Consider the following 41,986-nt stretch of genomic DNA (forward strand, 5'->3'; position numbering starts at 1 on the left):
GGCGACCACGGCGTGTGCGCCTGCTGGGTACCGCGGTACAGGTACAGGGTGCCGTTCGGGTAGCGGACCAGCAGGTCGGCCTTTCCGTCGCCGGAGAAGTCGCCGCGCCCGAAGATCTTCATGCCCTTCCAGGACTTGCTGACGACCTTGATCTTGGCGTTGAACTGGCCGTTGCCCTTGCCCGGGTAGAGGTACACGGAGCCGTCGGAGTCCACCGCGACCAGGTCGGGGCGGCCGTCACCCGTCATGTCGCCCGGGATGGCGTACGACTTGTAGCCGCCCCACACCGTGCTGATCTGCATCCAGGTGAACTCCTGCGAGGCGTGGTCGAAGTAGCTGCGGTACAGCTTCCCGTCGCCCTTGTCGCGGATGATCAGGTCCTGGTAGTAGTCCCGGTCCAGGTCGGCCTGAAGACCCCAGCTGATGGTCTGCCAGCCCTTGCTCTGGTAGGCGGCCCGCCCCAGCGAGGTGCCCTTGCTGTCCAGCTCGAACAGACCGCCCGAAGGCGTACGGGCCAGCAGGTCGGCGCGGCCGTCGTACGACAGGTCGGCGTCGTCGATGCGCGGCTGGGCGCCCACGGTGTACGTGGAGACCTTGGTGAAGACCGGGTAGGCGCCCTGGGCCGTGCAGCCCTCGACGCCCCACGACACGATGCCGACGATCTTGCCACCGACCACCAGCGGGCCGCCGGAGTCACCGTTGCAGGTGCTCTTGGTGCCCTCGTCGGTGCCCGTGGCCGGGGTGCCGGCGCAGATCATCGAGCCCTCGCGGAAGTAGTCCGCACCGAGGACCGAATTCATGGCGGAGTTGCAGGTGGAGTCGGCGACCAGCGGCAGGGTGGCCTTGCGCAGGTTGGCGGACAGATCCGAACCGCCACCCGCGGTCAGGCCCCAGCCGTACACCGTGGCACTCGTGCCCGCGCGGTACAGCGTGCTGTCGTTCGAGGCCGCGAGCTGCAGCCAGCGCTGCTCCAGCGGGCGGTCCAGGGTGAGGACGGCGATGTCGTTCTGGACGGTGTCGGGGTTGTAGTGCTGGTGGCTCCACTGACGCATGACGCCCGCGACGGTTCCGCTTGCGTAGTCGTCGAGTGCGGTGGCACCGGCCAGCACCGTGCCGTTCTTCGCCCAGTTCAGGCCCGCGACGCAGTGTGCGGCGGTGAGGACCTTGTTCGGGGCGACCAGGGTGCCGCCGCAGAAGTAGCCCTCGTCGGTGGCGGGGTCGTAGTAGCCGAGCTGGACCATCCAGGGCGCGGAGGCGATGGTGGTCTCGGTGCCGCCGATGATGAACGGGGACACCTTGCTCGACCCGGTGGTGGCGGCAGGTGCCCCGGTGGCGGCCTGTCGCTTCTGCTGCGTGTTCTGGGCCGCCTGCTTCCTGGCGGCGTTGAGCAGTCGGTCGCGCAGTTCCTTGTCCGAGGCCTTCGGCTTCGGGGTGGTGGTCTGCTGCCGGAGTACTCCGGGCTTCGGGAGTCCGCCCGCGGCGGCGGCCGGCTGGGCCGCCAGGGCGCCGGCGCCGGCGAGGGCCAGCGCGAGGGCGGCCCCGGAGAGCGCTGTGGCGGGCTGTCTCCAGCGGCCGCGCAAGGCACGTATCACTCAGGGCTCCTGGGGTGATGTCGTAGAAACGGGCCCGAGAAGGGCAAACGACACACCGGCCCGACGCAGCGCACGCATGGCATGGCAGCGCTGTACGGTCGGGCGAAACCGCGGAGCCCCCCTCCGGCGCCATGATCGTAGGCCCCGGGAGTTCCCTCGCACACTCATCGCACAGGCGTCAGACAAATGTTCGCCCGTCGGACACCTGATGTTTCCTTGACCTTCGGTGTCGCGATTCTCTGGGCCCCTCGCACCCCGGACACCCTTCCCGGGCCCGAGCCCGTCGGAGCCGCTCTCACAGCGACCTGGAGCGACTCCGAGCCGCCTTTAAATCGGGCATACACGGTTCTGTCGGGCTTCTCAGGGACGACTCAGGTGGCTCTCATGATCCCGGGACACTCTCTATTACATGACCGAGAGCTACCGCCGCAGCGGCGAGTACCAGTACCCCGAGGGTGACGGGCACCAGTTCGCACACCCCGGGCAGCAGCGCACCTCCTCCCCCGTGAACCCCGAGTGGCCGCCCCCGCCGGCGTACCAGCCGGCGCAGCCGGTGACCGTCGAACCGGGGACCACGGTGTGGCCGGGCCGGCAGGCCGCCACGGGTCACGGCGGCGACGGCAACGGCGGTGACACGGCTCTCCCCACCGCGGTCCCCGGCGGTTCCGGGGCGCCCACGCCGAACAAGCGCGCCAAGGGCCCGCTGGCCCTCGTCGCCGCTGTGGCCATCGTCGCCGCGGCCATCGGCGGCGGCACGGCCTACGGCATCCAGGAGCTGACCGGCAAGACCACCGTCTCCTCCAGCTCCACCAGCACCACCGTGGTGCCCTCGAGCAAGAGGGGCACGGTGGCCGGAGTCGCCGCCGCGGTCAGCCCGAGCATCGTGGAGATCAGCGCCACCTCGAACGCCGGCGAGTCGACCGGCTCCGGGGTGATCATCACGGGCAACGGCGAGATCATCACCAACAACCACGTCATCTCCGGCGCCTCCTCGATCAAGGTGACGACGAGCAACGGCAAGTCGTACCCCGCCCAGCTCGTCGGCACCGACAGCAACAAGGACCTGGCGCTGATCAAGGTGCAGGGCGCCTCCGGCCTGAAGACCGCCACGCTGGGCAACTCCGACGGCATCCAGGTCGGCGACACGGTCGTTGCCATCGGCTCCCCCGAGGGCCTGACCGGCACCGTCACCAGCGGCATCGTCTCCGCCCTCGACCGCGACGTCACGGTCTCGACCGACGAGAACCAGGATCAGGGCAACGGCCGGTGGCCGTTCGAGTTCGGCGGCCGGCAGTTCAACGGCGACACAGGCTCGTCCACGACGACGTACAAGGCGATCCAGACGGACGCGTCCCTGAACCCGGGCAACTCCGGCGGCGCCCTGATCGACATGAACGGCAACATCATCGGCATCAACTCGGCGATGTACTCGGACGCTTCCGACTCGACCTCGTCGAGCGCCGGCAGCGTCGGCCTGGGCTTCGCCATCCCGATCAACACCGTCAAGTCCGACCTGGCGAAACTGCGCTCCGGCTCCCAGAGCTGAAGCGGGCGTCCCGCCGGGCGATCGGTAAGGAGTACGACATGATCAAGCAGGTTCTGCACGAGGCGACCACTCCCGTCGGCCCCGCCGGGGTCTCCCTGGCCCTCGCCGTGGCGTACGAACTCCACGCGCCCGCGGCACGGACCTCGCGGAGGATCGTGGTGAAGACGCCCGAGCCGCGGGTCCCGGAGGTCGCGGTGCCGCAGTTGATGGGCCTGCGCACCAGCGCGGCACGCGTCCACCGCCGCAAGGTGCCGCTGAACCGCCTCACCGCGGTCCTGGGCTGACCCCCCCGCCCAGGAGTCCCCGGCGAAAAGCCCGAGCCGTCCTTTCCGTCCCCCGCCGGGAAACGTGCGAGGCTGAATGTGTGCAGCCCCGTCCCACCGCATCTCGAGGAACACCACACCCATGAGCCCCGCCGAAGGCGACCGTGAACCCCAGCGCATCCTGATCGTGGACGACGAGCCGGCGGTGCGCGAAGCACTCCAGCGCAGCCTCGCCTTCGAGGGCTACGACACCGAGGTCGCCGTGGACGGCGCGGACGCGCTGCAGAGGGCGACCGCCTACCAGCCCGACCTGGTCGTCCTGGACATCCAGATGCCGCGCATGGACGGCCTCACCGCCGCGCGCAGGATGCGCGGCGCGGGCACCACCACACCCATCCTCATACTCACCGCCCGTGACACGGTCGGCGACCGCGTCACCGGCCTCGATGCCGGGGCCGACGACTACCTGGTCAAGCCGTTCGAACTGGACGAGCTGTTCGCCCGTATCCGCGCCCTGCTGCGCCGCAGCTCGTACGCCGCCGCCGCGGTCGGCGCCCCGGAGGACGAGGCACTGACCTTCGCCGACCTGCGCATGGACCTGGCCACGCGTGAGGTCACCCGCGGCGGACGGCCGGTGGAGCTGACCCGCACCGAGTTCACGCTCCTGGAGATGTTCATGGCGCATCCGCGCCAGGTGCTGACCCGTGAGCAGATCCTGAAGGCCGTATGGGGCTTCGACTTCGAGCCGTCGTCGAACTCCCTCGATGTGTACGTGATGTACCTGCGCCGCAAGACGGAGGCGGGCGGCGAGCCGCGCATCGTGCACACGGTCCGGGGTGTGGGCTACGTCCTGCGGCAGGGCGGCGCCGAGTGATCAAGCGGGTCCGTTCACTTCCACTCCGCTCACGGCTGGCCCTGCTGGTGGCCGCGGCCGTGGCGTTCGGTGTGGCGGCGGTGTCGATGAGCTGCTGGTTCATCGTGCAGGGCAAGCTGTACGCGCAGGTGGACAGCAACCTCAGGAGCAACAGCGGACCGGTCCGGGCCGGAGGCCTGGCGAGCGTCCGGGCCGAGTGCACGACCACCCCGTCCCCGCAGGACGACCGCGGCCCCGAGGTCAACATCTACTACACGCAGGTCGTCAGTGCGACCGGGCAGGTCTGCGTCTACCAGAACTCCGCCGGCCTGGTGAAAGTCACGGACAGCGACACGGAGATCGCCGCCGACCCGACCCACGGCATCCTCCACAACAGCACCGACAGCAAGGGCAACCCGGTACGGGTGCTGACGACCCCCCTGCTGAGCGACGGCCCGGCGGGCCCGCAGCTCTACCCGGGCTACGCCCTGCTCCGGGCCTACCCGCTGAAGGACACGGACAAGACGCTCAAAGACCTCGCCGTGATCCTCCTCATCGTCTCCGGCCTCGGCGTCGTGGCCGCCGGAGCCGTCGGACTGGCCGTGGCCCGTGCGGGCCTGCGCCCCGTCGACAAGCTCACCGAGGCCGTCGAGCACATCGCCCGCACCGAGGACCTGACCACGCACATCCCGGTGGACAAGGAGAGCGAGGACGAGATCGCCCGGCTGTCCCGCTCCTTCAACTCGATGACCTCGGCTCTCGCCAGCTCCCGCGAACTGCAGCAACAGCTGATCGCCGACGCGGGCCACGAACTGCGCACACCGCTGACGTCACTGCGGACGAACATCGAACTCCTCACCCGCAGCGAGGAGACCGGCCGCCCGCTCCCCGCGGAGGACCGCAAGGCGCTGCTCGCCTCGGTGAAGGCACAGATGACGGAACTGGCCTCACTCATCGGGGACCTGCAGGAACTCTCGCGTCCCGAGAAGGACCAGCACGCCGGCAAGGCGCAGGTGGTGGAGATGCAGGACATCGTGGAGTCCGCGCTGCGCCGCGCCCGGCTGCGCGGTCCGGAGCTGTCGATCACGGCGACCCTCCAGCCGTGGTACGTACAGGCCGAGCCGACCGCTCTGGAGCGGGCGGTGGTGAACATCCTCGACAACGCGGTGAAGTTCAGCCCCGAGGGCGGCACGATCGAGGTCTCCCTGCTGCGCGGCGCTCTGACGGTCCGCGACCACGGCCCGGGAATCGCGGCCGAGGAACTGCCGCATGTCTTCGACCGCTTCTGGCGCTCTCCCTCGGCCCGCGCCCTGCCGGGCTCCGGCCTCGGCCTGTCGATCGTGGCCCGCACGGTCCAGCAGGCGGGCGGCGAGGTGTCCCTGCGGCCGGCCGAGGGCGGCGGCACGGTGGCGACGGTACGGCTGCCGGGGGCGTCGATCGCACCGCCGGAGACGGCACCGGGCGAACTTCCCTGATCCGGCCGCCCCTTCACCGCCGCGCGTCGACAGGAACCCGGCGGGACTGCTGCGCGTCGTGGCCCCGGTCCCGCGAGGTCGCCTCAGCGCGGGCCCATAGTCTCGCTCGGAAGAGTGACATGTACGAGTACCAGGTTGCCGTCGGTCTGCTTGGCTCCGCCCGCCAGAAGGCCCGTCCCCGCCGGTGGCGGGAACGGGCCTTCGGTCAGGCGCGTCGATCAGTGCGCCCGGGTCACTGCACCAGGGTGATCCGGTCCGCCGCCGGCACCGGATAGGGCGCCACGGCCGACGAGTTGGCCGTCAGATAGGCCCCGAGGGCGGCCAGGTCGTCGCCACCGACCAGCACGTTCGCGCCCTTGCCGAGCTCCGCGAAGCCGTCGCCGCCGCCCGCGAGGAAGGAGTTCATGGCGACGCGGTAGGTGGCGGCCGGGTCGATCGCCGTGCCGTTCAGCTTCACCGAGTCCACGACCACACGCGCGGCGCCCGACTTCGTCAGGTCCAGCGTGTAGGTCAGGCCGCCGGACACCTGCAGGATCTTCGGCGAGGCCTCGTTCGCTCCGATGACCTGCTGCTGCAGCGCCGTGATCAGCTGGGCTCCGGTCAGGTCGACCAGGTTCACCGTGTTGGCGAACGGCTGGACCGTGTACGCCTCCCCGTACGTCACCACACCGTCTCCCTCACCACCGCTCGCCGCGTAGGTGAGCGGCCCGCGGATGCCGCCGGGGTTCATCAGCGCGACGGCGGCCTTGGGGTCGAGGGACTTGGCGTACGCGAGCTGCGCGTCCGCGATCAGGTCGCCGAGTGGGGACTCGGTGCCGCTGGTGCCGATCTCGCCCGCGATGTACCCGATGGGCCGGGAGGCGACGGGGGCCGCGAGCGTCTTCCACTTGTTGATCAGGCCCGTCAGGTCGGCCGCCTTGGCGACGTCACGAGTGACCACGTGGTTCGCCGACTTCACGGCCGTACGGGCGATGTCGCCGGTCCAGCGGTCGTACGTCAGCGTGGTGTCCGTGTACAGCCGGCCGAACGAGGACGCCGACGTCACCATGCGGGGGCGGCCCGCCGGGTCGTCGATCGTGCACACGTACGCCTGGTGGGTGTGGCCGGTGACCAGCGCGTCCACGGCCGGGGTGACATGCCGGGCGATGTCGACGATCGGACCGGAGATGCCGTCGCCCGCACCCGGGCTGTCGCAGTCGTAGTTGTACGCGCCCGACGCGGGCGCGCCGCCCTCGTGCACCAGGGCGACGATCGACTGGACGCCCTGCCGCTGGAGCACCTTGGCGTACTTGTTGATCGTCTCCACCTCGTCGCCGAACTTCAGGCCCTTGACGCCCTCCGCGGAGACGATGTCCGGGGTGCCCTCGAGCGTCACGCCGATGAAGCCGACCTTGATGCCGTGCTTCTTCCACACCCAGTAGGGCTTGAGGATCGGCTTGCCGGTCTTCTCGTCGGTGACGTTCGCGGCGAGGTAGGGGAAGTTCGCCCCCTGGAACTCCTCGCTGTCGTCGTAGCAGCCGTCCGTCGGGTGGCAGCCGCCGTTCTGCAGCCGGGCCAGTTCCCTGGCACCCTCGTCGAACTCGTGGTTGCCGACGCTGGTGACGTCCAGGTCCAGCTTGTTGAGGGCGTCGATGGTCGGCTCGTCGTGGAACAGCCCGGAGATCAGCGGCGAGGCGCCGACCATGTCACCGGCGGCCGCGGTGATGGAGTACGGGTTGTCCTTGCGGGCCTGCCGCAGATGTGTGGCGAGGTACTCGACACCACCCGCGTCGATGGTCTTGGTGGTGCCGTCCTTCTCGAGCTCGGTGACCCGTCCCGAGGAACCGGCCGGCGGCTCCAGGTTGCCGTGCAGGTCGTTGAAGGACAGCAGCTGGACGTTCTGGTAGCGGCCGGGGAACTCGTGACCGTGGCCGGGCCGACTGCTGTGGGCGTCGGCCGGCAACGCGGCCACCAGGGCTCCGACGGTGGCCAGGCCCGCGGCGGCGCCCAGCATGCGGTGAAGACGTCTGTGCCGGTAGATCGGCGGCATGTGCCCCCCTCTGTGAAGTGCGCAGGGTGCTGCCCGGCGCACGCAGCCGGGCCCCGACGCACGCGTTGTGTAAAGAGCGTGCCAAGACGGCGGTCCGCGCAGCCTAGGGTCAACGCGCGTAGCGCAACAGGGGGTTCGGGGTTACAACCAGGTTGCCTTTACCTCCCCTTTCCCCGGTCCTCCCCTTACCCTCGTACCCATGACCAGCGACGACACCGACCGCCCGGCACTGCCCCGCTCCCTCGAGACCGTCACGACGCTCTCGCCCGAACAAGCCGAGACCGTCCTCGCGCTGCTCGCCGAGGCCGCCCGGGTGGACGGCCAGCAGGCCGTGTCCGAACAGGGGCGGCTGCAGCTGCGCGGCGGTGAGCGGGAAGGCGTGTCCCATCTGCTGCTGTCGGTCGACGGCACGCTCGTCGGTTATGCGCAGCTGGAGGACACGGACCCGGTGGAGGCCCCGGCGGCCGAACTGGTCGTGCACCCCTCGTACCGCGGCCATGGGCACGGCCGGGCCTTGGGCGCCGCGCTCCTCGCAACCTCCGGCAAGCGACTGCGGGTGTGGGCGCACGGCGGTCACTCGGCCGCCCGGCACCTCGCCCAGGTTCTCGGCCTCTCCCTCTTTCGTGAACTGCGTCAGCTGCGCCGCCCGTTGACCGACCTCGACCTGCCCGAGCCGAAACTGCCCGACGGCGTGACCGTGCGCACCTTCGTGCCCGACCAGGACGACGCGGCCTGGCTCGCCGTCAATGCGGCGGCCTTCGCCCACCACCCCGAACAAGGCTCTCTCACCCAGCGCGACCTCGACGACCGCAAGGCCGAGCCGTGGTTCGACCCTCAGGGCTTCTTCCTGGCGGAACGCGAGGGCGAGCGGGGCCCCGAGCTGATCGGCTTCCACTGGACCAAGGTCCACGCGGAGGAGCAGCTCGGCGAGGTCTACGTGCTGGGCGTCCGCCCTGGCGCCCAGGGCGGCGGCCTCGGCCGGGCCCTCACCACGATCGGCCTGCGTCACCTCGCTGCCCAGGCCCTGCCGACCGCCATGCTCTATGTCGACGCGGACAACAAGGCGGCGCTCACCGTCTATGAGCGGCTCGGCTTCACGACCCACGAGACGGATCTGATGTACCGCACGGAGACGTGAGGAGCGGTCGGCCCTCAGCGGCCGCCCGGTTGTGTCAGCGGTGGGCCCGGACCAGTGGAAGGCGCCTCGCGGTCGGCTCCGGCAGAAGCGCCGCGCCCGCCGGCAGACTGAGCACCAGGAGTGCCGCCCACCGCTGATGGGCCGCCCAGCCGGGGGCGCCCACCGCGGCGAACAGCGCCCACCGCTCGGGCAGCAGCACCGCCAGTACCGTGCCCGCCAGCAGCGCCGCCGCCACGCCCGGCCCCGGCTGCGGCTCCTCGGTGAACCGCACGGCCGCCATCGCGCCGGCGAGCGCCAGGGCCGCGATCACCGCCGCCTCCAAGCTGACATCCGCGGCCGGAGGCCGTATCTTCCCGGGTACCAGGAGCAGGGCCGCCCCCCAGCCGAGGGCGGCCTGCGGTACGACCAGCGCCAGCCGCAGCCCCGTCCGCACCGTCCGCCGGACCGGCACCACCGCGGTGATCTGCCGTGCCGGGTCGTCCAGCAGGAACGCCAGCCCCAGGGCGAAGGCGACCGCGGCGGACCTGAGGAGGGCAAGGGCCAAGCCTGCGTCGGCACCGCCGGGTACCAACCGGGTGACGGCCGGGAAAGCGAGGCCCAGCCCGCCCGCGGCACCGAGCACGCGCCGGGGGAGGGAGCGCCACACCGGCGGAAGAAGGGCACGGATCTCTGCGTACCTCTGCGCTACCCCTGGCATGACTTCTCGTTCCCGGCCCCCTCGGCCCCCGGTACGCCGAGCAGCTCCGCCGCCCGCGCCTCCGTTGTCTTCGGGGAGGTCAGCTCCGTCCAGTGCGCCTTCACCCTGGCCGTGACGCTGTAGCGCGGACGCTTGAGCAGTTCGCGGACGATCCGGGTCTGTTCGGCACTCATGGCGAGCGAGTCGGTGGGCGTCAGCGCCACGGCGGCGTCCCCGAGGCCGCCGTCCACACGGACGCTGCGGAACGCCGCCATCGGATCGTCCTGCGCGGCCAGCGCCAGCCACATGACAGTCACCACACGTGCGTCGCACATTCCGGAGGCCGCCTGCTCGTCACCGGCGACGAGGACGGAGGCGACCCCGACGGCGAACTCGGGGATGCGATTGCCGCCCCAGCGTGTGCCCACCGTGACCTCGCCCGGTGTGTGCCGGGGAGCGATGGAGGAGTCGCTGTGCAGGTCGTAGACCATCGGTATCCGCTGGCGGATCGTCATCCGCGCCCCTGCGGCACCGCCGCCCGCGAGGGCCTGGACCCGGTCGGCCGCCCGCGCCCAGTCGTCCCGCCAGGCGGTCCACTCGGGGAAGGAGCAGTACGTCGATCGGCCGTACACCGCGCACGACTGGAACTTCTCCGGCGTACGGCTCATCTTTGCGCGGGCGGCGGCCAGGGCGGGCTCGTGGCTCGGTGACTGTCCCGCGATCCCCGCGCCGGTGGCGACGAGCGCGACGACCGTCAGTGCCTTCAGCATGCGCGTGCGTCCGCCGCTCAGGAGGACCGTGACGCCCAGCAGCAGTGCCGTGAGGCCCGCCAGATACAGGGCGTGCCAGGCGGCCGGGCGGCCCAGGACCTCGGAGGGGATGGGCGAGGCGCCGTGGTCGGAGACGACCGGGTCCAGCCAGGTCAGCCAGTGGGTCTCCCCTCCGGTGACGGCGGAGGCGACCAGGAGCGCGGCGAATCCCACGACCACGAACAGCGGACCGCCGGCCGTGCTGGGGTACAGCCGCGCGATGAGTACTCCGAGCACTCCGGACAGGAGCACCACAAGCGGCGCCACCACCAGTTCGGCCGGCGATCCGTGCCCGACCGCCCCGGGCCGCAGCGCCGCGGCACCGAACTCGACGGCGGCGACCACCGCGGTGACCGCCGCGAACGGCACGACGGACAGCGTGTGCGCCACCGCGCGCTGCCAGCGCTCCATCACCAGCACGTCGAAGAGCCGGTCCGTGCCATGGCGCCGGGAGCGGAGCGAAGCGACGTTCACACACATGAGGACGGCGACACCGAGGAGCATGGCGCCGGACTGGGTGGCACGGTCCGCGTCGTGGAAGACCGGGAAGTCGTCCATGCCGTCCCGGGAAAAGAGCAACTTCCAGACCGCTGAGCCGACGTACAGCGTGAAGAACACGAACACCGGGATGGTCAAGAGGAGTTCGCGCGCCTCGAGGCGGGCGAGCGCGAGAACGGCGGAGGCCGACGTGCGAGCGGCCCGCGTGGGTGCGGGGACCATCGGGGCTTCCTTGTCGAGGACCGTGCTCATACGGACGCCACCTCCGCGGGCTCCCCGTCGAGGACGAGCAAGTACCCGTCCTCCAGTGTCGGTTCGAGGAGGTCGGCGCCCTTCGGAGGGTCGCCGACGTTACGGAAGGTGCCCAGGCCCGTGCGCCAGCCGGCGCGGGCGCCCGGGTCCCGTTGCGTACTGCTCCAGACCCGGCCCGCCGCCCGAGCGGTCAGCTCGGCCGGGGTGCCCGCGAAGCGGATCCAGCCCCGGGCCATGACGATCACACGGTTGCAGAGCATGGCCACGTCCTCGGTCTGATGGGTGGACAGCAGTACCGTGCGACCCTCGCCCGCGTCCGCGATCAACTCCCGAAACCGCATGCGCTGTTCGGGGTCGAGGCCCACGGTCGGTTCATCGAGGAGCAGCAGACCCGGGTCCCCGACGAGGGCCGCGGCGAGGGCGACGCGCTGGCGCATACCGCCGGACAGCCGCTTGATGCGCTTGCCGCGCACATCGGAGAGGTCGACGGCTTCGAGCACACGCCGCACCTCGAGGTGACGGGCGGCGCGGTCGGTCAGCTCCTTGAGGATGGCCACGTAGTCGACGAACGCGAAGGCCGTGAACTCCGGGTGGAAGCCCGGGTTCTGCGGCAGATAGCCGAGCCGGCGCCGTACCTCCTGGCGTCCGGCGGCCGTGTTCGGATCGTGCCCGAGGACGGTGAAGGCGCCCCTGTCGGCGGGCACGGCGGTGGCGAGCACCCGCAGCAGGGTCGTCTTGCCCGCGCCATTGGGCCCGAGAAGCCCGGTGACCCCCTCACTCAGACGCAGAGAGACATCGTCCAGAGCGGCCGTGCCGCCGTAGCGCAGGGTCAGGCCGGAGGCCGAGACGGTGGGAACGGTGGTCATGAGGTGCTCCTGTTGACGAAGTCGGTGAACAGGGAGGGCGCCGGGGAGGCGTCGAACCTGTCGCGCAGACGGTGCAGCACGGCGGCCGCGACGACGGCGACCGCCGCCGCCACGCCCTGGCCCGCGCCGGTGAACGGGGCCGGCGTGCCGTTGGCGGTCACCTTGGCGACCACCAGCAGGGCGACCCAGCCGCCGCTGACCAGGGCGGGAGCGAGGACCGGGCCCAAGCGAGCGGTCAGCGCGAGCCCGGTGGCGGTCAGCGCCAGGGCGGGAAGCAGCCAGGCGAGGGCCCGGAGCCCGTATCCGGGGAGGGCCAGCGTCGCCAGCCCGTTCAGCGCCAGGCTCGCGACGAGCACCGCGACCGTGCGGATCATGAGCAGGCGGAAGCCGTGCAGCGGGGCGACGAGAGTGAGCTCGTACGTCCTGTCGAGGGCCGGGCCGTAGGACAGCGCGACACCCGCCAGCGGGAGCAGCGGGGCCAGTGCCAGGAAGTAGGCGGGCGAATCCGCCGCGTACACGCTGGCCACCGTCATCACCAGGACCAGCAGGACCGCCCCCAGCCAGGAGGCGCGCAGCACCGGTGTCGCGGCGAGCAGTCGCGCTGTGTGATCGGCGACCCCCGCCCTCGTGAGCAGTCCTTCGAAAAGTCCCGGCCGGGGAGCGTCGAGCTCGGCGTCCAGCCGCTCCCAGCCCCGGTCCAGGGCGAGCGGGTCGCCGACCTCGGCAAGCGCCCCGCGGCAGGACGCGCACGTGACCAGGTGTGCGTCGACCGACCACAGCCGCGGTGCCTCCAACTCGCCGCGTACATAGGCGCGAAGATCGTCGGCGTCCGCATGCCATCCGGTGGCGCCGTGCTTCTCGTCCCTCATGCCAGCTCCTCCCGCAACCGCCTGCGCGCACGCAGCGCCCTCGTCTTGACCGTGCCCGGGGGAATGCCGAGCAGGACGGCCGCCTCCCTGGTGCTGAGCCCGTCGATCACCGTCGCCTGGAGGACGGCCCTCAGCTCGGGCGAGAGCCTGGTCAGGGCACCCGCCAGGTCCCCGTGCTCCACTCCGGCCAGGACGCGCTCCTCCGCCGAGGCCTCGTGGCGGTGCCGCAGCCTGGCCAGGGTCTGGCGCAGACGGCCGCGCGCGCCGTCACCGCGCAGCGCGTCCACCAGCCGCCGGGCGCCGATGCGCCAGATCCAGCCGGCCACGTCGCCGTCCTCGTGGTAGCGCGCGGTGCCGCGCCAGACCGCCAGGAACGTCTCCTGCACGACGTCGTCCACGACCCCCGGATCGGCGCACCGGCCGCGCAGCCGTGCCGTGAGCCACGGCGCGTACCGCCGGTACAGCTCCTCGAAGGCGTGGCGGTCACCGTCTGCCGCGGCACGCAGCAGCTCCCCGTCACTTCTCGTTTCCCTCACGCCCCTTCATCGGACGAGCCCTCGCGACCGGTTCACGTTTCAGGGCAGAATTTCAGTGGCGCGGCGGCCCGTGCCCACTGAGCCCCAGGATCGGCACGGCGCGCCCCCCTTCCAGCTCTCCCGTACGCCGCAGCGCCGCCTGTAGACGTCCGCGAGCCCCTCCGCGCTATCCCGCACGTCATGTCGCTGTAACCGCTGATTCAGACGGGCTTGCGACGCTCGGCCAATGAACGCCGCCGTGCCAGAGCCCTCACCGCCCCCGAAGAACGGGGCCGGTGCGGAAAGCGGGCGTCCCTTCGCCGACATGCCGCCCGGTCGCTTCGACGCGCCCATCACCCGGTCGGCGCGGAACAATGGGTATATGAGCCAGCAGAACGCCCAGGCACCGGCCCACCCGTCGTCCCCCGCCACTCACCATGACGGAGAGTCCTCGGGCCGCGCGAACGTGCAGAATGAGCAACCCTCTGTAGGGTCCCTCGCCGCGCACCGCCCGCACCCCGTGCCGGCGACGGTCTCCGAGCTGGAACCGGACATCGACTCCGACCTCTCGTCGTACGAGGTGGCCGAGGGCGCCCAGCTGCCGCAGGGCCGCTTCCTCGACCGGGAGCGCAGCTGGCTCCAGTTCAACGAGCGCGTGCTCGAACTGGCCGAGGACCCGAACACGCCCCTCCTGGAGCGGGCGAAGTTCCTGGCGATCTTCGCCAGCAACCTGGACGAGTTCTTCATGGTCCGGGTGGCAGGACTGAAGCGCCGCATCGCCACCGGCGTCGCCACCCGGTCCGCGTCGGGTCTGCAGCCCCGCGAGGTGCTGGAGATGATCTGGGCCCGTTCCCGCGAGCTCATGGCCCGGCACGCGGCCTGCTTCCAGGAGGACATCGCCCCGGCGCTCGCCGAGGAGGGCATCCACATCGTCCGCTGGAGCGAGCTGACCGACAAGGAGCAGGCGCGCCTCTTCACGCTCTTCCGGCACCAGATCTTCCCGGTCCTCACGCCGCTGGCCGTCGACCCCGCGCACCCCTTCCCCTATATCTCGGGGCTCTCGCTCAATCTCGCGGTCGTCGTGCGCAACCCGGTCTCGGGCCACCGCCACTTCGCGCGCGTCAAGGTCCCGCCGCTGCTCTCCCGTTTCCTGGAGGCCTCCTCGCAGCGGTACGTCCCGATCGAGGACGTCATCGCCGCGCACCTGGAGGAGCTGTTCCCGGGCATGGAGGTGCTGGAGCACCACACCTTCCGGATAACCCGCAACGAGGACCTCGAGGTCGAGGAGGACGACGCCGAGAACCTGCTCCAGGCCCTGGAGAAGGAGCTCATGCGGCGCCGCTTCGGGCCCCCGGTGCGCCTGGAGGTCGAGGAGTCCATCGACCAGTACGTCCTCGACCTGCTGGTGCGCGAGCTGAAGATCTCCGAGGCCGAGGTGTACCCGCTGCCCGGTCCGCTCGACCTCACCGGTCTGTTCGGCATCGCCAACCTCGACCGGCCCGAGCTGAAGTACCCGAAGTTCATCGCGGGCACCCACCGCGACCTCGCGGAGGTCGAGTCGGCGTCCGCGCCCGACATCTTCGCGGCGCTGCGGGAGCGGGACGTGCTCCTGCACCACCCGTACGACAGCTTCTCGACCTCGGTACAGGCGTTCCTCGAGCAGGCGGCCTCCGATCCGGACGTGCTCGCCATCAAGCAGACGCTGTACCGGACCTCGGAGACCTCGCCGATCGTCGACGCGCTCGTCGACGCCGCAGAGGCAGGCAAGCAGGTCCTCGTGCTGGTCGAGATCAAGGCGCGCTTCGACGAGCAGGCCAACATCAAGTGGGCCCGCAAGCTGGAGGAGGCCGGCTGCCACGTCGTGTACGGACTGGTCGGCCTGAAGACGCACTGCAAGCTGTCGCTGGTCGTGCGGCAGGAGGGCGAGACGCTCCGGCGCTACAGCCACGTCGGGACGGGCAACTACCACCCGAAGACCGCACGCCTGTACGAAGACCTGGGGCTGCTGACCGCGGACCAGCAGGTCGGCGCCGACCTGTCCGACCTGTTCAACAGGCTCTCGGGCTACTCGCGCCGCGAGACCTACCGCCGGCTGCTGGTCGCCCCCAAGTCCCTGCGCGACGGGCTGATCTCGCGGATCAACAAGGAGATCCAGCACCACCGGGCCGGGCGTCCGGCCTACGTCCGCATCAAGGTCAACTCGATGGTGGACGAGGCGGTCGTCGACGCCCTGTACCGCGCGTCCCAGGCGGGCGTCCCCGTCGACGTCTGGGTGCGCGGCATATGCGCGCTGCGCCCGGGTGTGACCGGTCTGTCCGAGAACATACGGGTGCGGTCCATACTCGGCCGCTTCCTCGAGCACTCCCGGGTCTTCGTCTTCGGCAACGGAGGCGAGCCCGAGGTGTGGATCGGCAGCGCCGACATGATGCACCGCAACCTGGACCGCCGTATAGAAGCACTGGTCAGGGTGGCCGACCTGGCGCACCGGGCGGCCCTCAACCGGCTCCTCGAGACCGGTATGTCCGACACGACCTCCTCCTGGCACCTGGGTCCGGACGGAGAGTGGACACGGCACGCCACCGACGCGGAGGGCCAGCCCCTGCGGAACATCCAGGAGATGCTCATAGACGCCCGGAGGCGCCGGCGTGGCACAGCAACACCTTGATCCTCACACCGACCCCGCGGCCGGGCGCTCTGCCGGGCTCTCGGCTCCGCTGGAGCGGGGGGATCCCCAAGAGCAGGGCGGCATCCCCACGGGGGACGTCCTCGCGAGCTACCTGCGGGCTCAGGCGACCGAGTTCCTGCGCTCGCTGCGGCAGCACCGGGAGACCGGTGCTGCCGGTGGTCCGCCCGCCCGAGCCGAGGCACGGGTGGAGGAGCGCGGAACGGACGACTCCGGCGACGCGGCGCTCGCGTTGCGCCGCTCGGCCCGCCGTATCAGCGGGACGCTCCACACGTTCCGCCCGCTCCTCGACGCGGACTGGTCCGAGGAGATGCGACCCGAACTCGCCTGGCTGTCCGGCACGCTGGCCCGCGAGCACGCGTACGCGGCCCGGCTCGAGCGGCTGCTCCTCGCGCTGCACCGGCTCTCGGGCTCCTCGGTCTTCCCGGCGCAGGCGGGGGGCGCCGCGGAATCCACCGGTGGTGGACCGCGCACCCAGACCGCCGCTCCGGAGCGCGGCAATCTGACCGTGGGCGCGGCGAAGGCGGGCGCCCTGCTGGAGCGCCAGCTGACCCTGGCCCGGACGCGCGCCCACTCCGCGGCCCTGCAGGCCCTCGGGTCGAGCCGCTTCCACGCGGTGGCGGACAGCGTCGCCGTGCTCGCCAGCGAGGTACCGCTCACGCCCGCCGCGGCCGGCGCCGACCTGCGCCCGCTGGCCGCCGCGGCCGAGGAACGCATGTGCGACGCGGTGGCAGCGCTGCCGCTGGTCACCGCGGGCCACCCGTACAACGCGGAGGCTCTGATCTACGGACTGTCCCCGGACCCGGCCCCGCACCCGCAGGACGGCCCCTGGCATCAGGTCCGGCTGCTGCTGCGGCTGCACCGCTACGCCCGTGAGGTGCTGCACGGCGGGTACGGGGAGGCGCCCGTCGACGTCCGACTGCTGGCCGCGGGCCAGGCCCTGAACCGGCACCGGGACGCCTCGGAGGCGGCCGCCGCTGCCGCCGCCGCTGCGCGCACCCCGCGCATCGCCCCGGCGACGGCCTACGCCCTCGGCGTCCTGCACGCCGACCAGCGCCACGAGGTGGAGGCCGCCCGCTACGCCTTCCAGCAGTCATGGCAGCGGCAGGCGGTGGGTACTCCGTAGGTCCGGCGTTCTGCGACAGGCACTCGTACGACGGCACGGCGCGCCCCCGGGCGCGCCGCAGGCAAAGGAGCCGGAACACTCCATGACCGAGGACGACATCATCCGGGCGGCGGGCTGTGTGCTGTGGCGCCGCTCCCCCGTCGACGGCGAACTGGAGATCTGTCTCGTCCACCGGCCGAAGTACGACGACTGGTCCCACCCGAAGGGCAAGCTCAAGCGCGGGGAGGTCCCGCTCACGGGCGCGCTGCGAGAGGTGGAGGAGGAGACGGGTTACGGCGCGGTGCCCGGCGCCCCCCTGCCCGCCGCCCACTACGAGGCGGGCGGCCGCCCCAAGCAGGTCGACTACTGGGCGGCCGAGGCGACGGAGGGCTTCTTCACCCCGAACCACGAGGTGGACCGCATCCTGTGGCTCCCGCCGATCACGGCCCGTCACCGCCTGACTCAGCCCCGCGACCGGGATCTGGTCGACGCCCTCCTGAGCGCACTGAACCTCACGTGATCGCCTTCGCAAAGGGCCGCCCCGGCATTCGGAGTAGCCCTTCGCTCTCCGCGGCGGGGCGGCCCCGCAGCGCGGCCCGGCGCCCTTGGACACTCGGCGTTCACCATCACGGACCGTGCCCGGACCATCATGGGCGCGCCATAGAGCGCATCGGTGATCGGGATCTTCCGGACATGAATGACCTTGCTCAGATGCGTAGAGTTACGAGCATCCGGGGTGTCACTCGGAATCACCCTGTGTCCTTTATGTAAGCGTTCCGTGATCTAACCGCACCGTCTATAGGGGTTCACCCTGCGTTCACTTATGGCCATAAGCGGCTTCACCTGATCTGCCTACTTTCGGCCTTACCTGATGGAGGACGCGATCTGGAAATACGCGTCCGCATCAACCACAACGTCGCACGCCGCCGATCAGGACGGCGGCAACTGGAAGGAACTCCCGAAAGTGAAGCTTCAGCGCATGAACCGGCGGGCCATCACCCTCGGTGCTCTCGCCGTCTCCGGCGCCCTGGCCCTCACGGCGTGCGGCTCCGACGACACGGGCAGCAAGAACGGTGGCAGCAGCGCCTCCGCCTCGTCGTCGACGAACGCCAGCTCCATCAAGTGCGACGCCAAGGGCGGCCAGCTTCTCGCCGACGGCTCCTCCGCGCAGAAGAACGCGATCGACGCCTGGGTCGCGCAGTTCAGCCAGGCCTGCCAGACCCAGATCAACTACAAGGCCGGCGGCTCCGGTGCCGGTGTGACCTCCTTCACCCAGGGCCAGCTGGCCTTCGCCGGCTCGGACTCCGCGCTGAAGCCCGAAGAGGTCGCGGCCTCCAAGAAGGTCTGCACCGGCGGCCAGGGCATCGACCTCCCGATGGTCGGCGGCCCGATCGCCCTCGGCTACAACCTGCCGGGCGTGGACAACCTGGTCCTGGACGCCAAGACCATCGCCGAGATCTTCAACAACCAGATCAAGACCTGGAACGCCCCGGAGATCAAGAAGCTGAACCCGAGCGCGAAGCTTCCCTCCACCAAGATCCAGGCGTTCCACCGCTCTGACGAGTCCGGCACCACGGACAACTTCACCAAGTACCTCAAGGCCGCTGCCCCGTCCGTCTGGGGCAAGTACGAGGGTGGCAAGGCCTGGCAGGCCCCGGGTGGCCAGTCCGCGCCGCAGTCCGCGGGTGTGGCCCAGCAGGTGAAGCAGACCGCCGGCGCCATCGGCTACTTCGAGCTCTCCTACGCCAAGGACATGTCCACGGTCAAGATCGACACGGGCGCCTCCGCCCCGGTCGAGGCCAACATCGACAACGCCACCAAGGCCATCGCCGACGCCAAGGTCGTCGGCACCGGCAAGGACCTGTCGCTGCAGCTGAACTACAACACCAAGGCCGACGGTGCCTACCCGATGGTCCTGGTCACCTACGAGATCATCTGCGACAAGGGCAACAAGGCGGACACCCTGCCCGCCACCAAGTCCTTCCTGCGCTACATCGCGAGCGAGGACGGTCAGAAGATGCTGACCGACAACAGCTACGCGCCGATCCCCGACGCGATCATCTCCAAGGTCCGCACCACCATCGAGGGCCTGAGCTGATTTGAGAGTGCGGTCCGGTCCCCTCGGGGCACCGGACCGCACCGTCCGGTGCACCGCCGCCAGGAGCCGCATCACACGTGCGGCTCCGCAGACCGGAGAACCCGATGGACATATCTACACACAACACACAAGCACCTCCCCCCGCCCCACGGCCGTCCACAGCCGAGCGCAAGCGCGCAGCCCGTGGCGCCACCCGACCCGGGGACCGGATCTTCCTCGGTCTCTCCCGTGGGTCGGGCATTCTGCTGCTGGTGATCATGGCCGCGATCGCGGTCTTCCTCACCTACCGTGCGTCCCTCGCCATCAGCAAGGACCACGGGAACTTCCTGACCACCTTCGAGTGGAACACCAACGTCACGCCGCCGGTCTTCGGTATCGCCGTACTGGCCTTCGGCACCGTGGTCTCCTCGATCATCGCGATGATCATCGCGGTCCCGATCGCGGTCGCCATCGCGCTCTTCCTGACGCACTACTCGCCGCGCAGGATGTCCGGGCCCATCGCCTACGTGATCGACCTGCTCGCCGCCGTGCCGTCCATCGTCTACGGCCTGTGGGGCGCCCTGGTCCTCGTACCGAACCTGGGCGGCCTCTTCAGCTGGCTCAACGACTACTTCGGCTGGACGGGCATCTTCTCCTGGGAGGGCGGCGCCCCCCGCTCGATGCTCACCGTCGGCATCCTGCTCGCGATCATGATCCTGCCGATCATCACCAACGTGAGCCGCGAGGTCTTCCGCCAGGTCCCGCAGATGCACGAGGAGGCGGCCCTGGCCCTCGGCGCCACGCGCTGGGAGGTCATCCGCATGGCCGTCCTGCCCTTCGGCCGCTCCGGTGTCATCTCCGCCTCGATGCTCGGCCTCGGCCGCGCGCTCGGCGAGACGATGGCCGTGGCCACCGTGCTCTCCCCGGACTTCCTGATCCACGCCAGCCTGCTCAATCCGGGCGGCGGCACCTTCGCCCAGAACATCGCCAGCAAGTTCAGCGAGGCGACCGAGGACGGCCGTGACGCGCTGATCGCCTCCGGCCTCGTCCTGTTCGTCATCACCCTGCTGGTCAACGGCGCGGCCCGTGCGATCATCGCCCGCCGCAAGGAGTACTCGGGGGCCAACGCATGAGTCACGCAGCCGTCGCCGACAAGCGCCACAGCACCTTGCGCGGCGCCAGTCTCCCCAAGTGGTCCCCCTGGGCCATCGCCCTCGGCTCGATCGTCGTGGCGTCCGCCATCGGCGCCGTCGCCGGCCTGACGAGCCACATCCAGTGGGGCGTGATCGCCGCCATCCTCTTCCTGCTCGGCACGTACGGCATCGCCGCGCGCGTCGAGGGCCGCCGCCAGGCCAAGGACCGCGTCGCGACCGCCCTCGTGTGGGTCGCCTTCCTGCTCGCCGTCGTGCCCCTGGTCTCCCTCGTCTGGACGACCGTCGCGCGCGGTGTGAAGGTCCTCGACATCTACTTCCTGACCCACTCGATGGGCATCGTCGCGGACTCCCAGCCCGGCGGTGGCATCTACCACGCCATCCTCGGCAGCCTCGAGCAGGTCGGTCTCGCCACCGTGATCGGCGCGCCGATCGGTGTGCTCACCGCGATCTACCTCGTGGAGTACGGACGGGGCCGGCTCGCGCAGGCCGTCACCTTCTTCGTCGACGTGATGACCGGTATCCCGTCGATCGTCGCCGGCCTGTTCATCCTCAGCCTGATGCTGATCTTCAAGATGCAGCCCTTCGGCTTCGCCGGTTCGCTGGCCCTGGCCATCCTGATGATGCCGGTCGTCGTCCGCTCCACCGAGGAGATGCTCAAGCTCGTCCCGAACGAGCTGCGCGAGGCCTCGCTGGCGCTGGGCGTGCCCAAGTGGCGCACCATCCTGAAGGTGGTCCTGCCGACCTCCATCGGCGGCATCACCACGGGCATCATGCTGTCGATCGCCCGTATCGCGGGCGAGACCGCGCCGGTGCTGCTGCTGGTGTTCGGCAACCGCTTCATCAACGCCAACCCGTTCGAGGGTGCACAGCAGTCGCTGCCGCTGTACATCTACCAGCAGTACGCGAACAGCGCGGGTGCCAACGCGGCGTACGACCGTGCCTGGGCGGCGTCGCTCACACTGATCGCCTTCGTGATGATCCTCAACCTGCTGGCCCGCGGCATCGCGCGCTGGAAGGCCCCGAAGACCGGTCGCTGACGCGGCCATCAGCGACTGATACTGGAAGTGAAGTAGTCATGGCCAAGCGAATCGACGTAAGCGGACTCACCGCCTACTACGGCTCCCACAAGGCGATCGAGGACATCTCGATGACGGTCGAGCCGCGATCGGTGACGGCGTTCATCGGTCCCTCCGGCTGCGGCAAGTCGACGTTCCTGCGCACGCTCAACCGCATGCACGAGGTCACCCCCGGCGGGCGCGTCGAGGGCAAGGTGCTCCTGGACGACGAGAACCTCTACGGCGCCGGCATCGACCCGGTCTCCGTCCGCCGTGAGGTGGGCATGGTCTTCCAGCGCCCGAACCCCTTCCCCACGATGTCGATCTTCGACAACGTGGCCGCGGGTCTGCGCCTGAACGGCAACTACCGCAAGTCGGAACTGAACGACATCGTCGAGAAGTCCCTCAAGGGCGCGAACCTCTGGAACGAGGTGAAGGACCGCCTCAACAAGCCGGGCTCCGGCCTGTCCGGTGGTCAGCAGCAGCGTCTCTGCATCGCCCGCGCGATCGCGGTCGAGCCGAACGTCCTGCTGATGGACGAGCCCTGCTCCGCCCTGGACCCGATCTCCACCCTCGCCATCGAGGACCTGATCGGCGAGCTCAAGGAGCGCTTCACGATCGTCATCGTGACGCACAACATGCAGCAGGCGGCGCGTGTCTCGGACCGCACGGCATTCTTCAACCTTTCGGCCGTGGGTCAACCCGGCCGGCTGATCGAGATCGACGACACCGAGCGGATCTTCTCCAACCCGTCGGTCCAGGCGACCGAGGACTACATCTCGGGCCGCTTCGGCTGAGCCGACGGTCTGCGGATGACCCCTCGCGGTGCTGCATGGCGGTGCCACCGCGAGGCCGAAAAGGGCCCGCCCCCGGCTCCCGGGGGCGGGCCCGTTCGCGTGGTCGTCCACGTCGTCATTCGGCCACTTCTGTCCGTTCCCACCACTGGTACACGGTCACCCGTCCTTCCCCGCTGCCCTCGTGGCGCGTCGTGACCTTGTAGTGCTCGTAGCCACCGCGGTGCGGGATCTTCAGCTCTTGTCCGGGAGGAACGATCGGCACGGTGCTGCCCGCCAAATCGTCCGGCCCGCCTTCGAGAAGTGCCTTGGTAGTCATAGCTCCAGTCTTGCCACCCCACCGACACCCGCATCTCGAGACGACCTCGGGCGCTGATCCGCCGGGGGGAGGAGGCCCGGCAGGATGCCGGGAAACCGGGCGGGGCAGAGGGACCGGGGGAGAGACGGGGCAGCGCGGGACGCGGGAGCAGGGCCACAGAAACCCAGAAGCGCGGCAGCGCGAGGCTTCGGGTGGCAGCAGCCGGCAGACACCCAGTGCGGAAAGACACCGGTGCAAGCGCCGCACGACGGTCGCGGGCCGGGATCCGGGGGCCCGGAGGCGGGTCGAGGGACCCCGGAGTGCGGTCGCGGTCGACGGGCCCAGTCTTCGATCGCGGCAGGCGACCCAGCCCCAGAAAGGGCAAGCGCCTCGGGCGGAGGGAAATCCCGGTATCCGGACGGCCGGCGCCTCTGCGCGCCTCATCCTCCGCAAAGCCGGCGCCTCCGCGCGCCCCGCGTACGTGCGTCGGGCGCGTCCTGGAGAGGTCCGACCGGCCGTCGCCCGCGGCTACAGGAACGCCAGGTTGATCACCCAGAAGCTCGCCGCGGCCACGAGCGCCGCCGCCGGCATGGTGATGAACCAGCCCAGGACGATGTTCTTCGCCACGCCCCAGCGCACGGCGTTCAACCGCTTCGTTGCGCCCACACCCATGATCGCCGACGTTATGACGTGCGTGGTCGAGATCGGGGCCCTGAACAGGTACGCCGTCACGAACATGATCGAGGCGCCGGTGGTCTCCGCCGCGAACCCCTGGGGCGGATCCAGTTCGATGATCTTGCGGCCCAGCGTGCGCATGATGCGCCAGCCGCCCGCGTACGTCCCGAGCGAGAGCATCGCCGCGGAGACGAGCTTGACCCACACCGGGATCGGGTCCCCGTAGTTCTCGACATTCCCGATGACCAGCGCCATCACCACGACGCCCATCGTCTTCTGTGCGTCCTGAAGACCGTGGCCGAGCGCCATTCCGGCCGCCGACACCGTCTGCGCTATGCGAAAGCCCCGCTTGGCCTTGAGCGGATTGGCCCGCCGGAAGATCCACAAGATCGCCAGCATCACGAGGTAGCCGACGATGAGGCCGACCACGGGCGACAGGAACATCGGCGTGATGATCTTGTCCAGGACCCCGGACCAGTAGACCGTCGTGCCACCTGCCAGCGCCGCTCCCACCAGTCCGCCGAACAGGGCGTGCGACGAGGAGGACGGCAGACCGAAGTACCAGGTGATCAGGTTCCAGACGATGGCCCCGGTCAGCGCCGCGAAGAGGATGCCCATACCCTTGCCGCCCTGTGGCGTCTGGATGAGGCCCTCACTGACCGTCTTCGCCACGCCACTGCCCAGGAACGCACCGGCGAGGTTCATCACCGCCGCCATCGCCAGCGCCGCCCGCGGCGTCAGCGCGCGCGTCGACACCGATGTCGCGATGGCGTTCGCCGAGTCGTGGAAGCCGTTGGTATACGCGAAGAAGAGTGCGACCAGTATGGTCAGAATCAGAGCAAAGGTGTCCATGGACGCCTCAGGACTCCTTGACCGCGATGGTCTCCACCGTGTTGGCCACGTGCTCGAAGGCGTCCGCCGCCTCCTCCAGCACGTCCACGATCTGCTTGAGCTTCAGCACCTCGATCGCGTCGTACTTGCCGTTGAAGAGATGGGCGAGCAGTTTCCGGTGGATCTGGTCCGCCTGGTTCTCCAGACGGTTGACCTCGATCCAGTACTCGGTGAGGTTCTCCATCGTGCGCAGGTGCGGCATCGCCTCGGCCGTGAGCTCCGCCGCCCTCGCCAGCACCTCGATCTGCTGCTCGACGCCCTTCGGCAGTTCCTCGACGTTGTAGAGGACGACCAGGTCGACGGCCTCCTCCATGAAGTCCATGATGTCGTCGAGGGAGGATGCGAGGGAGTAGATGTCCTCGCGGTCGAACGGAGTGATGAAGGAGGAGTTCAGCTGGTGGAAGATCGCGTGCGTGGCATCGTCACCGGCGTGTTCCGCGGCCCGCATACGCTCTGCGATCTCGGCCCGAGCGGAGGCGTCCGCCCCGAGCAGTTCCATCAGGAGTTTCGAGCCCGTGACGATGTTGTCCGCGGATGCGGCGAACATGTCGTAGAAGCTCGTCTCCCTGGGGGTCAGACGAAAGCGCACGTGGGATCCTCAGGATGCTTCGGTTTCGGTCAGGCTGATGCTAAGTGCATCATCCGGCCACGGCTAAGGGGCCGTCCTCCAGTGTCGCCCATCGAACACAGTGGTCGGCACGGGGGCGGTACGAGGGCGGCCAGGGGCCTGGCCAAGGGCCGTATACCCAGCAAAGTTCGTTACCATATACCCACCAGGGGTATGTGTCCGTCCCGCGGTGCGAGGAATCCGGACCCGCGGACCGACTGTCCGATTTCGTATCCCCGGGCAACCTTCAACGGGAGGACGCGATGACGACCGAGGCCGGCGCGGCGGCGCCCTCCGAGGACGCCGCGACCGTGGTGACCGACCACGACCGTGGCATCCACGGCTATCACAAACAGAAGGACGAGCACCTCAAGCGGCTGCGCCGTATCGAGGGCCAGATCCGCGGTCTGCAGCGGATGGTCGACGAGGACGTGTACTGCATCGACATACTCACGCAGGTCTCCGCCTCCACGAAGGCCCTGCAGTCCTTCGCACTGCAGCTCCTGGAGGAGCATCTGCGCCACTGTGTGGCCGACGCCGCACTCAAGGGCGGAGCGGAGGTCGACGCCAAGGTGGAGGAAGCGACGAAGGCGATCGGCCGCCTCCTGCGCACATGATCTTCCGGCCGCCCGGGCGAGAACGAGCGGCAGTATCTACTGCGGCGCGGCGCGGCTCACCTGCGGGAGGCGTCCCGCTCCTCGGCGACCTTCAGGACCTCGTCGATGCTCTCAAGACTGAGCCGGTCCTCGTGGGCGGCCGAGGCCGCGATGATCAGGTCACCGCACAGCTCGATCTCGGCGAGGGCCACGTGGTCCTGAACTGCCGTACCGCCGACCGGAGCCACGTGCATCACCTCTTTCTGCCGTCACCAGCTTCCTAGGGTAAGGAGCGGGCTACACACGGCGCATGGCACGGACGGACCATTTCCAGCCCCTCACCCGCGCCACTTCCACGATCACCTCCGTGTCCTCACTGCGCGGCGATCTTCCCGGCGTAGATGTCCCCGGCGGCCGGCAACCGTACGTCGACGGGGGCCCCGAAGTCATACAGCAGGGTCGTCGATGCCACCGCCACCACGGCCTTCTGGCCGCCGTTGACGAAGCTGAACCGGTGCCGCACCTTCCGGATGCGCCCCTGGTCGTCGAGGTAGGCGTCGAACGGCACCTCGGCCGTGGCGAACCCTTTTGCCGCCGCCCGCAGCGGCGCCCTGTTGTCCGCGGACGCGTCGCGTGCCGCGAGCGCGATGTCCGCGACCCCCTGGTAGTGCCGGACCGGAGTCCCCGCGACCTCCGTCCGGCCCAGGTACGTCGCCTCTCTGACCCCGCGCAGCAATTCGGCCGCGGTGTAGGGGTCGGTGGCGCCGCCGGTGACGAGGTTGCCGTCGGTGAGTGTGGCCGTGTCCACCCGCACCCACTTGTCGGCCGGGACTCCGGCTCCCCGGTTCTTCATGAAGAGGGCACCAGAGGCAAGCAGTTCGGTGATCGGACGGTGCTCCTCGTCGCCCGCGGGATCCTGGGGCAGCGTCACTTTCAGCCGGCCCAGCCGGCCGCGATAGTCGTAGACGCCCTCACCGCGGATGGTGACCCGGGTCCCGCCGGTGGCCATCTCCATCGACGTCCGGGCCCGGGAGCTGCCCGCGCGCACCAGGGTCGCGGCGGCCTGCCGGAGGGTCTCGAGGGCGCCCGAGCCGGAGCGCGCGTCCTCGACGGCTGCCCCGCCTCTCGAACATCCGGTGAGCGAGGCGCCGCAGACGAGCAGTCCCACCGTCGCGAGGATCGCCGCACCGACCCGACCGTGCCGCCGCACCACCATCACCTGCCTACCCCCAGCCGGTCCGTCCCGGTGCCCTCCTGTCGTTCCTCTTAACGACGGGTGGGGGGACCCGTCACGCGCCACGCGGGGCAAGTACTTGCCCGGGGTAACCTTGTCGGAGTGGAGCGACAGGACGTACCCCCCGGTCCGGACGAACACCGCACGACGACCGCCGAACAGGGTCGTTTCTGCGTGGCCCGGTGCACCTGCGGATGGCGGGGACCTGCGCGCAGAGCCCGCAGCCTGGCCAGAACGGACGCCGAGAAGCACGCCAGGGCCTAGACCCGCCAGACCCGGAGCCGCTTCCGCGCCCCTGGCTGCGCAACCCACCCGAGGGGCAGGCATGCTGAAACCCCCTCCGGGCATTTCGGTCGCACCCGGCACAGCCGTCGTAACCATTCCGTGGCATTTCCGCGCGAACTTTTCCGCCGCGAGGCCTCATCTCAGTCCACGGAACTCACGGGAGGCGCAATGCAACGGCGTACGTTCATCGGCGGTGCCACCGCCACGGTCGCGGCGGCGGTCACCACCGCGTGCAGCAGCGGCGGCACCGGCGGCACATCGTCCGCCACCGGCACGACCGTGCGTGCGACCACGACGACCGCGATGCCGGCCTCGGCCACGACCACGACCGGCACGCACGCCGCCGCCGACTGGAACGCCCTGGCCAAGGACTTGGACGGCCTTCTGGTCCGGCCCGGCGACCGCGCCTGGGCCACGGCCCAGCAGCTCTACAACACCCGCTTCGACTCCCTGAAGCCCGCGGCGGTCGCCTACGTGGCGCACGCCGACGACATCCGCACCGTGATGTCGTACGCCCACGCCCAGGGCGTCAAGGTCGCGATACGCAATGGCGGCCACTCCTACGCCGGTTGGTCCTCCGGGGACAACCGTCTGATCATCGACGTGGGCAAGCTGAACACGATACGGGCGAGCGCCGGCGAGGCGGTCGTCGGCGCCGGTTCCAAGCTCATCGACGTCTACCGCGCGCTGACCGCGAAAGGCGTGACCATCCCCGCCGGATCGTGCCCCACCGTCGGCGTCTCGGGTCTCACCCTCGGCGGCGGCCACGGTGTGGTCTCCCGGGCCTACGGGCTGACCTGCGACAGCCTCACCCAGGCGACCCTGATCACCGCGGACGGCAAGCAGCTCGTCGCGAACGCCACCGAGAACAAGGGCCTCTTCTGGGCCCTGCGCGGCGCGGGCAACGGCAACTTCGGCGTCGTCACCGAACTGCGGTTCAGGACACATCCGGCACCTCAGGCCGTATCGGCCTATATGACCTGGCCCTGGTCCAAGGCGGCCGCCGTCCTCAAGGCCTGGCAGGAGTGGGGCCCGAACCAGCCCGACGAGATCTGGTCCTCCTGCCACCTCGAGAACGGCGGCACACCGACCGTCTCCGTCGCCGCGTTCTCGATCGGCACCTACGGCGAACTCCAGAACGCGGTCGACCGCCTGGCCGCGCAGGTGGGCTCCCCGGCCCGCAGCGTCTCGCTCAAGCGGCATTCCTACGAGGGCGCGATGGAGGCGTACGCGGGCTGCTCGTCCTTCCCGACCGCCGCCCAGTGCCATCTGCCGGGCTCGACACCTGGCCGCTCCGCGCAGGGCGCCCTCGGCCGCGAGACCTACGCCGCCCGCTCGGACTTCTTCGACCGCTCGATCCCGGCCGCCGGCATCCAGACGCTCCTGAACCAGGTCGCGCAGGCGCGGGGCGGCGCGGGCAGCATCGCGTTCACCGCGCTCGGCGGCGCGGTCAACCGCGTCTCGCCGACGGCCACGGCCTTCGTGCACCGCCGCTCGCGCATGCTGGCGCAGTACATCGCGAGCTGGCCCGCGGGAACCGCCGGTTCCACGGCGCAGTCCTGGCTGACGTCCGCGCACACGTCCATGGGTCCCTACGCGTCCGGGGCCGCCTACCAGAACTACACGGACCCGACCCTGACGAACTGGCGGAAGGCCTACTACGGGGACGCGGCGGCCCGACTGGCGCAGCTCAAGCACCAGTACGACCCGAACGGCTTCTTCACCTTCGCGCAGTCGCTGTAGCGGCGCCCGCACGCGGGGGCGGCACACACGCATCGCCCCTGCGGCCGCACGACGACCGGGCCGACGGCTACGCGGCCAGGTCCCGTTCCTCCGCCGCCTGGTCGGCGCGGGCGTCGGGGAGCACGGTCTCCGCGGGCCGTGCCCCGCGGGGGCGGACCAGCCGTCCGGCGCGCGGCGAGCCCTCGACCGCCCTGACGAGCGGCGTGAGCAGGACCGTGGCAAGCGGTGAGAGCAGCAGGGCCACGGCGGTGCCGAGAGCGAAGCCTCCGATGACGTCCGTCGGGTACTGCACGCCCAGGTAGACCCTGCAGAAACCTTCCAGGAGCGCCAGGCCGAGGCCGATGAAGCCGAACTTCCGGTGGGCGACGAAGAGTCCGACCGCCAAGGCCATCGTGAGGGTGGCGTGGTCGCTGACGAAGGAGTAGCCGGTCGTGCCGGAGGCGAGGACGTCGAGTCCCTGGTGGTCGGCGAACGGACGGGGACGTTCCACGAAGCCCCGGATCGGCACGTTCACCAGCACGGCGAGCGCGGCGGCCAGCGGGGCCCAGACGAGCGCGGCCATGGCACCGGACACGTCCACGCCGCCCCGCCGGCGCAGGCTCCACCAGCACCACAGGACCAGCAGGACCATGCCGAGCAGCAGGCCGTACTCGCCGACGAACTCCATGACGCGGGCGAACCAGTGCGGCGAGTCCTTGGCCAGGCCATTGATGTCGTAGAGCAGATCGACGTCGGGGTTCGACCCCGATTCGGCGAGTGCAGCCATCGTGCGCGGCCCCTTCGTCCTCTGTCGCGTCCGCGGACGCGCCCGTGCGCGCCGCTCGTCCACCACCCCCGTGGTCGTAGATCCGCTCCACGCCGAGCCGGCTGCCGTACGTCGACGCTCTACGTCAGAAGGAACGCACAGTCCTCTTCGCCACGTTCCGCATTCCACCGAATGATCACGCAGACGTTATCGAAGAGAGACACGTCTTCCCAGCTCAGGGGGTGCGCATAACGAAGGGTTCCGGCCAGCGCGCGCCCTTTCGCGCGCCGTTCACGCCCCGGTTCACACCGTCGTGGGCAGCGCTTTCGCGCCATCTTCGGTGACACGCGTCGCCCCGAAGTAGTCCGAGGTGTCGATGGGGTCGAAGCGGATCACAGCACCTGTCCTGGGCGCATCGATCATGTAGCCCCCGCCCACGTAGATCCCGACGTGGTGGATGGCACGGGAATTGGTCGGATCGTGCGAGAAGAACACCAGGTCGCCCGGGAGCAGTTCGTCCCTTTTCGGGTGCGGCCCGGCGTTGTACTGGTCGTTGGCGACACGCGGCAGACCGATGCCCACGCTCGCGTAGGCGGCCTTGGTCAGCCCCGAGCAGTCGAAGCGCCCGCCCTGGTCGGCGGTGCCGTTGCCACCCCACAGATAGGGGGTCCCGAGCTTCTTCTGGGCGTAGTAGATGGCGCCGGCCGCCTGCCTCGACGGATCGAGCCGCCGGACGGGCGCGGCGAAACTCTTCGCCAGCGTCGTGATGGTCTTCACATAGTTCTGGGTCTCCCGATACGGCGGCACACCCCCGTACTTGATGACCGCGTACGCCCCCGCGTTGTAGGCGGCGAGCATGTTCTCCGTCGGGTTCCCGGGCGCGTCCTTCACATAGGAGGCAAGCTTGCAGTCGTACGAGGCGGCCGACGGGATCGCGTCGCGCGGGTCCCAGACGTCGGCCACGCCGTCGCCGTTGCCGTCGATGCCGTGAACGGCCCAGGTGCCCGGGATGAACTGCGCTATCCCCTCCGCTTTCGCGGGGCTCTTGGCGTTCGGGTTGAAGCCGCTCTCCTGGTAGAGCTGGGCGGCCAGCAGCGCCGGGTTGATCGCACCGCACAGGTTGCCCCACCTCTGCACGAGGGACGCGTACGCGGCGGGCACGGCGTTCTTGGCGAGCCCGACCGACCCCGCACCGATGCCGTTGGCCAGGTTCCCCGCGATCGTGTAGACCCCGATGACGAGCAGCATGACGAGACTGAGCGCGGCACCGACGGCAACGGTCGCCCAGATCCAGGCCCTACGCACCGTCAACCGCCCCTCGCCGCACCGGAGTCCGCCGAGGGTCAGTGTAGGGGCGTCAGAGGGCGCCGGACCCGAAAAGTCCTGGTCCGGCCACTTGGGCGTACAGGATCGGCCAATGTGGTGTGCAGTACCGCCGGTAGGACCTCAACGGCCTTGGATGCGACGCGTATCGATGGGCGTGGGACGCGGGCCGCAGCGGATAGGGCCCCAACCGCCGTGCGTACGACGCGGACCGCTGTGCGTGGGACGCGAGCTGACACGGCTAGGGCCGGCCGTGCGTACGAGGCGGACCGTGAGGCACCCGCCCCCGGTCGTCGCGCCTTTGCCGCGCCGCTAGTCGCCCGAGGCGGTCGCGTAGAGATCCGCGGCCTCGTCCCCCAGCACCACGCTGTAGGAGACGTCCGCGGTGGAGCCCCCCTGCTCGTGGCCGCCGAGGACGCCCACGACCTCGCCGTCGCCGTTCACCCAGGGGCTGCCGCTCGTGCCGCTGGTGAACTTGGGGCAGTCGATGCGCTGTTGCGTACTGCTGTGGACGGTCGGCCTGTTGATGCAGGCGATCGGGGTGTCCTGGGAGTCGGGGTAACCGGTGACGGTGACGGCGGTGGCACCCGTCTCCCGCCCCGTGACGAACCTGTTGGCCCCCACGAGATCCTCGACGTCGACGCCGTCGATCGGCCTCAGCGTCGCGAAGGCGATGTCGCTGTCCTCGTCCTCGTCACCGCTCCAGGCGTCGTCGACGTAGGTCCTGTCCACCTGCCACACCCCGTACGGCGCCTTGCCGTCCTGGTAGCCGGGCGCGAACCACATCGTGCTGCTGCTCAGGCAGTGTGCGGCGGTGACGATCAGATCGTGCTCTTCGCTGTGCACCACGGAAGCCGTACACAAGTGGTCGCCCGCCAGCGCCCCACTCGTGCTGAACAGCGCGCCGACCTTGGCGGTGGCCCTGCTGGGCGCCGCCTCCGTGGTCACGCCCAGGGGCCCCGGACCGCCGTCGGCGGCCGACACGGACGATGTCGCGACGGCCAGCAGCACGACAGCGCCGAGGAACGCGTGCCGGCGGTTGCCAGGGGGGCGTGTGATGCGGTTCATCACGGTCATACTGTGACCCGGCAAGGTGAGAAAAATCCTGTGAGCATTCTGAATTTTCTCTGTGAGGTTCCATTGCCGCAGGTCAGCCGGGTCGTCCGAGCCACGGCGACCTCCTCCCATCGGACGCATTTCCGCTTTGCAGGCAGCCGTACCCCCGTGAGTCGACGCACACACGTACGACTCCACGGCCTGCCGGGGCACCAAAAGGACGTCCATGCGGGCGTCCCCACGGGGCGCCTCCTGGAACGGAGAGCGGAGGGGAAGAGTACTAGCTGCCCGTGTACGCCGCGGTCGTCCGGTCCGCAGCCGCCCTCGCCGACTCCTCCGGCTCGCCCGCCGCCACGTTCGCCTCGCCCCACGCCTCGCTGATCGCGGTCACGAAGCGGCGGCCTTCGTCCGACGTCAGCCACGCCATGCTCTCGGCAGGGTCCACGGAGGCCCCGGAGGCCAGATGACGGGACAGGCCCATCAGACCCAGGTCCCAGCCCACACCCACCGCGCCCGGGCCGAACTCCGCCCACCGCTCGTCGTCCACATGTGCGATGTGCTCGAGTACGAATTGCGTCCCGCCCTCCTCCAGCGATGTCAACCGCAGTTCGATCCAGCTCACCTCACCCCCGTACTCCCAGGTCGCGAGGAAACTCCGGGGCGGATCGCACTGCTCGATGGTGCCGCTCGCGTTGCCCTGGAGCTGGAAATGGCCGCCGACCCGAAGGTCTCCTGAGACCGGCAGGAACCAGCGCGGAATGCGCTCGGCGTTCGTGCACGCGTCCCAGACATCCTCCAGCGACGAGTCGTAGGTCCGCGAGACCGTCACCACCCGCGCCTCGCCGGCCTTGAACTCCCGCCGGCCCACCTGCCGTCCCACCGCATTGACCTCATGCGTGACGTCGATGCCGTCAGCCATCACCCTCTCCTTCCCGGCGCGCCAGACGGCGCTCCCGCTTCCCTCGTGCCAGTTCCGTCTCCAGCGCGTCCAGCCGTGGGGCCCAGAACCGCCGGAATCGACCGATCCACTCATCTACGTCCCGCAGCGGCTCCGAGTTGACGGCGTACAACCGTCGCGTCCCCTCCGGCCGCACCGTGGCGAAGCCGTTCTCGCGCAGCACCTTCAGATGCTGGGAGACACCGGGCTGCGATATCCCGAACTCCGCCGTGATGACGTCGCAGACGGCCCCGGACGCCATCTCTCCGTCCGCCAGCAGTTCGAGGATCCTGCGACGGACGGGGTCTCCGAGCACATCGAATGCGTGCATGGCGGCAATGTATCAGCACCTACTTATATAAACGAGGACTGAAACAATCGCACGGCCCTCGCGCTCTTCGCACACATATATCCGGCAATGCGAGGCAAAGGGGAGCACTTTGTGCAGCACGCCCACCAACTGGCGGTTCCGCCCGAGAGTTGGCGGACCTCACATGGACGGCATCCCCGGCGAACGGGCCACGATCGCCTTCTTGACCCAAATCCCTTGAGCCGCCGGCGCATTCAGTCAAGCGCCGCCCAGTGCGGCGCAATCGAGCAGCCATGGACACGCAAGGCGCAACCCTGATTCGGTAAGGCGGAAGTCAGGATCCCCGAAGCCCCTTGTTGTCGCGTACTCAACAAGCCATCGTCGCAGACGGGCCACGACGGCCCGACCGGCTGGGGGCCCCGGGAGACGCGGCCTTCACGGGCTGACCTCCGGGCGGGGAAGCCGGCAGCGGGGACACGTGGGGATCCTGTCCGCCGGCGCGCAATGAACGGGCCGCGGCACCCAGCCGCGGCCCGTTTCGCGGTTCAGGGATAGCCTTCCGCTCGTATGGGTGACACTCATACGGAACGGCCCGGGCAGCCGGGCCACGCCGCGGGCCGCCCCAGGGCCCTCGCGGCACAAGAAGAGTCAACGACGGACCACATCACAGGTTCCGCTTGGGACCTCGTTGCCCCGCGTGACCTGCCATGATACACAGAGTGACCAAACCCTCTTTCAACCAGCGTCCCACGCTCCCGCGACCGTCCCACGTGGGCCGGAAGCAAGGGACGCGTACGAAACCCGCCAATCAATGACGCCAAGTCGACATACGACAGGCCCATTGTCGGCGAGAATGACCCTGACCTCTGCGACGGTGACAGAGGGCACGGAACTACCCGCTAGGGGCGGTGACTTACATGCATCTCGCGGCCGCAAAAGGCGACATCAACACGATCATCGGCGGTATCGCCCCAGACTGGGGTCCGTTCGGCAGCCTGGGCAACGAGGCTCGTGTCATGGTCGAGGTGGTGATGGCCGTCGCCATCCTCCTCTGCCTGGCGATCGCGATCTGGGGCGCCGCCAAACAGCGCATCGGCGCGACGGCCCTGCGCGACACGTTCAGCGCCGAACAAGGCAAGGGCCTCATCATCGCGGGCCTGACCGGAGTCTTCATCATCGGCTCGCTCGGCACGCTTTTCACGATCGTGTACGGCATGGCCGTCTAGGCCCGGCCCCGGACCGCCATGCCCCTGGCGCGCCGTCAGTCCCCGCCGGATGCGCCCGCTTCCCATCCTCCGACCCATCCGTCCGTCGCGCCCACCGGCTGAGGTTGCGTTTCCCTGATGTCGAGTCACCACACCGCGCCCGCGCGGGAGCCAGCACGGCTACCGTCGTACTTCTACGTATTCCGACACGAGGTGCGAACCGGCTATGAGGTCGAGGGGGCGTGCACAGCGTGAGTCTCGGTGACGGTGCCCCCGGCGGGGGCGACGAAGAGTACGGCGGTGTCGGGCAGACCCGAACACGCCTGCCCGATCGGGGCGGTGACGTATACGGAGGGGCACGGCGTGGCCGGTCGTCATCCAGAAGCCTGGTCACCGTCGTCGGGGTGGTCGTCCTCCTGATCGCGGCGATCGCCTTCGCGAACCGCGGCGGGGACTCGGCCTCGGGCGGCACCAGCAACAAGCCCGGCCAGGCCTCCACGGCCGCATCCGGCACCCGCCCGGTCCAGTCGAAGCCGGACGGAATCCCATCGGGCTTCGCCCACGACGAGCAGGGGGCACAGTCGGCTGCGGCGAACTATGCCGTGGCGTTGGGGTCGGACGGCATGTTCAACACCGCCAAGCGGCACCAAATCGTTCAGACGCTGGCCGACTCCGGTGCGCTGAGCCGGCTGCAGAACGGTTTCGACGCCGATTACTCGACAGAGCTTCTCAAGAAGATCGGCCTCAACAACGACGGCAGCGCTCCCGCCGGTACCACGTTCGTCAACCGCACCTTGCCCGTCGGAACGAATGTGATGTCTTACAGCGCCGACGCGGCGACCGTCCAGGTCTGGTGCAACGGCCTCTTCGGACTCACGGGCGAAAGCTCCACCAACCCCGTGACCAGCAGCTGGTTCACCGTGACGGTGAGGCTGAACTGGGCCCGGGGCGACTGGAAAGTCACGGAGACGAGCCAGAAGACCGGCCCGACTCCCGTCAACGGAGACAACCCCGTCTCCGGGTCCGATGAAATCAGCAAGGCGGTTGAGGAGTACGGAGGGTTCACGTATGCCCGCTAGCCCGCACCGCGCGCTCAAGCTCACCGGCGTCATGGCCTCCCTACAGACGGCGGTCGTACTGCTGGCCTCGCACGCCTACGCGGCTCCCAGCCCAACGCCCAAGCCCTCGAGCGACCCTTGCTCGCTGATCGCAGGCCCAGCCAAGAAATACTGCGAAAAAGGCAACTCCTCCCCCTCAAAAGGACTTGACTCCAACCCCCTCACCGACACCCTCGACCCCCTCTCCTCCCTCGCCAAGGGCTGTGCCGACGCTGCCTCCTGGACCGTCGACAAGCTCAGTGAGGCCGTGAAGCAGACCGCGAGTGTCGACTTCACCAACCAGGCGTTCCTGCACCAGTACGAAATCGTCTTCGCGGCGTCGACCATCCTCACCCTCCTGCTGTGGCTGCTGGCCGTGGCCAAGAGGGCGGTGCGGGGTGTCCCGCTCACCACGGCCCTGTCCGAAGCGGTCGGCTTCCTCTGGCTCACCGTGCTGGCCTCGGCCTTCACGCCCCTCGTCCTCTACACCGTCGTCTCGGCGACCGACAGCGTCAGTGACGTCCTCGCCAAGTCCACGGGGGACCAGACCAGCACGTTCTTCGGGGCGTTCTCCGGCGCGCTGAGCAAGGGGACGGACATCGGCGGCGGCCCCATCATGCTGATCCTGGTGTCGTTCGTGTCGATCCTCGCGGCCGGCGTCCTCTACCTGGAACTCTTCCTGCGGGCCGTCCTGCTGTACGTCGGCGCCCTCCTCGGTGTCGTCGTCTACTCGGGCCTCGTCGACAAGAACCTCTGGAGTCATGTCCGCCGCTGGGCGGGCATCATGATCGCGGTGATCCTGGTCAAGCCGGTCATCGTCATCGTGCTCGGCCTCGCCGGCGCCCTGGCCACGGACAACGGACCCGACTCCCTCGCGGCCGTCGTCTCCGGGCTCGCCATCATCCTGCTCGCCATCTTCGCCAGTGCGATGATCTACCGGTTCGTACCCGGCTTCGGCGACGAGATCGTCGCCTCCCGCAACAACCGCATCATGCAGGGCGCCGAAAGCAAGGCCGCCGCCGTCATCAGCTCTCCGGCGACCCTCGTCGCCCAGGGCATCAAGACCCACAGCACACGCGCCGACAGCAACGGCGGCGGCGGTGGCGGAAGTGCCAGACCGCCCCGCCCCGCCAACCCCCTCAGCGGCGGTGTGGCCGCGCACAGCACTCGTACCCCGGGCAACGGATCCGTCCCCACCCCCGCGCCCGCTCCGCGTACCAGTCCGGCGGACACTCCGCACGCAAGCAGCACCCGCAACAGCAGTACCAACCGCACGGGAGGTGAAGGGCGTTGACGACCGAGTCCCACCTGTCCCATCCGATCACGCCCCGCCGGACATATCTGATCGGCCGCGCCCGGCCGAACGCGATCATCGGCCGGAACCGCGAGTCCGGCGAGATCCTGCTGATCATCGGGGGCGCGTTCGTCGGCATGATGTGCGGGCTCCTCGTCCCCCTCCTCGCCCTGCGGATCGTCCTGTTGATGGGCTTCCCGCTGCTCGCGCTGGCCGCCGTGTACATCCCGTACAAGCACCGCACGTTCTACAAGTGGTTCGAGATCAACCGCAGTTACAAGCGGACCCTGCGGCAGGGGACGGTCTACCGGAGCGGCGTGATGGAGGCCGGCACCCGTTTCGACGGGCGCGAGGTCGAGATCGGGCCGCCCCCGGGCATCGGCCGGATCAGCTGGCTCGCCGCCCCCTTCGGGCCCGACGAGATCGCCGTACTGCTGCACGCCGACCGGCGTACCGTGACCGCCGCCATCGAGATCGAGGGCCCCGGCGTAGGCCTGCGCGACAGCGAGGACCAGGAGGCCCTCGTCGACCGCTTCGGCACGCTTCTGAAGCATGTCGCGAACGGCGACGGCTTCGTCACCCGGCTCCAGATGCTCGCCCGCACCCTGCCCGCCGACCCGGACGCCCACGCCAAGGACGTCACCCAGCGCGGCGACGACCGCTCCCCGACCTGGCTGCGGCAGTCGTACGACCAGCTGCAGTCCATGGTGTCGACCAGCAGCGAGCAGCACCGCGCCTACCTCGTCGCCTGTATGCACTACACCCGCGAACTCGCCGCCGAGGCCCAGGCCATGGCGCGCGCCGCACGGCCGCAGGGAGGCAAGAGGGTCGACCGGGACGCCGGCCTCGCGGTCGTCATGGCACGCGAGCTCACCGACATCTGCTCACGGCTCCAAGAGGCCGACATCCGGGTACGGCAGCCGCTGGGCCAGGGGCGGCTCGCTTCCCTCATCCACTCCATGTACGACCCCGACCACCCCATCGACCACATCCAGGCGATGACGAGGCGCAACGCCTGGCCCGCCGAGCTCGACGCCATGGAGCCCACCTACCTCCAGGCGAAGACCCGTGAGTCGTCGACGCGTGCACCCTGGTGCCATGCCACCGCATGGGTCAAGGAGTGGCCGATGACCCCGGTCGGCGTGAACTTCCTCGCGCCCCTGCTCGTCCACACCCCGGACGTCATCCGCACGGTCGCCGTCACCATGGACCTCGAACCCACCGAGGTCGCCATCGAGCGCATGCTGACCGAGAAGACGAACGACGAAGCCGAGGCCAGCCGCGCCGCCAAGATGAACCGCACCGTCGACCCCCGGGACATCGCCGCCCACTCCCGCCTCGACCAGCGCGGCGAGGACCTGGCGAGCGGCGCGGCGGGCGTCAACCTGGTCGGCTACATCACCGTCTCCTCGCGTTCTCCGGAGGCCCTCGCCCGCGACAAACGGACCATCCGGGCCTCGGCCGGCAAGTCGTACCTGAAACTGGAGTGGTGCGACCGCGAGCACCACCGTGCCTTCGTCAACACGCTCCCCTTCGCCACCGGCATTCGGAGGTAAGGACCTGATGCGGGATCCGCTGTCCGTCCTGACCGACGCCTTCACGTCCTTCCTGTTCGGCAAGGTGGAGACGACCCGGCTGCCCGTCCGCACCTCCACAGGGCAGGCCCAGGCCGTCTACCTTCCGACGGCCGCACCCGGCCTCGGCGACTCCGGCGTGATCATCGGCCGCGAGGTGTACTCCGGCAAGGGGTACATCTACGACCCCTTCCAGCTGTACGGCCAGCAGCTCCCGGCGCCGCACTGGCTCGTCCTCGGCGAGTCCGGCAACGGCAAGTCGGCGCTGGAGAAGACGTACGTCCTGCGCCAGCTGCGCTTTCGCGACCGGCAGGTCGTGGTCCTCGACGCCCAGGGCGAGGACGGGGTCGGCGAGTGGAACCTCATCGCCGAGGAGCTGGGCATAACCCCCATCCGGCTCGATCCGACGGCGGCCCTCGACCACGGCATCCGGCTCAACCCGCTCGACCCGGCCATCACGACGACGGGCCAGCTCGCCCTGCTCCGCACGATCATCGAGGTCGCCATGGGGCACGGCCTGGACGAGCGGTCCGGCTTCGCCCTGAAGGTCGCGCACGCCTACGTCAACGAGACCATCGTCGAGCGGCAGCCCGTGCTCACGGACATCGTGGAGCAGTTGCGGCACCCGGAACCGGAGTCGGCCGAGGCGATGAACGTCGCCCTGGACGACGTACGCGCCTGGGGCCTTGACGTGGCCCTGGTCCTGGACCGTCTGGTCGACGGTGACCTGCGGGGCATGTTCGACGGACCGACGACGGTCGGTATCGACCTGGACGCACCGCTGATCGTGTTCGATTTGTCCCACATCGACCGCAACTCGATCGCGATGCCGATCCTGATGGCGATCGTGGGCGTCTGGCTGGAGCACACCTGGATCCGTCCCGACCGGAAGAAGCGCATCTTCCTGGTCGAGGAGGCCTGGCACATCATCAACAGCCCGTTCGTCGCTCAGCTGTTCCAGCGGCTGCTGAAGTTCGGCCGACGGCTCGGTCTGTCCTTCGTGGCGGTCGTCCACCACCTCAGCGACGTGGTGGACGGAGCGGCGGCGAAGGAGGCGGCCGCGATCCTGAAGATGGCGTCGACCAGGACGATCTACGCCCAGAAGGCCGACGAGGCGCGTGCGACAGGACGTGTCCTGGGTCTGCCACGCTGGGCCGTGGAGATCATCCCGACCCTGACGCCGGGCATCGCGGTCTGGGACGTCAACGGCAATGTGCAGGTGGTCAAACACCTGGTCACGGAGATGGAGCGGCCGCTCGTCTTCACCGACCGCGCGATGACGGAATCGTCCAGCGACCGCGCTGCCGACGACGCCCTGCACGCCGCGGAGCTGGAGGCGGAGGAGCGTGCGGCGGCGTTCGTGGAACAGCGGCTGAACGACCTGGACGGCTCGTCCGAGTCCACGGTGGCGTAGACATGGGATCCCTATGAGACCAGGCAAGGAGCAGCGGGAGCAGCACGACGGCCAGGGAGGCGTCCCCGACGGCCTGTTGGTGGGCGTACTGGCCTTTCTGCTCGGTGTGACGCTGATGGTGTGGACGGCCACGGGCCTCGCGGGCTGGTTCTCGCGGGGTGCCTGGCCGGACGGCGTCGGGTTCACCCGTACGCCGGTGGCGATGCGACATCTGATCGCGGAGCCCCACGACATCACGGGGGCGTGGCCGGACGCCCCGGGGGACCAGCTCTCCGGGTACGGGCTGTTCTGGGGCCTGTTCATAGGCGAACTGATGGTGCTGTTCGTGGTCACCGTGTTCGTGATCGGCACCGTGGCCCGGTGGAAGGCGGTGAGGGCGCGCCGCAGAACCGCCACCTCTCTGGCCCATGGCCAAGCCACGGCCACCGCCGGTACGCCTGCCTGGGACGCCGTCGCCGCGCCCGCCGGCCCCGTCACGACCCCCGTTCCCACCCCACGCCCCGCGGCGGCGGGGCACGGTGCGGCGGATCCGGAGCCGGCGCAGCAGGAGGTACCTCTCGCGGTCGCCTTGGAACAGGTGGCCGCCGCCCAGCAGGCCGCAGCGAGCACGGTGCAGACCGGACCCGGCCACGGCGGGCCCGAAACCGGTCTCGAACAGCCCGGGAACGGCCTTGGACCGACGACCGGCTCCGCCACAGCGCGTTCCGCAGCCTGGACGTCCGTCTCCGTCGTCCTCGGCGATCCCGGCACCCGCCACCCCGTCGCCGCCCAGGCCGTGCTCGACGCCGAGGGGCCCGCGGTCGTCATCACGTCCGCTGCCGCCCTGTGGGCCGACACCAAGGACGCCCGCGCCAAGCTCGGACCCGTCCTCCTCTACGACCCCTCCCACCTGTGCGACACCCCGGCCCGGCTCCACTGGTCCCCGTCGTCCGACTGCGAGGACAAGGCGGTCGCGGCGGCCCGCGCAGCCGCGCTGCTCGCCCCGGTCCGCCCGACGGCCCGTATCGACCAGGCGGTCGCCGATGTCGCGGAAACGCTCCTGCGGAGCTATCTGCACGCCGCCGCCGTCGAGGGCCGCACGATCCGGCACCTCCACCGCTGGGCCCAGGGAACTCAGGTCCAGGAGGCGGTACGGGCCCTGCGCACCAACCCGAAGGCGTCGTCCGGCGCCGCGGGCGAGCTGGAGGCCGCGCTCACCTCGCACCCCGAACGCAGGGACGTGGCACAGGAACTGACGGCACGCGCCCTCTCCTGCCTCTCCACGGTCAATATCCGCGAGGCATGCACATCCAACCGAAATGACGCCCTCGCCTTGGATTCCTTCGCCAACGAAGGGGGCACGCTTTATGTGGTGGGTGAATCCATCGAGGATCCCCGCCAGCACCCCGGTGCCATGCCCTTGCTGACGGCACTCGCCTCCAGCGTGGTCGAGCGCGGCCGGCGCATGGCCGAACGGTCATCCTCCGGTCGCCTCGACCCACCACTCACCCTCGTCCTGGACGACGTGGCGGCCGTGGCTCCGCTCCCGCAGCTCCCGGAGCTCCTCTCCACCGGAGCGGACCGCGGATTGCCGACGCTGGCTCTGCTCCGCTCCCGCGAGCAGGCCCGCGCACGCTGGCCGCAGTACGAACTCCCGACGCAGGCGCGCTAGGACCGCTCCATCACCATCTCGAGCTCCGAGTCGCCGGAGTCCTCCGACAGCGGCACGGTGACCCCGCTCGGCATGAATCCCACCTTGCGGTAGAAGCCCCTGGCCCGCTCGTTGTCCTCGTGCACGATGAGCCGTACCCGCTCCGCACCGTGCGCCCAGGCCCACTCAAGTCCGGCGTCGAACAGCGCCTTCGTCAGGCCGGTCCCACGGTGCTCGGGACGTACGAACACGCCGACGAGATGGCCCTGCCTCCGTTCCACCGGCAACCCTGCCCAGTCCGTCGTGCCGGCCTCTTCCATGAGTACGGTCACGCTGCCGGCCCACGTTCCGTCCGAGGTCTCGGCGACGATCTGCTGCACATCCTCCGCCCCTTCGGCCCCGCTGACCGTCCGCTCCTGCCAGAAGGAGTCCGGCTTGGCGACGGCGGCCTCGTAGGTCTCCAGGAAGGCGAGGTGAGCGACCGGGTCTTGGAGTGCGGCGAGACGCAGCTCCTTCACGGCGGGCCACTCTTCGGGGCGTATGGACCGGATCACGGGATGCATACGGCAACGGTAACGGCCGGCCGCGAGAGGGGCTGCCCATTTTTTGTGGGGCCGCAGCCGAGCGCCATCACTCGATTCAGCCCGCGACGGCCTGACCCCGCGGGAGCTTGGCCGCAAACGCGAAAGAGCCCCAACTCGCGGGTAATACCCGGAGTTGAGGCTCTTTCTGAAGATTTGTTCGGCGGCGTCCTACTCTCCCACAGGGTCCCCCCTGCAGTACCATCGGCGCTGTAAGGCTTAGCTTCCGGGTTCGAAATGTA

General features: G+C 69.8%; 38 protein-coding genes and 1 rRNA gene (1 of these 39 cut by a window edge). 20 read left to right on the top strand and 19 right to left on the bottom strand.

Translation table 11 applies throughout. The features are described 5' to 3' along the window. Positions 1 to 1,592: the 5' portion of a trypsin-like serine protease gene (locus ABZ904_RS24120; protein ID WP_359403494.1), read on the bottom strand. It extends 205 nt beyond the left edge of the window; 1,592 of the gene's 1,797 nt are visible here — the first part of the coding sequence; it begins with the start codon at positions 1,590 to 1,592; the stop codon falls past the left edge of the window. A gap of 409 nt (positions 1,593 to 2,001) precedes the next feature. On the opposite strand from ABZ904_RS24120, the gene ABZ904_RS24125 reads away from it, so the two are divergent. From ABZ904_RS24125 to ABZ904_RS24140, 4 genes are all read left to right on the top strand, one after another. Further along, positions 2,002 to 3,138, top strand: coding sequence for a trypsin-like peptidase domain-containing protein (locus ABZ904_RS24125; RefSeq protein WP_359403497.1), 1,137 nt, complete (start codon positions 2,002 to 2,004; stop codon positions 3,136 to 3,138). A gap of 38 nt (positions 3,139 to 3,176) precedes the next feature. Beyond that, positions 3,177 to 3,422 carry a hypothetical protein gene (locus ABZ904_RS24130; protein WP_359403500.1) on the top strand — a complete coding sequence of 82 codons (246 nt, stop codon included), beginning with the start codon at positions 3,177 to 3,179 and terminating at the stop codon, positions 3,420 to 3,422. Positions 3,423 to 3,543: 121 nt separating this feature from the next. Continuing rightward, positions 3,544 to 4,275, top strand: a complete 732-nt coding sequence (locus tag ABZ904_RS24135; RefSeq protein WP_361825426.1) for a response regulator transcription factor — start codon at positions 3,544 to 3,546, stop codon at positions 4,273 to 4,275. Then, positions 4,272 to 5,729 carry a HAMP domain-containing sensor histidine kinase gene (locus ABZ904_RS24140; protein WP_359403506.1) on the top strand — a complete coding sequence of 486 codons (1,458 nt, stop codon included), beginning with the start codon at positions 4,272 to 4,274 and terminating at the stop codon, positions 5,727 to 5,729. The genes ABZ904_RS24135 and ABZ904_RS24140 overlap by 4 nt, the downstream gene beginning before the upstream one ends. A gap of 232 nt (positions 5,730 to 5,961) precedes the next feature. On the opposite strand, the gene ABZ904_RS24145 is transcribed toward ABZ904_RS24140, so the two are convergent. After that, positions 5,962 to 7,758 carry a bifunctional metallophosphatase/5'-nucleotidase gene (locus ABZ904_RS24145; protein WP_361825428.1) on the bottom strand — a complete coding sequence of 599 codons (1,797 nt, stop codon included), beginning with the start codon at positions 7,756 to 7,758 and terminating at the stop codon, positions 5,962 to 5,964. 199 nt (positions 7,759 to 7,957) lie between these two features. Here ABZ904_RS24145 and mshD point away from each other — a divergent pair, with 199 nt between their 5' ends. Continuing rightward, complete coding sequence (gene mshD, locus ABZ904_RS24150; protein ID WP_361825430.1) at positions 7,958 to 8,896, top strand: mycothiol synthase; 939 nt, start codon at positions 7,958 to 7,960, stop codon at positions 8,894 to 8,896. A gap of 34 nt (positions 8,897 to 8,930) precedes the next feature. Here mshD and ABZ904_RS24155 read toward each other — a convergent pair whose 3' ends face one another. Genes ABZ904_RS24155 through ABZ904_RS24175 form a run of 5 tightly spaced genes read right to left on the bottom strand, consistent with a single transcriptional unit; the run spans position 8,931 to position 13,402 of the window. Next, positions 8,931 to 9,593 (bottom strand): ABC transporter, encoded by a 663-nt coding sequence (locus ABZ904_RS24155; RefSeq protein WP_361825432.1) that lies wholly within the window; start codon positions 9,591 to 9,593, stop codon positions 8,931 to 8,933. Then, complete coding sequence (locus ABZ904_RS24160) at positions 9,581 to 11,131, bottom strand: ABC transporter permease (RefSeq protein WP_361825434.1); 1,551 nt, start codon at positions 11,129 to 11,131, stop codon at positions 9,581 to 9,583. The genes ABZ904_RS24155 and ABZ904_RS24160 overlap by 13 nt, the downstream gene beginning before the upstream one ends. Continuing rightward, positions 11,128 to 11,997: an ABC transporter ATP-binding protein gene (locus tag ABZ904_RS24165; protein ID WP_359403520.1), complete on the bottom strand. Its 870-nt coding sequence runs from the start codon at positions 11,995 to 11,997 to the stop codon at positions 11,128 to 11,130. The genes ABZ904_RS24160 and ABZ904_RS24165 overlap by 4 nt, the downstream gene beginning before the upstream one ends. Further along, a complete protein-coding gene (locus ABZ904_RS24170) occupies positions 11,994 to 12,866 on the bottom strand; it encodes a zf-HC2 domain-containing protein (RefSeq protein WP_359403523.1) in 873 nt (290 codons plus the stop codon). The genes ABZ904_RS24165 and ABZ904_RS24170 overlap by 4 nt, the downstream gene beginning before the upstream one ends. Beyond that, positions 12,863 to 13,402: an RNA polymerase sigma factor gene (locus ABZ904_RS24175; protein WP_359403526.1), complete on the bottom strand. Its 540-nt coding sequence runs from the start codon at positions 13,400 to 13,402 to the stop codon at positions 12,863 to 12,865. The genes ABZ904_RS24170 and ABZ904_RS24175 overlap by 4 nt, the downstream gene beginning before the upstream one ends. Before the next feature lie 361 nt (positions 13,403 to 13,763). Between ABZ904_RS24175 and ABZ904_RS24180 the strand changes: the two genes are divergently transcribed. The 7 genes from ABZ904_RS24180 to pstB all read left to right on the top strand — a co-directional run bounded on the left by ABZ904_RS24180 (position 13,764) and on the right by pstB (position 22,252). Then, entirely contained in the window at positions 13,764 to 16,046 is a 2,283-nt protein-coding gene (locus tag ABZ904_RS24180) for an RNA degradosome polyphosphate kinase (protein ID WP_359403529.1), read from the top strand. Continuing rightward, a complete protein-coding gene (locus ABZ904_RS24185; protein ID WP_361825437.1) occupies positions 16,027 to 17,190 on the top strand; it encodes a CHAD domain-containing protein in 1,164 nt (387 codons plus the stop codon). Before ABZ904_RS24180 ends, ABZ904_RS24185 begins: the two co-directional genes overlap by 20 nt. A gap of 82 nt (positions 17,191 to 17,272) precedes the next feature. Further along, the gene (locus ABZ904_RS24190) at positions 17,273 to 17,689 is read left to right on the top strand and encodes an NUDIX hydrolase (protein ID WP_359403535.1); all 417 of its coding nucleotides are present in this window, start codon (positions 17,273 to 17,275) and stop codon (positions 17,687 to 17,689) included. A 444-nt stretch (positions 17,690 to 18,133) separates the two neighbouring features. Continuing rightward, positions 18,134 to 19,267: a phosphate ABC transporter substrate-binding protein PstS gene (gene pstS / locus ABZ904_RS24195; protein ID WP_359403606.1), complete on the top strand. Its 1,134-nt coding sequence runs from the start codon at positions 18,134 to 18,136 to the stop codon at positions 19,265 to 19,267. 104 nt (positions 19,268 to 19,371) lie between these two features. Next, positions 19,372 to 20,379 (top strand): phosphate ABC transporter permease subunit PstC, encoded by a 1,008-nt coding sequence (gene pstC / locus ABZ904_RS24200; protein WP_359403538.1) that lies wholly within the window; start codon positions 19,372 to 19,374, stop codon positions 20,377 to 20,379. Next, on the top strand, positions 20,376 to 21,437 hold the full coding sequence (gene pstA / locus ABZ904_RS24205; protein ID WP_359403541.1) for a phosphate ABC transporter permease PstA: 1,062 nt from the start codon (positions 20,376 to 20,378) through the stop codon (positions 21,435 to 21,437). The genes pstC and pstA overlap by 4 nt, the downstream gene beginning before the upstream one ends. Before the next feature lie 38 nt (positions 21,438 to 21,475). Further along, entirely contained in the window at positions 21,476 to 22,252 is a 777-nt protein-coding gene (gene pstB / locus ABZ904_RS24210; RefSeq protein WP_359403544.1) for a phosphate ABC transporter ATP-binding protein PstB, read from the top strand. A gap of 115 nt (positions 22,253 to 22,367) precedes the next feature. On the opposite strand, the gene ABZ904_RS24215 is transcribed toward pstB, so the two are convergent. From ABZ904_RS24215 to ABZ904_RS24225, 3 genes are all read right to left on the bottom strand, one after another. Then, on the bottom strand, positions 22,368 to 22,568 hold the full coding sequence (locus ABZ904_RS24215) for a DUF5988 family protein (protein ID WP_359403547.1): 201 nt from the start codon (positions 22,566 to 22,568) through the stop codon (positions 22,368 to 22,370). 507 nt (positions 22,569 to 23,075) lie between these two features. Then, complete coding sequence (locus ABZ904_RS24220; protein ID WP_359403550.1) at positions 23,076 to 24,074, bottom strand: inorganic phosphate transporter; 999 nt, start codon at positions 24,072 to 24,074, stop codon at positions 23,076 to 23,078. Between the two features lie 7 nt (positions 24,075 to 24,081). Continuing rightward, the gene (locus ABZ904_RS24225) at positions 24,082 to 24,702 is read right to left on the bottom strand and encodes a DUF47 family protein (RefSeq protein WP_020269925.1); all 621 of its coding nucleotides are present in this window, start codon (positions 24,700 to 24,702) and stop codon (positions 24,082 to 24,084) included. 281 nt (positions 24,703 to 24,983) lie between these two features. Here ABZ904_RS24225 and ABZ904_RS24230 point away from each other — a divergent pair, with 281 nt between their 5' ends. Next, on the top strand, positions 24,984 to 25,337 hold the full coding sequence (locus ABZ904_RS24230) for a metal-sensitive transcriptional regulator (protein ID WP_359403554.1): 354 nt from the start codon (positions 24,984 to 24,986) through the stop codon (positions 25,335 to 25,337). 56 nt (positions 25,338 to 25,393) lie between these two features. On the opposite strand, the gene ABZ904_RS24235 is transcribed toward ABZ904_RS24230, so the two are convergent. Together ABZ904_RS24235 and ABZ904_RS24240 are read right to left on the bottom strand one after the other, a co-directional pair. Then, a complete protein-coding gene (locus tag ABZ904_RS24235; protein ID WP_359403557.1) occupies positions 25,394 to 25,570 on the bottom strand; it encodes a hypothetical protein in 177 nt (58 codons plus the stop codon). A 119-nt stretch (positions 25,571 to 25,689) separates the two neighbouring features. Further along, entirely contained in the window at positions 25,690 to 26,532 is an 843-nt protein-coding gene (locus ABZ904_RS24240) for a hypothetical protein (protein WP_359403560.1), read from the bottom strand. A 471-nt stretch (positions 26,533 to 27,003) separates the two neighbouring features. Here ABZ904_RS24240 and ABZ904_RS24245 point away from each other — a divergent pair, with 471 nt between their 5' ends. Beyond that, positions 27,004 to 28,578 carry an FAD-binding oxidoreductase gene (locus tag ABZ904_RS24245; protein WP_359403563.1) on the top strand — a complete coding sequence of 525 codons (1,575 nt, stop codon included), beginning with the start codon at positions 27,004 to 27,006 and terminating at the stop codon, positions 28,576 to 28,578. A 67-nt stretch (positions 28,579 to 28,645) separates the two neighbouring features. Here the strand turns inward: ABZ904_RS24245 and ABZ904_RS24250 are convergent, their stop codons facing one another. From ABZ904_RS24250 to ABZ904_RS24270, 5 genes are all read right to left on the bottom strand, one after another. Continuing rightward, entirely contained in the window at positions 28,646 to 29,344 is a 699-nt protein-coding gene (locus ABZ904_RS24250; protein WP_359403566.1) for a phosphatase PAP2 family protein, read from the bottom strand. Positions 29,345 to 29,626: 282 nt separating this feature from the next. After that, positions 29,627 to 30,634 (bottom strand): bifunctional lytic transglycosylase/C40 family peptidase, encoded by a 1,008-nt coding sequence (locus ABZ904_RS24255; RefSeq protein ID WP_359403569.1) that lies wholly within the window; start codon positions 30,632 to 30,634, stop codon positions 29,627 to 29,629. 324 nt (positions 30,635 to 30,958) lie between these two features. Next, entirely contained in the window at positions 30,959 to 31,714 is a 756-nt protein-coding gene (locus ABZ904_RS24260; protein WP_360993147.1) for a trypsin-like peptidase domain-containing protein, read from the bottom strand. A gap of 268 nt (positions 31,715 to 31,982) precedes the next feature. After that, entirely contained in the window at positions 31,983 to 32,621 is a 639-nt protein-coding gene (locus tag ABZ904_RS24265) for an SRPBCC family protein (protein WP_359403575.1), read from the bottom strand. Continuing rightward, positions 32,614 to 32,970, bottom strand: a complete 357-nt coding sequence (locus tag ABZ904_RS24270; protein WP_359403578.1) for a metalloregulator ArsR/SmtB family transcription factor — start codon at positions 32,968 to 32,970, stop codon at positions 32,614 to 32,616. The genes ABZ904_RS24265 and ABZ904_RS24270 overlap by 8 nt, the downstream gene beginning before the upstream one ends. A gap of 896 nt (positions 32,971 to 33,866) precedes the next feature. Here ABZ904_RS24270 and ABZ904_RS24275 point away from each other — a divergent pair. The 6 genes from ABZ904_RS24275 (at position 33,867) to ABZ904_RS24300 (ending at position 41,184) form a co-directional block, all read left to right on the top strand. Next, entirely contained in the window at positions 33,867 to 34,175 is a 309-nt protein-coding gene (locus tag ABZ904_RS24275) for a hypothetical protein (RefSeq protein WP_043441655.1), read from the top strand. Positions 34,176 to 34,405: 230 nt separating this feature from the next. Next, positions 34,406 to 35,233 (top strand): hypothetical protein, encoded by an 828-nt coding sequence (locus ABZ904_RS24280; RefSeq protein ID WP_359403583.1) that lies wholly within the window; start codon positions 34,406 to 34,408, stop codon positions 35,231 to 35,233. Then, positions 35,223 to 36,545 carry a hypothetical protein gene (locus ABZ904_RS24285; RefSeq protein WP_360993155.1) on the top strand — a complete coding sequence of 441 codons (1,323 nt, stop codon included), beginning with the start codon at positions 35,223 to 35,225 and terminating at the stop codon, positions 36,543 to 36,545. Before ABZ904_RS24280 ends, ABZ904_RS24285 begins: the two co-directional genes overlap by 11 nt. After that, positions 36,542 to 38,101: an SCO6880 family protein gene (locus ABZ904_RS24290; protein ID WP_360993158.1), complete on the top strand. Its 1,560-nt coding sequence runs from the start codon at positions 36,542 to 36,544 to the stop codon at positions 38,099 to 38,101. The genes ABZ904_RS24285 and ABZ904_RS24290 overlap by 4 nt, the downstream gene beginning before the upstream one ends. Before the next feature lie 7 nt (positions 38,102 to 38,108). Continuing rightward, positions 38,109 to 39,533 carry an ATP-binding protein gene (locus ABZ904_RS24295; protein WP_359403592.1) on the top strand — a complete coding sequence of 475 codons (1,425 nt, stop codon included), beginning with the start codon at positions 38,109 to 38,111 and terminating at the stop codon, positions 39,531 to 39,533. A gap of 13 nt (positions 39,534 to 39,546) precedes the next feature. Beyond that, positions 39,547 to 41,184: a type VI secretion protein gene (locus ABZ904_RS24300; protein ID WP_360993161.1), complete on the top strand. Its 1,638-nt coding sequence runs from the start codon at positions 39,547 to 39,549 to the stop codon at positions 41,182 to 41,184. Here the strand turns inward: ABZ904_RS24300 and ABZ904_RS24305 are convergent. After that, positions 41,181 to 41,726: a GNAT family N-acetyltransferase gene (locus ABZ904_RS24305; RefSeq protein ID WP_359403598.1), complete on the bottom strand. Its 546-nt coding sequence runs from the start codon at positions 41,724 to 41,726 to the stop codon at positions 41,181 to 41,183. The two genes, ABZ904_RS24300 and ABZ904_RS24305, sit on opposite strands and share 4 nt — an antisense overlap. A gap of 176 nt (positions 41,727 to 41,902) precedes the next feature. Next, positions 41,903 to 41,986, bottom strand: a 5S ribosomal RNA gene (rrf, locus tag ABZ904_RS24310); the annotation flags it as partial.

Source organism: Streptomyces sp. NPDC046900 (assembly GCF_040644975.1).
Lineage (GTDB): Bacteria > Actinomycetota > Actinomycetes > Streptomycetales > Streptomycetaceae > Streptomyces.

Coding starts and splice junctions, on each gene's coding strand:
- ABZ904_RS24300 (WP_360993161.1), top strand. CDS start 39,547: ATGAGACCAGGCAAGGAGCAGCGGGAGCAGCACGACGGCCAGGGAGGC.
- ABZ904_RS24130 (WP_359403500.1), top strand. CDS start 3,177: ATGATCAAGCAGGTTCTGCACGAGGCGACCACTCCCGTCGGCCCCGCC.
- ABZ904_RS24245 (WP_359403563.1), top strand. CDS start 27,004: ATGCAACGGCGTACGTTCATCGGCGGTGCCACCGCCACGGTCGCGGCG.
- ABZ904_RS24180 (WP_359403529.1), top strand. CDS start 13,764: ATGAGCCAGCAGAACGCCCAGGCACCGGCCCACCCGTCGTCCCCCGCC.
- pstC (WP_359403538.1), top strand. CDS start 19,372: ATGGACATATCTACACACAACACACAAGCACCTCCCCCCGCCCCACGG.
- ABZ904_RS24155 (WP_361825432.1), bottom strand. CDS start 9,593: ATGCCAGGGGTAGCGCAGAGGTACGCAGAGATCCGTGCCCTTCTTCCG.
- ABZ904_RS24215 (WP_359403547.1), bottom strand. CDS start 22,568: ATGACTACCAAGGCACTTCTCGAAGGCGGGCCGGACGATTTGGCGGGC.
- ABZ904_RS24295 (WP_359403592.1), top strand. CDS start 38,109: ATGCGGGATCCGCTGTCCGTCCTGACCGACGCCTTCACGTCCTTCCTG.
- ABZ904_RS24230 (WP_359403554.1), top strand. CDS start 24,984: ATGACGACCGAGGCCGGCGCGGCGGCGCCCTCCGAGGACGCCGCGACC.
- ABZ904_RS24135 (WP_361825426.1), top strand. CDS start 3,544: ATGAGCCCCGCCGAAGGCGACCGTGAACCCCAGCGCATCCTGATCGTG.
- ABZ904_RS24190 (WP_359403535.1), top strand. CDS start 17,273: ATGACCGAGGACGACATCATCCGGGCGGCGGGCTGTGTGCTGTGGCGC.
- ABZ904_RS24270 (WP_359403578.1), bottom strand. CDS start 32,970: ATGCACGCATTCGATGTGCTCGGAGACCCCGTCCGTCGCAGGATCCTC.
- ABZ904_RS24260 (WP_360993147.1), bottom strand. CDS start 31,714: ATGAACCGCATCACACGCCCCCCTGGCAACCGCCGGCACGCGTTCCTC.
- pstA (WP_359403541.1), top strand. CDS start 20,376: ATGAGTCACGCAGCCGTCGCCGACAAGCGCCACAGCACCTTGCGCGGC.
- ABZ904_RS24265 (WP_359403575.1), bottom strand. CDS start 32,621: ATGGCTGACGGCATCGACGTCACGCATGAGGTCAATGCGGTGGGACGG.
- ABZ904_RS24170 (WP_359403523.1), bottom strand. CDS start 12,866: ATGAGGGACGAGAAGCACGGCGCCACCGGATGGCATGCGGACGCCGAC.
- ABZ904_RS24250 (WP_359403566.1), bottom strand. CDS start 29,344: ATGGCTGCACTCGCCGAATCGGGGTCGAACCCCGACGTCGATCTGCTC.
- ABZ904_RS24275 (WP_043441655.1), top strand. CDS start 33,867: ATGCATCTCGCGGCCGCAAAAGGCGACATCAACACGATCATCGGCGGT.
- ABZ904_RS24285 (WP_360993155.1), top strand. CDS start 35,223: ATGCCCGCTAGCCCGCACCGCGCGCTCAAGCTCACCGGCGTCATGGCC.
- ABZ904_RS24145 (WP_361825428.1), bottom strand. CDS start 7,758: ATGCCGCCGATCTACCGGCACAGACGTCTTCACCGCATGCTGGGCGCC.
- ABZ904_RS24305 (WP_359403598.1), bottom strand. CDS start 41,726: ATGCATCCCGTGATCCGGTCCATACGCCCCGAAGAGTGGCCCGCCGTG.
- ABZ904_RS24160 (WP_361825434.1), bottom strand. CDS start 11,131: ATGAGCACGGTCCTCGACAAGGAAGCCCCGATGGTCCCCGCACCCACG.
- mshD (WP_361825430.1), top strand. CDS start 7,958: ATGACCAGCGACGACACCGACCGCCCGGCACTGCCCCGCTCCCTCGAG.
- ABZ904_RS24235 (WP_359403557.1), bottom strand. CDS start 25,570: ATGCACGTGGCTCCGGTCGGCGGTACGGCAGTTCAGGACCACGTGGCC.
- ABZ904_RS24125 (WP_359403497.1), top strand. CDS start 2,002: ATGACCGAGAGCTACCGCCGCAGCGGCGAGTACCAGTACCCCGAGGGT.
- ABZ904_RS24165 (WP_359403520.1), bottom strand. CDS start 11,997: ATGACCACCGTTCCCACCGTCTCGGCCTCCGGCCTGACCCTGCGCTAC.
- ABZ904_RS24220 (WP_359403550.1), bottom strand. CDS start 24,074: ATGGACACCTTTGCTCTGATTCTGACCATACTGGTCGCACTCTTCTTC.
- ABZ904_RS24240 (WP_359403560.1), bottom strand. CDS start 26,532: ATGGTGGTGCGGCGGCACGGTCGGGTCGGTGCGGCGATCCTCGCGACG.
- pstB (WP_359403544.1), top strand. CDS start 21,476: ATGGCCAAGCGAATCGACGTAAGCGGACTCACCGCCTACTACGGCTCC.